35 protein-coding genes and 1 tRNA gene (1 of these 36 only partly in view) are annotated in these 47,698 nt (G+C 42.6%); 27 read left to right on the top strand and 9 right to left on the bottom strand.

All coding sequences use genetic code 11. The features are described 5' to 3' along the window. Positions 1-48: 48 nt before the first annotated feature. The 3 genes from ACT3TU_RS01040 to ACT3TU_RS01030 all read left to right on the top strand — a co-directional run bounded on the left by ACT3TU_RS01040 (position 49) and on the right by ACT3TU_RS01030 (position 6,840). Positions 49-6,261, top strand: coding sequence for a DNA repair ATPase (locus ACT3TU_RS01040; protein WP_444783944.1), 6,213 nt, complete (start codon positions 49-51; stop codon positions 6,259-6,261). Positions 6,262-6,395: 134 nt separating this feature from the next. Next, complete coding sequence (locus tag ACT3TU_RS01035; protein WP_192529111.1) at positions 6,396-6,569, top strand: DUF2256 domain-containing protein; 174 nt, start codon at positions 6,396-6,398, stop codon at positions 6,567-6,569. A 124-nt stretch (positions 6,570-6,693) separates the two neighbouring features. Then, positions 6,694-6,840: a DUF2256 domain-containing protein gene (locus tag ACT3TU_RS01030; RefSeq protein ID WP_444783943.1), complete on the top strand. Its 147-nt coding sequence runs from the start codon at positions 6,694-6,696 to the stop codon at positions 6,838-6,840. A 35-nt stretch (positions 6,841-6,875) separates the two neighbouring features. On the opposite strand, the gene ACT3TU_RS01025 is transcribed toward ACT3TU_RS01030, so the two are convergent. The 3 genes from ACT3TU_RS01025 to metH all read right to left on the bottom strand — a co-directional run bounded on the left by ACT3TU_RS01025 (position 6,876) and on the right by metH (position 13,770). Beyond that, positions 6,876-8,375 carry a reverse transcriptase domain-containing protein gene (locus ACT3TU_RS01025; protein ID WP_444783942.1) on the bottom strand — a complete coding sequence of 500 codons (1,500 nt, stop codon included), beginning with the start codon at positions 8,373-8,375 and terminating at the stop codon, positions 6,876-6,878. 454 nt (positions 8,376-8,829) lie between these two features. Then, a complete protein-coding gene (locus ACT3TU_RS01020; protein WP_444783941.1) occupies positions 8,830-9,759 on the bottom strand; it encodes a bile acid:sodium symporter family protein in 930 nt (309 codons plus the stop codon). Between the two features lie 201 nt (positions 9,760-9,960). Further along, complete coding sequence (metH, locus tag ACT3TU_RS01015; RefSeq protein ID WP_444783940.1) at positions 9,961-13,770, bottom strand: methionine synthase; 3,810 nt, start codon at positions 13,768-13,770, stop codon at positions 9,961-9,963. Between the two features lie 656 nt (positions 13,771-14,426). Here metH and ACT3TU_RS01010 point away from each other — a divergent pair. The 3 genes from ACT3TU_RS01010 to ACT3TU_RS01000 all read left to right on the top strand — a co-directional run bounded on the left by ACT3TU_RS01010 (position 14,427) and on the right by ACT3TU_RS01000 (position 16,119). Beyond that, positions 14,427-14,981: a fasciclin domain-containing protein gene (locus tag ACT3TU_RS01010; RefSeq protein WP_444783939.1), complete on the top strand. Its 555-nt coding sequence runs from the start codon at positions 14,427-14,429 to the stop codon at positions 14,979-14,981. 258 nt (positions 14,982-15,239) lie between these two features. Then, a complete protein-coding gene (locus ACT3TU_RS01005) occupies positions 15,240-15,338 on the top strand; it encodes a fasciclin domain-containing protein (protein WP_444783946.1) in 99 nt (32 codons plus the stop codon). Positions 15,339-15,501: 163 nt separating this feature from the next. Then, on the top strand, positions 15,502-16,119 hold the full coding sequence (locus ACT3TU_RS01000; RefSeq protein WP_192529497.1) for a fasciclin domain-containing protein: 618 nt from the start codon (positions 15,502-15,504) through the stop codon (positions 16,117-16,119). Positions 16,120-16,309: 190 nt separating this feature from the next. On the opposite strand, the gene ACT3TU_RS00995 is transcribed toward ACT3TU_RS01000, so the two are convergent. Further along, complete coding sequence (locus tag ACT3TU_RS00995; RefSeq protein ID WP_192522892.1) at positions 16,310-17,860, bottom strand: alanine/glycine:cation symporter family protein; 1,551 nt, start codon at positions 17,858-17,860, stop codon at positions 16,310-16,312. A 764-nt stretch (positions 17,861-18,624) separates the two neighbouring features. On the opposite strand from ACT3TU_RS00995, the gene ACT3TU_RS00990 reads away from it, so the two are divergent. The 4 genes from ACT3TU_RS00990 to ACT3TU_RS00975 all read left to right on the top strand — a co-directional run bounded on the left by ACT3TU_RS00990 (position 18,625) and on the right by ACT3TU_RS00975 (position 22,265). Then, positions 18,625-19,257: a LemA family protein gene (locus tag ACT3TU_RS00990; protein ID WP_192522891.1), complete on the top strand. Its 633-nt coding sequence runs from the start codon at positions 18,625-18,627 to the stop codon at positions 19,255-19,257. Between the two features lie 156 nt (positions 19,258-19,413). Then, positions 19,414-20,604, top strand: a complete 1,191-nt coding sequence (locus ACT3TU_RS00985; protein WP_444783938.1) for a TPM domain-containing protein — start codon at positions 19,414-19,416, stop codon at positions 20,602-20,604. A gap of 62 nt (positions 20,605-20,666) precedes the next feature. Then, positions 20,667-21,191 carry a TPM domain-containing protein gene (locus ACT3TU_RS00980; protein WP_192522889.1) on the top strand — a complete coding sequence of 175 codons (525 nt, stop codon included), beginning with the start codon at positions 20,667-20,669 and terminating at the stop codon, positions 21,189-21,191. Positions 21,192-21,269: 78 nt separating this feature from the next. Further along, positions 21,270-22,265, top strand: a complete 996-nt coding sequence (locus ACT3TU_RS00975; protein WP_192522888.1) for an adenosine deaminase — start codon at positions 21,270-21,272, stop codon at positions 22,263-22,265. Here ACT3TU_RS00975 and ACT3TU_RS00970 read toward each other — a convergent pair. Next, a complete protein-coding gene (locus ACT3TU_RS00970; protein ID WP_444783937.1) occupies positions 22,260-23,081 on the bottom strand; it encodes an SIR2 family NAD-dependent protein deacylase in 822 nt (273 codons plus the stop codon). The genes ACT3TU_RS00975 and ACT3TU_RS00970 overlap by 6 nt on opposite strands. Positions 23,082-23,116: 35 nt before the next feature. Here ACT3TU_RS00970 and ACT3TU_RS00965 point away from each other — a divergent pair, with 35 nt between their 5' ends. Next, the gene (locus ACT3TU_RS00965) at positions 23,117-23,482 is read left to right on the top strand and encodes a hypothetical protein (protein ID WP_192529492.1); all 366 of its coding nucleotides are present in this window, start codon (positions 23,117-23,119) and stop codon (positions 23,480-23,482) included. Between the two features lie 209 nt (positions 23,483-23,691). After that, positions 23,692-25,161 carry a Na+/H+ antiporter NhaC gene (gene nhaC, locus ACT3TU_RS00960; RefSeq protein ID WP_444783936.1) on the top strand — a complete coding sequence of 490 codons (1,470 nt, stop codon included), beginning with the start codon at positions 23,692-23,694 and terminating at the stop codon, positions 25,159-25,161. 145 nt (positions 25,162-25,306) lie between these two features. On the opposite strand, the gene ACT3TU_RS00955 is transcribed toward nhaC, so the two are convergent. After that, positions 25,307-25,383, bottom strand: a tRNA-Arg gene (locus ACT3TU_RS00955). A gap of 378 nt (positions 25,384-25,761) precedes the next feature. Between ACT3TU_RS00955 and ACT3TU_RS00950 the strand changes: the two genes are divergently transcribed. From ACT3TU_RS00950 to queF, 4 genes are all read left to right on the top strand, one after another. Further along, the gene (locus tag ACT3TU_RS00950) at positions 25,762-26,439 is read left to right on the top strand and encodes a c-type cytochrome (RefSeq protein WP_192528804.1); all 678 of its coding nucleotides are present in this window, start codon (positions 25,762-25,764) and stop codon (positions 26,437-26,439) included. A gap of 317 nt (positions 26,440-26,756) precedes the next feature. After that, entirely contained in the window at positions 26,757-27,704 is a 948-nt protein-coding gene (locus tag ACT3TU_RS00945; RefSeq protein WP_192522883.1) for an ABC transporter ATP-binding protein, read from the top strand. Positions 27,705-27,864: 160 nt separating this feature from the next. Further along, a complete protein-coding gene (locus tag ACT3TU_RS00940; RefSeq protein WP_192522882.1) occupies positions 27,865-28,638 on the top strand; it encodes an ABC transporter permease in 774 nt (257 codons plus the stop codon). A gap of 27 nt (positions 28,639-28,665) precedes the next feature. Then, entirely contained in the window at positions 28,666-29,532 is an 867-nt protein-coding gene (queF, locus tag ACT3TU_RS00935; protein WP_192522881.1) for an NADPH-dependent 7-cyano-7-deazaguanine reductase QueF, read from the top strand. 194 nt (positions 29,533-29,726) lie between these two features. Here the strand turns inward: queF and ACT3TU_RS00930 are convergent, their stop codons facing one another. Continuing rightward, a complete protein-coding gene (locus ACT3TU_RS00930; protein ID WP_444783935.1) occupies positions 29,727-31,445 on the bottom strand; it encodes a proline--tRNA ligase in 1,719 nt (572 codons plus the stop codon). A gap of 600 nt (positions 31,446-32,045) precedes the next feature. On the opposite strand from ACT3TU_RS00930, the gene ACT3TU_RS00925 reads away from it, so the two are divergent. After that, positions 32,046-32,795, top strand: a complete 750-nt coding sequence (locus tag ACT3TU_RS00925) for a DUF4230 domain-containing protein (protein ID WP_444783934.1) — start codon at positions 32,046-32,048, stop codon at positions 32,793-32,795. A 65-nt stretch (positions 32,796-32,860) separates the two neighbouring features. On the opposite strand, the gene ACT3TU_RS00920 is transcribed toward ACT3TU_RS00925, so the two are convergent. Beyond that, positions 32,861-34,516, bottom strand: coding sequence for a cryptochrome/photolyase family protein (locus ACT3TU_RS00920; protein WP_444783933.1), 1,656 nt, complete (start codon positions 34,514-34,516; stop codon positions 32,861-32,863). A 230-nt stretch (positions 34,517-34,746) separates the two neighbouring features. Between ACT3TU_RS00920 and ACT3TU_RS00915 the strand changes: the two genes are divergently transcribed. The 10 genes from ACT3TU_RS00915 (at position 34,747) to ACT3TU_RS00870 (ending at position 46,914) form a co-directional block, all read left to right on the top strand. Continuing rightward, positions 34,747-35,418, top strand: coding sequence for a phosphoribosylanthranilate isomerase (locus tag ACT3TU_RS00915; protein WP_444783932.1), 672 nt, complete (start codon positions 34,747-34,749; stop codon positions 35,416-35,418). Between the two features lie 163 nt (positions 35,419-35,581). Beyond that, entirely contained in the window at positions 35,582-36,856 is a 1,275-nt protein-coding gene (gene trpB / locus ACT3TU_RS00910; protein WP_444783931.1) for a tryptophan synthase subunit beta, read from the top strand. An 84-nt stretch (positions 36,857-36,940) separates the two neighbouring features. Then, entirely contained in the window at positions 36,941-37,651 is a 711-nt protein-coding gene (locus tag ACT3TU_RS00905; RefSeq protein WP_444783930.1) for a hypothetical protein, read from the top strand. Positions 37,652-37,728: 77 nt separating this feature from the next. Next, on the top strand, positions 37,729-38,547 hold the full coding sequence (trpA, locus tag ACT3TU_RS00900) for a tryptophan synthase subunit alpha (RefSeq protein ID WP_444783929.1): 819 nt from the start codon (positions 37,729-37,731) through the stop codon (positions 38,545-38,547). Between the two features lie 263 nt (positions 38,548-38,810). Next, positions 38,811-39,764, top strand: a complete 954-nt coding sequence (gene accD, locus ACT3TU_RS00895) for an acetyl-CoA carboxylase, carboxyltransferase subunit beta (protein ID WP_444783928.1) — start codon at positions 38,811-38,813, stop codon at positions 39,762-39,764. A gap of 357 nt (positions 39,765-40,121) precedes the next feature. Next, complete coding sequence (gene folC / locus ACT3TU_RS00890) at positions 40,122-41,498, top strand: bifunctional tetrahydrofolate synthase/dihydrofolate synthase (RefSeq protein ID WP_192523448.1); 1,377 nt, start codon at positions 40,122-40,124, stop codon at positions 41,496-41,498. Positions 41,499-41,746: 248 nt separating this feature from the next. Next, positions 41,747-42,976 carry an SPOR and LysM peptidoglycan-binding domain-containing protein gene (locus ACT3TU_RS00885; protein ID WP_444783927.1) on the top strand — a complete coding sequence of 410 codons (1,230 nt, stop codon included), beginning with the start codon at positions 41,747-41,749 and terminating at the stop codon, positions 42,974-42,976. 305 nt (positions 42,977-43,281) lie between these two features. Continuing rightward, positions 43,282-43,812, top strand: a complete 531-nt coding sequence (locus ACT3TU_RS00880; RefSeq protein WP_444783926.1) for a DUF2726 domain-containing protein — start codon at positions 43,282-43,284, stop codon at positions 43,810-43,812. Positions 43,813-44,072: 260 nt separating this feature from the next. Continuing rightward, positions 44,073-45,530 carry a hypothetical protein gene (locus tag ACT3TU_RS00875; protein ID WP_444783925.1) on the top strand — a complete coding sequence of 486 codons (1,458 nt, stop codon included), beginning with the start codon at positions 44,073-44,075 and terminating at the stop codon, positions 45,528-45,530. A gap of 121 nt (positions 45,531-45,651) precedes the next feature. Further along, on the top strand, positions 45,652-46,914 hold the full coding sequence (locus ACT3TU_RS00870; protein WP_444783924.1) for a hypothetical protein: 1,263 nt from the start codon (positions 45,652-45,654) through the stop codon (positions 46,912-46,914). Positions 46,915-46,968: 54 nt separating this feature from the next. Here ACT3TU_RS00870 and ACT3TU_RS00865 read toward each other — a convergent pair whose 3' ends face one another. Next, positions 46,969-47,698: the 3' portion of a DUF1853 family protein gene (locus ACT3TU_RS00865; protein WP_444783923.1), read on the bottom strand. The gene runs 239 nt beyond the window's last position; the window shows 730 of its 969 coding nt (coding positions 240-969); its start codon lies off the right edge, out of view; it ends in the stop codon at positions 46,969-46,971.

Below are 47,698 nucleotides of genomic sequence, written 5' to 3'. Positions count from 1 at the left end.
TTTATCTTATTTTTCCTATTGCCTAAAAATAAAAATGGACGAGCAACGATGGCGGACACGCAAAACCCAACCAATTTTGATAAAAACGACAACGATAATCAAACTGACCAAGCAGTTGCCTCAGGCAATGCTTATGAGCTTATTAAAAAGCGTCTGACTGAGCAAGGCAGCCGCCTAGAAACACAAACGGCGAACCTCAATAACGCTCGCTTGGAAGAGTTTGGTAGTACGCAAATGCAAATCGTTGCCCGCACACGTATTCGCACTGAATATAACTGCGTGGCGCAAGATATGGTGCAAGTGGGCGACTATCTGTTATTTGGCTACAATGTTTTTATGGGGCTTAAAAGAGCGAGTAATATTAAGGATGTACTATCACTATATCGCCTGATAGACCCGACTGATAAAAGTCGTAGTAATGATAATAGTCATGATAGCAGTGATGAAATAAATGACAAAGACCACAAAAATGACAGCACTGACCAAGAGTATCAGCTTGAAGAAGTGGATATAACAAATACCTTCTTAGATCAAGAGGCATTTGTCCAAGATTTTAACGAGTTATATCGCTATTACAAGCAGACCCGCTTGATTCAGCTAACCGTTAAAGACAGTAAACTGCTATTAGCGTTTCAGATTGGTGAGCGTATCACCGATATACGTGTTTTTCGTTTTGCCTTAGATTTTAGCCAAGGCACCCCAGAATCTGCCCAAGTCGCCTATGTGGATAATAGAGGCGAGCGCGATATTGAACTGCCTCCTGCCTATGATTTTGACTGGGTAGAAACCACGCGTGATCAGATGATCAATGGTAAGTACCCGCATATGAATATCTTAGATACGATATTTGTAGAAACGATTGGCGGCGATTTAACCATCAAGATTGAGGATAATACGCAGTCAGGGCAGGGTATTTATAGCGAGCCTGTGAGTGATCGCACTCAGTCGCTGACCGATGCCGAGATTGCTTATGCCAAAGTGGGTAGTTTAATCCTGCTGAAGATACTGCCTTATCGCGAGGACAGTTATCGTTATTTTGTTTATAACACCTTGACCGAAACGGTGCTGCGTCTAGACGCCATTGGTCAGTCGTGTGTCCAGCTGCCGGAAGATCACGGCATTATATTTCCAGGTGGTTATTATCTGCAAACGGGCGAAAACAAGTTATTTGATGCTCAAAACGTTGATGCTACAAACCTACAGTTCAAACGCAAAATCGTCTCACCAAACGGCGAAGACGTTCTCTTCTTATTCTATGATGTCGCTTATGGTGTCACAGGATTATTTCCTTATAATCTAATCAAAAAACAACTGGCAAACCCTATTTATTGCAACGGTATGGCGTTGGCGGACAGTGGTCGCTTGGTGCTGTTTAGCGCCCAAAGTGAGCCGTCGCGCATTCACCCGATGCAGATATGGCATACGCCTTATGCCTCACCTGAGTATGTTAGTGAGCTGCCGGAAAGCAGCAGTTTTTACGGCAGAATCGGCAATAAAGAATTGGTACGCGGTATCTCAGACCTTTATAGCATCACCCGCCTAATCGATAACCAAAGTGTCTCACAAAAGCTCTACGAGGAGTTGGCGGATAATACCAGTCGTCTCTTTGATAGTTATTATTGGCTGTCTGAACCTGAGCTGAACGAGGTTGCAGGTAGTATTAAACAAGTAACGGCTACCGCTGAGTTGGTCATTGATGAGTTTGCCAAAGTACAAAGTATTCAAAAGCAAACCCAAACCGCTTTGAGCGATGCCGACGCTCAGCAAGGTGAGATATTGCGGCAGATACGCGTCACTACTTTTGAGTCTGCCAGTGATTACGTGGAGCAGCTGTCGGCGTTAAGACAACAAAAGGGTCGTCTGGTTAGCCTAGAGGATTTGCGTTATTTAGATGGCGATAAGCTTGAAGCGTTGCAGGCTCAACTAGAAGAAGCAGAAAGCGAGCTCGCCGAAAAGACCGTATTATTTTTAAGTGAAGACCAGGCGCTTTCGAGCTACGAAGCAGTTTTAGCCGACGTCAGTGAGCGTTTAAATACGGCTGAAACCAATGCTGAATTAAAACCTGTCCTAGACAAAATCGATGAAACCGCACAAGGCTTAGATTTATTAACCGAGCTGCTGGGCACGTTGGATGTTGCCGATGCCACCGTACGCACCCAAATTATCGATGACATATCGACCATTTATTCGAGCCTCAATCAAAGCAAAGCCAAGCTCAACCATAAGCGCAAAAACTTGGGTTCAGCCGAAGCCGTTGCGCAATTTGGCGCGCAGTTTAAGCTGTTTGGTCAGTCGATTGCCAATGCCTTGTCCATTGCCAATACACCTGAGAAATCAGATGAGCAAATGGCAAAATTGCTGGTGCAGTTAGAAGAATTAGAAAGCCAGTTTGCTGACCCAGAGACCAATAGTGGCGATCAGTTTTTAACAGACATTATTAGCAAACGTGAAGAGATTTACGAAACCTTTGAAAACCATAAGCAGCAACTGCTTGATACGCGTAATCGCAAAGCCCAAAATTTAGGTGAAGGTGCGCTGCGGATGCTCGAGAGTATCAAAAAACGTACCCAAAGTACGGGTGTCACCGGCTTTAAAGAAGAAGAGGCGTTAAATACCTATTTTGCTTCAGATGGCTTGGTACAAAAAGTTCGTAACATCGCCAAAGAACTGCAAGCGATGGGCTTTAGCGTCAAGGCAGACGACATCGACGCGCGCCTAAAAGCCATCCAAATCGAAAGCTATAAGAGTCTCAAAGATAAATCTGATTTATTCGAAGATGGCGGTCAGATTATCAAGTTGGGCAAGCACCGCTTTTCGGTCAATACCCAGCCGTTAGACTTGACCTTGCTCAGTCGTCAACAGTCTGATGGTGCGCGCATTCTCAATTTGCACCTAACAGGCACCGACTATTATGAAGTGCTCAATAATGCTGAACTGAGTGCTTTACGCCCATATTGGGATATGAATATCGCCTCCGAGTCTGATACTGTCTACCGCGCAGAATATTTGGCGTATAGCATCATTGAGAGCGCCAAAAACAGCCAAGATGGTTTGACCGAAGCGCGCCTATATCAAGCGTACGACGAGACCGCCAGCACTATTAGTGTCAGCACGCTTGATAGCAATAGTGATATTTATAATGATAGCGCGCTGGCTAAACTGGTTAAGGCGTACGCCACTCCTCGTTATCAGCTCGGTTATGACAAAGGTATTCATGACCATGATGCCACGTTGTTATTGATGCAAATATTACCCACGTTGCGTGAAGCGGGTTTGCTGATATACACGCCGCAAGTTCGTGCATTGGCGCAGTTGTTTTATTGGCAGCTAAATTTAGTACAAGCGCTTGGTTTAGAGGTTTTGCATCAATTTGGCTATGACGCTTGGCTGAATGAATCAACGCTTACGCGCGTGGACAACTGGATGGATAGAGCCATCACCGCCGAGCAGTTGCGCCGTAGCTTGGGCAGTGATAATGCCAAAGCATTACTGGTTGATGATATCACCCAAGTGATGCAATATTTTGTCGCCGCTTATAGTGACGACAGCGTTGGCGTTGATAACGGTGCTAGTAAGCAGGCAGAATCAAAGTCAGATTTAGACAATAGTGATATTCATAAAGAGACTGTTGTTAATAGCAATACTATCTTTCAGCAAAGCTATGTCCAGCTTGCCAGTGAATATTTGGTCAACGTCATGGGTCAAGCCAATACGCCCAATGGCGATATAGAATGGCAAACCAGCCAACAAGCGCAGCAGTTATGCGAGCAATTAAGCCAAACTTTGAATAGCTCATCAGGCACCGCGCCAAATAGCGCAGGCTTTGAGCAACTACAGTCTTCAATCGGTAAGCTTGGCTTTCAGCCCAAATCTGCGTATGAGCTACTAGCAACATGGTTTCACGCCTTACTTGATAAGATTTACGCTGAGGATAGTAGCAAAATAGCCGGTGAGCAAGCTAATAATGAAGAAGGTGAGCTTAGTGAACAGCAGCTTGCTGAGCGTAAAGAAAAAGAAACTTTACGCAAACAACAGCTAGAAAGTGGTCGTCATTATGTGCCGGAAGCGATTGCTATCTTGCTTACCCAATTAAACGACAGCCAGCGTGAAGCGTTAATACAACGTCTGGTTGACGCAGGCGCCAGCTTTAATAAAGCGGCAAGTGCGACATCATCACCCTTATCATTTGCATCAACCCCAGCATTGACCAGTAGTAATAACCCACTCAATCAAGTCGCCAGCTTTGAGCGCAGTACGGGTAAAGTATCGCTTGAAATACAAGTCAAGCATCTATTGGGCGAGCATGAGCGTATCCAGCAGCAAACCTTAACCTTTGCCGTCGATGATTTCTTAAATCGTTTGCACCATCATGATACGCAGGTTATTCCTGCTTATCGACGCTATCTGGCTCTGCGCTCAGAAATTTTGCGCGATGCAAAAGAGGCGTTGCGACTTGATGAGTTTATGCCGCGTCCATTGTCATCATTTGTGCGCAACCGTCTGATTAATGAGAGCTATCTGCCATTAATCGGTGATAACCTTGCTAAGCAAATGGGTACAGTTGGCGAGGATAAGCGTACCGACTTGATGGGTATCCTGATGATGATATCGCCACCAGGTTACGGTAAAACCACCTTGATGGAATACGTCGCCAACCGTTTGGGGCTAATCTTTATGAAGATTAATTGTCCTTCACTCGGTCATGACGTCACCTCGTTAGACCCTGAAAAAGCGCCTAATGCCACCGCAAGAGAAGAGCTCAATAAAATTAACTTGGCCTTTGAGATGGGCAATAACGTCATGCTCTATCTCGATGATATTCAGCATACCCATGCTGAGTTTTTGCAAAAATTTATCTCACTCGGCGATGGCACACGCCGTATCGATGGCGTTTGGCAAGATAAAACCAAAACCTATGACATGCGTGGCAAAAAGTTCTGCGTGGTCATGGCAGGTAACCCTTACACCGAAAGCGGTGAGGCCTTTAAGGTGCCTGATATGCTCGCCAACCGTGCCGATATCTATAACCTAGGCGATATTATGAGCGGCATGGAAGAGATATTCGCGCTCAGCTACATCGAAAACTCGCTAACCTCAAATGCCGTATTAGCACCACTTGCCAATCGCGACCTAGCAGATGTGCATCGCCTCATTAAAATGGCAAAAGCGGATAATGCCAACTTAGCCCAAGCACAAAGTAGCGAGCTAACCTATCCCTATAGTAGCTCGGAGATTAACGAGATTATAGCTATTTTGCGCCATATGTTTACCGTGCAAAAAGTCATTCTTGACGTCAACCAAGCCTACATTGCTTCTGCCTCGCAAGATGATAAATACCGGGTTGAGCCGATATTTAAGCTCCAAGGCAGTTACCGTAATATGAATAAGATGACCGAAAAACTATCGGCGATTATGAATGACAGCGAGCTTAACCAGCTGATCGATGATCATTATCTGGGCGAGTCGCAACTCTTGACCACAGGCGCAGAGAGCAATCTGCTCAAACTTAGCGAGATGCGCGGGGCGCTGACTGAGCAAGAAGCACAGCGTTGGGCGAAAATCAAAGCTGATTTCTTACGCAACAAAGCCATGGGCGGTGAAGATGGCGATACTGGCGCGCGTATCGTTGCCCAGCTGGTCGATTTGGCCAGCGGTTTTAATGCTATCAGTAGTCAGTTTGATAAATACCTTACTCAAAACAATCCTGAGGAAATCGCGCGCTTGCGAGAAGCGGGACAACAAGTGCAAATCGATGCGCAACTAGAGGCTCAATCAAAGGCACTAAAAATCCTCGCTGATAGCTTTATCACGGGTTTTGTAGATAACGCCAAAGTGGTTAGCGACAGCATCGACAATGGCTTTGAAAAAAGTATGAATCAGCTGATGCAAATTTATAAGCATGATCACAATGCTGAAAAGGCGGAAGGTGAGCAGCTCAAGCAAAGCCAAGAGATGCAAAAAGCGCTGATGGTGCAATTGGTCGATGCCGTCGAGCAGCTATCGCATAAGATGGCTGATAGCTTGTCACATAGCTTAACGCAAAGGCTACTTAAAAATGATGAGAATCAAACAGCAGATATTGATACGACTGACATCCATCAGCAAACCGCACTGATGGCAAATGCGCTAAAAGAGGCGCTTACACCACTCAATATGCGCATGGATGAAAAGCTGGCAATCGATAGCAGTACCGATCAATCAGGTAAGCTGATCGTCAATAGCCTCAATCGACTGAATAAAATATTTGATGACTATGATTAGGACTTGTGATTAGTGCTTATGAAAAATAGATAGTAGTAATAGCGACAAGTTATCGATGTATAGTCGAGGCGGTTTAAAGTAAAGCGAGTAGGGTGCGCCCCGCGCACCGATTTGTATAAAGTAACAGGAACATCATGGCGCATAAAAAGAAAAATGTCCGCAAAAAAGAATGTCCCGTCTGCAAACGTGAGTTTAGCTGGACTAAAAAGTTGGATAAAAACTGGGAGAGCATGGTCTATTGCTCCGACCAATGTCGCCGTGTGAAAAAGTATGAAGGGTTGGTGGATCATCAAAAAGAAGATAAATAGGCGTTAATAGTTAACTAAAGATATATGACAACAAGGTAGGGTGCGCCCCGCGCACCATTTTGAAAAAGTTGTAGGCGGATTTTTAACCCAGCAATTCATACTACAAAGTGACGTACGGAAGCTCATGGCACATAAAAAAGTAAACTTACCGCAAAAGACCTGCCCCGTCTGCCAACGCCCGTTTACGTGGCGCAAGAAGTGGGAGAAAGACTGGGAGCAGGTGATTTATTGTTCTGAGCGGTGTCGGCGGGGGAAAGCTAAAGTTGACTAAGAAAAATATGACAGAAATACTGACGCTAAACATACTTAATATTTATTAATTTCAGTATTCAAGTTTTTCCAATGGTTTTTAATTTGCGAGTCAATCTTATTTTTATCAAGCGTTCTGCTAGCTAGTTTCGCATACGTAATAAAATTACCCCAGTTATAACTAGATGTTTGCCTCCACTGGTTAGTCGTTCCAGACACTCGTTGGTATTTCTTTGAACGATTTGAGCCTATATAAGAGTACTGTTTATATAATTGTCTTTTAAAGATTTCACCTCTAGATTTATTTCGAATCCTAGACTTGAAATACCCTCTACGCCTAACTCCAGCTTTCATTTTTCTATAGTAACTAGCTAGAGAACTTGTTTTCAAATAAGTATATTCACCATCAAAACTAAAGCCTAAATATTCAAAGTTTCTATTGATGCTATTTTGGTTGATTGTTCCTTCAAACTCTTGTAGACAAGTTAACCTATTTCCATCGTGATTAAATTGAAAAATCTGAGTCTTAGAGGGTTGTATTTCTAGTTTTGAAATTTCAATAATAGATTTTTCTAAAAAATCAATCATATGACTTTTGTGTCTTCTTTCGCAAACAATAACTGCATCATCAGAATATCTCCGATATAAGCCATTAAAACTAAGAACATTTCTATTTACTACCTCATCAAAATCTAGCATATAAATATTTGCTAATGTAGCACTGATAGGCGATCCTTGACAGATACCATAACCTTTTAAATAGTTGCTTTTATCACGTTTATGCTGCCTTATAAGACCCTTAGCACGAATTTTATGAATATCGTTTTTTTCACAAAATGAAATTGCACCCTGAGCCTTCATATATTTTAAAGATTTTATATGTTTTTTGTTAATTAAACCTGACTTTGACTCAGTAATTATCTGATCTTGAAATAAGTTAAATAAGTGTAGTTCTTCAATATATGAAAATTTAGTTATATTTTTGAATACATTATAATGGTCATTTGGCAGAGTGCTAACGTTCAAAACCTTGCACCAAGATTTTTTAAGTATTTTATGATCTAAGTTATCGAAAAATCCAGTGACATCTACAGCAATAGCAACTAACTCCCGATCGGAGTTATCTCTAATATAATTAAAAACATCATTAGCGAAATCGATATTACATTTATTTCTATATTCATCGAAGGGTATTTTTCTATAGGCAGTGACTACTTCATTTAGTCCTTTATCTTTCAATAGTATTTCATATTTTTTCATCAACAAGGATGAGTAATATGAATAAATGTTAGAGTCCAAATGGCTAGCGTAATAAATGTCTCTAATTTTAGGGTCTAACTGTTTACGTTCTCCATTGAACTTTACGTTTCCAAAATTATCATACTTCTTTCTGAGTTTTCTAGAGAAGATTTGCTTGTGGATAAATGGGAGAAATGAGTGTTTAGAGATCTGGTTACTATCTTTTATGTAACTAGATACTTGTTTCTTGTTTGCTGTAGTAATCGGATACCCAATATGAGGGTACCTTCTAACTCTAAACCATTCAGTTTTTTTCACTAATATAGAACCATAGTTATAAGGTGTGGAGAACGAACCTGTACGGGGCTTCGCTTTTTAACACTACTTAGTAGTGGGTGAGTTAAGTTCCAAACGTCACTATAAAGAGTGACACCCCTTATCAAGACAGGAATAAGTATAATAATACATATTAAACATCTTATGGAAATATACACCATGCAAAATCTAACAATATTAATAATAGTTTATATCATAAATAGATTGACAACGCCAATTATATATGGTATTAAACCGACTTACTAGCTTTCTAGTAAGCACTGCACAAACTTGCTTATGCAGTTATTTAGCAAACTTAACAAACCAGCTTCATTCTCCACTCGTATATTCTAACAGAGAGTAAAAAATCCTACAAATTCAAATTTAACCATTTCTTAGTCATCTTCACATCACAATTTTCTTACTCAATATTAAAGCACGCATAAGCAATAAACCCCTACCTAGCATCTCTCTTAGCAAAGATATTCGCAACCAATGCGCCACTAAAGTTATGCCAGACACTAAAGATCGCACTAGGTAGAGCAGCGACAGGATTGAAATAAGTCGCAGCAAGAGCAGCACCAAGCCCCGAGTTTTGCATGCCCACTTCTACCATAATGGCACGACGTTGTTTCTCAGTAAAGCCAGATAAGCGAGCGATTAAATACCCTAAGGTATAACCCAGCATATTATGTAGGGCCACGACGACAAATACGATGGCACCACTGTCTAAAATAGTTGTTTTAGAAACCGCGACCACGGCGGCGATGATAATCGAGATACCCAATACCGACACCATCGGCAATACCTCGGTGACAAATTCGATTTTTTTACCCAAAAACTTATGAAAGATAACACCCAATAATATAGGCAAGATGACGATTTTAGTAATGGTGAGCATCATACTGGCCAAATCAATATCGATCAGCTGACCCGCAAAAATATTTAACAGAATAGGGGTTAAGAAGGGTGCGAGCAGGGTAGAGATTGAGGTAATCGCCACACTCAATGCCACATCACCTTTAGCTAAGAACGTAATCACGTTGCTAGACGTACCGCCTGGGCAACAACCAACCAAGATAACCCCGACCGCGATCAAAGGATCAAGATTAAAAACCACCGTCAATAAATAAGCAATCAGCGGCATTAGCGTGAATTGTGCCACCAGTCCTACCAATACTGGTTTGGGTCGTTTAACAATCTCTAGAAAATCTTCTGTTCTAAGCGTCATGCCCATGCCAAACATAATGATGCCAAGTATCGGAACGATCAAAAATGCCAATGAGGCGAAGAGTTCAGGAAAAACAAAGCCCAACACGGCACTGACCAATGCCCAAATTGCAAACGTTTTGCCAATCCAACTAGAAAGTAGCGCAATTTGTTTCATAACCTTTCTCAAAATAGTGAAGTAGGTAATAATTTAGCATGGTTATCGTCAGGAAATGATAAAAGTATTTTGTTATTAGCGTAGCGATAAGTTTGCTTATATAAAGTCGTCTATGGTTCTATAAAAAATGGCTTACTTATATTAAATAAGTAAGCCAAATATGATTATCAGATATCTATGAGTTAACTGGGTTTGACACCTTTACAAATTCGGATTTAACCACTTCTCAGCAGTTTTCATATCCCAACCTTTACGCTCAGCATAGCTCTCTAACTGATCGGTGCTGATTTTACCAACGTTAAAGTACTCACTATCAGGATGCGAGTAATAGAAGCCACTGACCGAAGACGCTGGCCACATCGCATAGCTTTCAGTCAAGATCGTACCGATAGCATCGCCGGTACCAATCCACTCAAATAGCTTACCTTTTTCAGTATGTTCAGGGCAGGCAGGGTAGCCAGGTGCTGGGCGGATACCGACGTATTTTTCCTTGATCATCTCATCATTGCTAAGCGACTCAGTCGGTTGATAGCCCCAGTATTCTTTACGAATGAGTTCATGTAAATGTTCAGCAAAGGCTTCTGCCAAGCGATCAGATAAAGCTTGAGCCATAATGGCATTATAGTCGTCACCAGCCGCTTTATACTTTTCAGCCAGAGCTTCTGTACCAACGATGGAAACGGTAAAACCGCCTATATAATCGGTATGAGCTTCTGATGGCGAGATAAAGTCTGCCAAGCTAAAGTTTGGCTTGCCACTGGCTTTGTCGCTTTGCTGACGTAGATGCTCGAACTGATAGGTTGGGTTGCCACCTTGTTGTGGATCTTTATCATAAACCGTCACGGTATCGTCACCAGTCCGTCGAGCTGGCATGAGCTTAAACACCCCTTTAGCCACGATTAATTTTTCATCGATCATTTTTTGTAGCATGTCTTCTGCGTTACCAAACAAATCACGAGCGGCTTCGCCAACCACATCATCTTGCAATATTTTTGGGTATTTTCCCGCCAGTCCCCAAGAGATAAAGAACGGCGTCCAGTCGATATAAGGCAGTATATTAGTGATGGGATAATCATTAAGGATGACTTGTCCTAGTTTATTCGGCACAGGCGGCACATAGTTGTCCCAGTCGTACTGAAAACCAAGGTCAATAGAGTTAGCATAAGATATTTTGGCAGCTTTTGGCTGACGTTTGGCGAGGCGCTCACGTACCTTGATATATTCTGCGCGCGTCTCGTCGATAAGACCTTGACGATTCTCTTTCGACAGCAGTTTCGTCACTACGCCTACTGAGCGTGAAGCATCCGACACATAGATGACGCCATTGTTTTGATATTGTGGTTCGACTTTGACAGCGGTATGCGCTTTAGAAGTTGTGGCACCGCCAATCATCAGCGGTAAGGTCATGCCGCGCTCTTGCATTTGCTTGGCGACATAGACCATTTCCTCAAGGCTTGGGGTAATGAGACCTGATAAGCCGATGATATCGACTTCCTCAGCAATCGCGGTATCGAGGATTTTTTCACAAGGTACCATCACGCCCAAATCGAGGATGTCATAACCATTACAGCCAAGTACCACACCGACGATGTTTTTACCGATATCGTGGACGTCGCCTTTGACCGTCGCCATGAGTATTTTACCTTTCTTTTCGCCTTCGACTTTTTCCGCTTCGATATACGGGTTTAACCAAGCTACAGATTGCTTCATCACGCGCGCGGATTTCACCACTTGCGGTAAAAACATTTTACCGGCACCAAATAAGTCGCCAACGATGTTCATTCCATCCATTAATGGCCCTTCGATGACTTCTAGCGGTTTTGGGTATTTCTCCCATGCTTCTTTGGTATCAGCGTCGATAAAGGTGGTGATACCTTTTACTAAGGCATGGGCAATACGCTCTTCGACCGTGCCTTCGCGCCAGCTCATATCGACGGTGCTGTCTTTTTTCTTCCCACCATCTTGATAGCTTTCGGCGATGGTCATCAGCCGTTCGGTGGCGTCTTGGCCAGTTTCGCCTTGGTTGCGATTGAGCATCACATCTTCGATGGCGTCGCGTGCTTCTTTTGGAATATCGTCATAAATCTCTAACATAGAAGGATTGACGATACCCATGGTTAAGCCGTTTTGAATCGCATGAAATAGGAATACTGAGTTGATCGCTTCACGAATCGGGTTGCCACGGAAACTAAATGACACGTTAGACACACCGCCCGAGACCATGGCATTTGGCAAGTTATCCGTGATCCATTTAGTGGCGTTGATAAAGTCGGCGCCGTAATTATTATGCTCAGTGATACCGGTGGCGACCGCAAAGATATTCGGATCAAAAATAATGTCTTCGGAAGGGAAGCCCACTTCATTGACCAAGACATCGTAGCTGCGCTGACAAATCTGAGTTTTGCGCTCAAAGGTGTCGGCTTGCCCGTCTTCATCAAAGGCCATAACGATAACCGCTGCACCGTAGCGCATGCATAAATTGGCGCGCTCGACGAACTCAGCTTTACCTTCTTTTAAAGAGATGGAGTTGACAATCGATTTACCTTGAATGCGTTTCAAACCTTCTTCGATAATGTCCCATTTCGACGAGTCTAGCATCAACGGCACACGGCTAATGTCAGGCTCGCCCGATACCAAGTTGACGAAATGAATCATCGCCTGTTTGGAGTCGAGCATACCTTCGTCCATGTTGATATCGACGATTTGTGCGCCACCTTCGACTTGGTCACGGGCGACATCGAGCGCTTCGGTATAGGCTTCGGTTTTAATCAAACGTAGGAATTTTTTAGAACCGGTAACGTTGGTACGCTCACCAACGTTGACAAATAAACTGTCGTCGTTGATGGTAAACGGCTCAAGTCCAGATAAACGGCAGGCAGGTGCTATTTCTGGAATGACGCGCGGTGGGTAATTGGCCACCATATTAGCGATTTGGCGAATATGCTCAGGTGTGGTACCACAACAGCCGCCGACAATATTTAAGATGCCTGCTTTGGCAAAGCCTTCTAATAGCGCAGTGGTTTCTTCAGCCGTTTCATCGTATTCGCCAAACTCATTGGGCAGACCAGCATTCGGATGCGCGGAGACATAAGTATTGGCGATATTTGATAACGTTTGGATATGTGGGCGCAGCGCATCGGCACCGAGCGCGCAGTTAAAACCAACGGTTAATGGTTTGGCATGGCGAATCGAGTTATAAAAGGCCTCAGCCGTTTGACCTGACAAGGTGCGACCCGATGCATCGGTAATCGTCCCTGAAATCATAATCGGCAACTCAAAACCGATATCATCAAACACGCCGGTTATGGCAAATATCGCTGCTTTGGCATTGAGCGTATCAAAGATAGTCTCAATCAAGATGATATCGACGCCGCCTTCCATCAATGCCAATGTTGACTCACGATAATTCAGCACCAATTCATCAAAGGTAATGTTACGAAAGGCAGGGTCATTGACATCAGGAGACAATGAGCAAGTACGCGACGTTGGACCAATAACCCCAGCGACGAAACGTGGTTTGTCAGGATTCTTAGCTGTGTATTCGTCAGCCGCTTCGCGCGCAATCTTGGCCGCAGTTTTATTCAGCTCTGGCACTAGATACTGCATATCGTAGTCAGCCATCGATAGCCGCGTACCGTTAAAGCTGTTGGTCTCGATGATATCTGCACCTGCCTCGAGATGCGCCAAATGAATTTCTTTAATCATGTGCGGCTGAGATAGCACGAGCAGATCATTATTGCCGCGTACGTCTTGTTCAATATCAGCAAAACGCTCACCGCGATAGTCTGCTTCTTCCAGCTTATAGTTCTGAATATGAGTGCCCATCGCCCCATCTAACATCAAAATCCGTTTGGCCATCTGCTCAGTGATACGCGCACGCGCGGTCAGCTGCTGTGCTTTATAAGGGAACACGGCAGGGGGTGTCAGTATAAAGCTATCCGCTGCATTGGATGAAGGGGCATTGTTGTCCGCGGGAGAGGAGGTCGGTGAAGTTGTGGTCTTTTGAGTCATAGGAGCGCTGCTTATATCGTCAATTTTATAAAAGGAAGGAATAACAAATAGATGCAAAAAACAGGGTCAAATAATTATAAGAGAAAATAAAAGTTATAGGGCGTGTTGAATATTCACAAATAGGCAAATCCGCATTATTTTAGCATGAAAAATATGCTGTACGCAGGATAGTGCTTATTCCTCTTTAGCAATACAGCATATAAGGTGTATGTTTGTTGAATGCTAAACGATGGCAGTGAGTTTTATTGCCTACAATAAATTCTATTGCATAAATTGGATAGGCACAAATGAACATCATTTCCATCAAGGATTACATAAAGCTTTGTTTTTATGGATTGATTTCAAGTTTACTGTAAAAAGTTAGACAAAATTTACACCGATGCTACAAAAAATAGCCTAAAGGCGAATTGATAAACATGGTTTATATGTTAATTTAATTTCAGAAGGATTAATGTTTCGTAAGTAGTACTTACTAGTTGAATGCTAATATTCATCATAAACACTAAGTCATAAAGAGACACGTCATAAAAAGACATGTCGTAAAAAGACACTGAGTCATAAAGACTGATGTGAGTGCTTGCTCTAGGGAAAGTCAATCTAACTTGCAAGACGGTAATACCGTAGTCAATAGATACTTAATCATTAAGGATAATGTTATGAAATTCATTAAAATTGCTACCATCGGTACACTTGCTATTTCAATCGCTGGCTTAAGCGCCTGTAATAATATGATGCCAGCCAAAACTGCGGCGATGAAAGCACCCACGTATAGCCAGCCGATGGCAAATATGAACGTGGTACAAATCGCCCAAAGCAATGCTGATTTTTCGTTGCTTGCTGAAGCGGTCGTTGCAGCAGATTTAGCAGACGCTTTATCGGATACCAGTGCGAGCTATACCGTACTGGCCCCAACCAATGCAGCATTCGTTAAAGTATTACAAGAAACAGGCATGACCAAGGCAGAGCTATTTGCCAATAAGCCATTACTTACCAAAATATTGACTTATCATGTCATCAAAGGTAATACGCCAGTTTATCAAAAGCATGTAAGACCCGGTAATTACACCATGCTCAGCACTGATACACTGATGATTACGCCACAAGGTAGGTTAAAAGATGAAAATGGTCGTCTAACCAATATCCTCAAGACCGATATCGCGGCCAGTAACGGCGTCGTCCATGTTATTGATAGAGTGCTACTCCCTAAATAAGCATTGAGCTAAGTTGAGCTAAGTTGAGCTAAAAGGTATCTCGTTATTTTTTATCAGTTAGCTGCTATATTAAATCCACTATAAAATAAATACAGTGCTACTGGGATGAATTTTGCGTAGCCTCTGGGAACGCAGCACGCAAGGAAAATATATACCAGTAGCACGCTGTAATAGATGTACTCTTTTTATTTAAGACTAACTATATCAGTACCAGCTGCCTTTATGACGTTATTGAGCTCATTCAATGTTCAATAAGCCCTGATAAACAAAAAATATCTTGTCAATGCGGTAAGGGTTAATACACAAGCTAACAATGGCGTCGTATACGTGATTGATACAGTGTTGCTACCTAAGTAAGCATCAATTCAAAATTAATCAGTTAATATTGTAGTTATTGATATAACACATTCCTCGTTTGGTTCGACTCATTAGTCTACTGTTATATTTTTAAGTTAAGAAAAAGTTAGTTAAGAAAAACTATTTACTAAGCTTATCATTTACTATTTATAAGGAAATATCCATGTTAAAGAAGAATTTATTATCTATTGCCATCGTTACCGCTGCTATGTCATTGGCAGCCTGTAACGATACCGACACCGTGGCTGAACCAACTGAGCCGGATGTCACTACCGAAGAAGTAGTTGTTGAACCTGAGGTTGAGACGGATCCAATGGTTGAAGCAGAACCTATGGATATGGATGAAACCGATGTTGCTGGCACACAAACCATTGGTGAAATGGCAGCGGGCAATGAGAATCTAACCATCCTGACAGCTGCATTACAGGCTGCTGGACTGGATTCAATGTTGATGGCTGATGACAAGTACACCGTATTTGCACCAACTGACGATGCCTTTGCTGCGCTATTAACCAAGCTAGATATTACTAAAGAAGAGCTATTGGCTGATGAAGCAACGCTGAAAAGTGTACTGCCATACCATGTTGTTCCTATGGTAGTAAAAGCGGCTGATATCCCTTATGGTGATAAAATTGAAACCGCAAACGGTCAGTCATTTACTATTAGCGAAGACAATGTGATTACCGATGCAAGTGGTAACACGGCTAATATCATTGACACGGATATGATGGCAACCAATGGTGTGGTACATGTAATCGACACCGTATTATTACCAGAATAAGCTCAATCAGTTTTCTATAACGTATTAATACTATCTAAGAAGCCCAGCCATTGCGCTGGGCTTTTTTTATCTATCAATTTTACTGTGCCCAAACTATGAAAGAATAGAGTTGTGCAAATAAGAAAGCCCGAGACGATGGTCTCGGGCTTTTTTACTCAATAGGGCTGAGCAGTGACTACTTTAAAGAGTATTACTTATGCTCTTTATGTAGTGGGTCTTGGGCTGCCATTCTTTGTTGCTCTTTTAAATGGCGCTCTTCCCAATAAGGCGCGTTTTTGATACCGAATTTTGCAGGATCAAAACTATAGCGTGCGACACCTGCTTTACGCTGTGCTTCATAGTCTTTTAGCATCGTAAGCGTTGGGCGAGCCACAATGAAAATGACCAAGATACCAACGATGTTCAACCAAGCCATCAAGCCCACACCGATGTCGCCGATAGCCCAGATGTAACCAGCTGAGTTGAGACCACCGTAGGCAACCATCGCCATGATTAAGACTTTGACTAAGAATAGACCTGTTTTATTAGCCTTACGACTGATAAAGCGAGTCAGGTAAGCCACGTTCACTTCAGCAATGTAGTAATAAGCCAAAATAGTGGTGAAAGCAAAGAAGAATACAGCGACTGCAATAAAGGTATTACCAAAATTACCATATACCGATTCCATCGCCATTTGGGTAAAGGCAGGGGCGTTGATCTCAGTAGTAGCGGCTATGTTCTGTACGACGAACTGACCGTCTGGCAACGTACCCTGAATGTTGTACATACCAGTAGATAGAATCATAAAGGCAGTAGCAGAACAAACCAGTAACGTATCGACGTAGACTGAGAAAGCCTGTACTAAACCCTGCTGTGATGGATGCTCAACTTCGGCAGCAGCCGCAGCGTGAGGACCAGTACCCTGTCCGGCTTCGTTAGAGTAAATACCCCGTTTGACACCCCAACCAATAGCAGCACCAAAACCTGCTTGAGCGGTAAAGGCATCACCAATGATCATACCGAATACTTCTGGGATCAAACTGACGTTGGTGAACATGATAATTAAGGCTAAAATGATATAACCTAGTGCCATAAAAGGAACGGCGTATTCAGTAAAGGTTGCAATACGCTTAATACCACCAAAGATGATGATACCTAATACGACTAGAATGATAGCTAGTGCGACTAGACGCATAGAGCCAACTTCTAGGGCTCCGATGTTCATCACTGTCCCTTCGCCCATTACTTGGGCAAAAGCATTGATAACGCCGTTAGCCTGTACGCCTGGTAAGAACATACCACAAGCTAAAATAGAGGAAATTGCGAAAAGGATACCGTACCACTTTTGACCCAGAGCGCGCTCAAAGTAGTAAGCGGGACCACCACGATATTCGCCAGTAACCACATCTTTTTCTTTATAAATCTGTGCTAGCGTTGCTTCGACATAAGCGGTAGAAGCCCCTAAAAAGGCAACCACCCACATCCAAAACACGGCACCTGGGCCACCAAAACCGATAGCAGCAGCAACGCCTGCGATGTTACCCATACCCACACGTCCCGCTAGAGAGACGGCAAGTGCCTGAAACGATGAAATACCATCAGTACTGGACTTACCAGTAAATAGTAGTTTGATCATTTCACCAAAAAGACGCACTTGTACAAAGCGCGTCATAATAGAATAAAATAGGCCAGCGCCCAAGCATAAGTAAACTAATGCGGGGCTCCAAATAATTCCATTTACTAAGTTAACTAAACCTTCCATATTTATATTCCTAGTACTGTCTCAAAGTGGCGCTATATGCTAGGAGCAAGCTAACTGGTTAACTTACTTATTTAAGTTAAGCAGTTAAATTGTCTACACCGACTTAATCCATTTCATTTAAAAAGTATGCCAATTAAGTCTCATACACGCTATAAGCTGTATCGATTCAAGACATGCTGGTGTGGTAAATTAAGCTTGTTGAACTCATATTTAACCGCTTGATGGTGATTTTATAAGGAAACCAACAGCGTGTTAGTACTAATCAAGCTCTAATTCCACTACCAAATGTATTCAAACCGTACGGCTACGTAACTGCAATTTGCCATATTTCTGTACCAATTACTAGAAATTTCTTTATATAGCGGCAGATATATTCATATTAAGTTGAATAGAGCAAAAAATAAGGAATGAGATAAGGTTAGAGTGTTTGAGTGATAACGACAATAAATCGAGTGTGACATCCGTACCGAGCGTTGGTTAAGCACGCTTTGCGGTTGTTTTTTAGTAACGATCAATTGTAAAAGTAAGGTTATAGCCCCATTATTGTCAGGATATCTCGTGGGTCATGTCTTATAGGCTATAATGCTCTATTCTCATATCCAGTAGTATAATTAAGCGGCATAATTGGTATGCTAATCTAAGTTATATGAAATATTGAGTTATATAAAACATGTAGACGGATATGAGTCTTCGAGAAGTTTTAAAAAATATTAAAAAACGGGTTACTAGGTATTTGTTATTTATCATTATTAGGAGAAACAACGATGACGCGTCAATCCATTGTAAAACCTATGTTGCTTGCAGCAGTATTAGCGACTTCTACCGTTGGCCTAAGTGGCTGTGGCTATAATAACCTTCAATCACAAGACGAGCAGGTGACGGCGTCGTGGTCAGAAGTGGTCAACCAATATCAGCGCCGCTCTGACCTAGTGCCAAACTTGGTCAAAGTGGTACAGCAATACGCGGAGCAGGAACAAGAAGTCTTTACCCAAGTCGCTGCTGCTCGCTCACAGGCTGGCGGTATTACGGTGACACCAGAACTTCTTAACGACCCAGAAGCGATGGAGCGTTATGCTGCCGCGCAAGAACAGATGACTGGTGCGTTATCGCGCTTAATGGCAGTGTCTGAGCGTTATCCTGATCTAAAATCAGACGCCTTGTTCCAAGATTTACAAGCCCAGCTTGAAGGTACTGAAAACCGTATCGCAGTCGCGCGTAATCGTTATATCCAAGAAGTGCAAGGTTATAACACGACCGTTCGCCAGTTCCCAACCAATATCACTGCAAAAGTATTTGGCATGGATACCAAGCCAAACTTTAGTGTGGCGAATGAAACAGAAATCTCTACTGCACCAAGTGTTGATTTTGGCGACTCTACAGAGGCGACTGCTGAGTAGCGTGTCGCGGATGAAGGTAAAAGTCAGGTAATGGTTGCTGCTCTATATTAAGTTATCCATGAACATGGTTATTTTTGTCGTATGATGTCATGCGACAACGGTAGAGTCAGCACCCATTAATTTAGTACAGATGTCACTCGAGGTGGTATAGATTAGATGAATAATTCAAAAACACTCTTATCAGTATTATTATTCACGCTAAGTCTCGGTAGCGCCTCTGTGTTGCATGCTGCGCCTAATGGCGATGCTATTAGTAATGCCAATACCAATACTAATAACAGTACGGTAGCTGTAGATAGCGCCTCAAACACACAAAATCGTAGTGTGGAAGATTTGGTGGCTATTTCTAAAGCAGCCGAGTCCAACGACGCCATCAATGACGCGGTATTGGGTAACGAAGCTATTAATGACGCCATACTCGGCAACGATGCTATCAATCCTAATGCGGCCAATGCTGAAGCGAGCTCTGAAGCCACGGCAACAGCGCAACCACCTGTTCGGTCAAGTGCTGAAGGTGTCGATGCCGACAAGCTTATATTAAATAACCCTGTCGTTGATCAAGCCAACATCTTAAACCCACAAGAAAAACAACGCTTAGAGGCGCAGTTACATGCTATTTATCAGCAGGGCTTGGCTCAAGCAGCCGTGGTCATCGTACCGACGACCAATGGCATGCCAATATTTGACTATGCCTTACAAGTGGCTGAAAAATGGCAGTTGGGTAATAAAGATATCGATGATGGTTTGTTGATGGTCGTTGCTGTCAATGACCGTGATATGTATATTTTAACGGGGTACGGCTTAGAGGGCGTGTTACCAGATTCTGCCGTCAACCGTATTATTCGTGAGGATATTACCCCGTCGTTTAAACAAAACAATTATGGCGCTGGGGTACTGGCAGGCATTGATGCGCTTAAAGCACGTCTGACTGCTGATCCTGAGGTATTGGCCCGTGCAGATGCGCAAGCTGCTGAACGCAGCGCTCAACAGGGTTCGGACGAGATGCCGTCGCCTATTTTCTTATTTATCATGGCGATGATATTTGGTAGCTTTATCACTAGTATTTTCGGTCGTGTATTTGGTTCTATCCTTACCGCTGGTGGTTTTTTTGCTGGCTCGCTAGCTCTCGGTGGCGGCTTTTTTATGACCGTAATTATGGCAATATTTTTATGGTTGTTCTTAATTTCACGCGGAGGTGGCGGCAAAGGTGGATCTGGTGGCGGTCGAGGCATGGTCTTCTTACCGGGCATGGGTGGCGGTAGTAGTGGCGGCGGAGGTTTCGGCGGTGGCGGCTTTGGTGGCGGCGGCGGAGGTTTTGGTGGCGGCGGTGCTGGCGGATCGTGGTAGATGCGCGATAAAAACAACCACTCAATGACCATCAGCAATGGCGTATTTAAGGAAGTAATATAATGTCAGAAAACAACGCTTCAAAACCCAGTGTTGCCCGCTGGTGGCGTCAGGTCTTATTTATCCCTGTACTACAGAGTAAGTGGCTGACAGCAGAGGCCAAAGCGCGTCTGACAGACGAGGTAACACGTGCGGAGCGTGGGCATCGCGGTGAGGTTTTTTTAATTGTAGAAAATAACTTGCCTATTCAAGACGCTTATTATATTGGCTGCCGCGACCGTGCGATTGACTTATTCAGTGAGTATCGAGTGTGGGATACCGAAGAGAACACGGGTGTCTTGGTCTACGTCAATATTTGCGAGCATCAGTTAGAGATTGTGGCTGATCGAGGTATTAGTACGCACGTCAGCCCAACTGTTTGGCACGCCATGTGCGAAAAAGCGGTATCCGGCATTGCCAATCAAAAAACAGAAGAGAGTTTGGCTGAGTTGTTAGATGAAGTCGGGCAAGTGCTGCGCCAGTATTATCATCTCGAACAAGACCCAGCAGGCAATGAGCTGTCAGATACAGTGGTTTTTCTAAAATAGAGCCACCAAAATTACATCTCTAATTAGATCTTTGTACCTTCTCTCTATAAAAAACATTAAAGCGATGACCGGACCACTATGATTGATCTAATAAAGAAACTACCAAAAGCGGAATTGCATTTACATATTGAGGGCTCATTAGAGCCTGAGCTTATGTTTAGGCTGGCCAAAAAAAATAACATAGAAATTCCCTATAAAGACATAGAAGATGTACGCAATGCTTATAACTTCACCAATCTGCAAACCTTTTTAGATATCTATTATGCGGGTGCAAACGTCTTGATTACTCAAGATGATTTTTATGATTTGACCTGGGAATATATCCTTAAGTGTGTCGAAGACAATGTCATTCATACCGAGATATTCTTTGACCCGCAAACGCATACGGCAAGAGGGATTGCTTTTGAAACCGTGATTACTGGTATCAAAGAGGCGTTGGCTGATGCTAAAGAAAAGTACGGCATTACTTCTTGCATTATCATGTGCTTTCTGCGGCATTTATCGCAACAAGAAGCATTTGAGACGTTAGACGAGGCGCTAAAATTTAAAGACGATATTATTGGTGTTGGTCTTGACTCTGCAGAATTGGGCAATCCTCCTTCGAAGTTTAAAGAGGTCTTTAAACAGGCAAAAGAGGCAGGTTTTAAATTGGTCGCCCATGCTGGCGAAGAAGCTGACTTTACTTATATTTACGAAGCCCTAGATTTACTAGAAATTAATAGAATCGATCATGGCGTGCAATCTATAAAAAGCGAGGCGCTGATGCAACGCTTAAAAGACGAGCAAATGCCGCTGACAGTTTGTCCAAACTCAAACATCGAGTTAAAGGTATTTGAAGATTATAAACAACACAATATCAAAGAGTTGTTGGACTATGGCTTAAATGTCAGTGTCAATTCTGATGATCCTGCATACTTTAAAGGGTATATGAATCAAAACTTTATAAATATATGCGAAAGCTTGCCACTGACAGAAGACGATATCATCACGTTGGTGAAAAACTCTTTTAGATCTTCATTCATCAGTGATGAGTTAAAAAAGGAATATTTAGAAAGAGTTGATTTGGCTTTATAATAGGGGCTGTATAGAAGACAATGCAGTGATTTTTTGCATCAGCAAAGACATAATAATACCGGCTTTTTCTGCTAAGGTGATATCCACGATAGTATTTGGCGTGGGATTTGGGTTTATCTCAATGATGATGGCGCCATTTTTTTTTGCTAATTGTGCCAGTCCAGCAGCAGGATAAACGAGGCTTGATGTACCGATACTGATAAATACCTCGCAATTTGCCGCCGCTTCTTCTGCCGTCTGCCACGCTTGTACTGGTAATGCTTCCCCAAACCAAACAATATCAGGACGAATATAACCGCCGCAGTGTTGGCAGGTAATTAAATCCTCATCAAAAACCATGTCATTTTTGCTATTCGCTAAACGATTTGAATGGTTTTCATAAGTCGTATCACATTGGCTGCAACGATTCTGCCAAAGATTGCCATGTAAATGGGTCACGGTGCTGCCAGCTTGCTCATGTAAATCATCAACATTTTGGGTAATAAGCGTCAATTGCTGATGGTTGTTTGCTGCATGTTGCTGCCATTGCGCCAAGGTAGTATGGGCTGGATTTGGTGTTTTATCCGCGACCAACTGTCTACGCCACTGATACCATGACCACACCAGTTTTGGATCGCGAGCGAAAGCATCAGGTGTGGCCAAGTCTTCAGCCGCATAGTTTTCCCACAAACCCGTTTGCTTATCTCGAAACGTTGGTATGCCGCTTTCTGCGGAAACGCCTGCGCCAGTCAAAATACAAATACACTTTTTGTCTGCCAATATTTTGGCAGCGCGTTGTACTTCTGCTATTAACGCTGGTGATAATTCTGCTAACATAAGCTAACCCTTGTTAATAATGGATATATCTTCTAATGATAGACGGAATTTGGTGGCTTGTCATATTGATAGCGGTCGTTGTTGGACTATGGTTTTTTGCAAAATCGCGCGCGCCCAATCACGCTGATAAGCGAGATATAAAATCGAAAAATAAAAAAACACCGGTAAATGATGCGCTACAAAAAACAGCAGAGGTGATTAAGCAGCACCTTCCTGACTATCGAGTAAAGCGTAAAGCCCATCATTTACTGATTATTAAGAAAAATAAAAAAATTGCGATGATTACTATTGATAAAAAGCTTGCTATAGGGCAGCGCCGTTTGGGTGAAGTGCCGGTGATTAATTATCATCATGTGCCTAGCCGCACCCAGTTGGCTGGCAATCTGCAGGAAGCAGAGTAGGTTATAGCAGTAGCACGTGGTTATTAACATATCGATTTTATTTTGAACTGACTATAAGCTTAATAAGTAAAGATAGTTGCCATTTTCTTAGTCATGATAAGCTGCTTTTCGCGTGATTAAGTGGCCGAGTTTGTTTCTACGGTTTATTCAGTGTGACTAAAATATAAGAACTTAATCATCTGTAGATAATTAAAAAAGGGCAGTTGCAAATGAATGGCTATGGCAAAACTCAGGAATTTAAAAAACCTTCTTTTAAGTTGGCGGCGCTGGCGTTACTGTCGGTCATTTTTAGCCTCGTTTTATGTATCATGATTTTTAAAACCGTATCGATACAAGTAGGTTTGCTGCTCGGAATGGTTTTTGTCACCTTAATATCCAGAACCTTGGGCTATAGATTTAATGATTTAATGGTGCTGATGCAAAAGAGCATCGGAGAATCGACCTTTGGCTTATGGTTTTTTATTGCGATTGGTGCAATTATTGCGGCATGGATGGCAGCGGGGACCGTTCCGGCTATTATTTATTATGGCTTGGGGTTTATTTCACCCACTGTTTTTTTGCCAGCTGGGTTTATCTTATGTACGATAACCGCGTTGAGTACCGGTACATCGTGGGGAACTGTCGGCACGGTAGGTATTGCCCTCGTAGGCATCGGTCAGGGTTTGGGTATTCCGCTGCCCATAACGGCGGGTATGATTATATCTGGCGCGATTACCGGAGATAAGATGTCTCCGGTTTCTGATACGCCAAACCTCACTTCAATGTCTGCAGGGGCGGATCTGTATGAAACGCTCAAGGCCATGATGCAAACGATAGCCCCTGCTTTTTTTATTACTTTAGCGTTGTTTGTATACTTAGGTTTCCGCTATGGCTCGGATGATGCGAATTTGAGTATCATTAATGAAACGCGAAGTGTGTTAGCAGCTAACTTTAATTTAAATCCTATTGTTATGCTGCCGATAGCCATTCTTTTGACCTTAAATGTTATCAAATTTCCCTCTTTACCATCTATGACGATAGCGGTGATTAGCGGTTTGGTGGTCGCGGTTGTCTTTCAGGGTGCTAGTGTGCCTGAGGCGTTAGAGTTTTTAAATGCAGGGTTTGAAATCTCTACCGGTTCGGCTTATGTAGATCCCATATTAAATCGTGGTGGCATCCAAAGTATGATGTGGACATTTTCGGTGGCATTTATGGCGCTGTCATTGGGGGGTATTTTAAGTAAAGTGGGCTATATGGAGACATTGATCGCTGGGCTGGTGAGCAGAGCCAAAACGGTTGGCTCATTAACCTTGCTTGCTATGATATCTTCAATGACCTCAACGGCAGCATTTGGTGAGGCGTATATGTCCTTTATTTTAAATGGTGAACTGTTTAAAGAGCAGTTTGACAAGGTTGGGCTAAGCCGGGCGATGCTGGCGCGTATCGTCAGCGAAGGGGGATTGATGATGGCACCCGTCATGCCGTGGACCACGTTTGGCGCATTTGCAGCAGCAACGCTTGGTATTAGTGGCTTTGCGTTTGCGCCATACGCCTTTATGAGCTTTTTAAGCCCAATCATATCCGTGCTGATGACTTATTTAGGGTTAGCCGTCGTCTGGAATAATAAGAAAAATAAAGGCATAAAAAGGTTTGAAAATGTCGACCTTTCTGATGAGCCTGTTTTTATAGCAAAACAATAACCTTCAAGCGTAGTTTTAAAGTAAGTTTTGCACTAAATAAAGGTGCTACTAGGTAATGACAAGTAATATTGAAAGACTGTATATGTTGATATTAAAGGGTTTTAGAGGTAAGAGGTAATGCTGGGGAAGGGCGAAATACGATGATTGGTGCGCTCGGCGGGAATCGAACCCACGACCCTCGGCTTCGGAGACCGATACTCTATCCAACTGAGCTACGAGCGCATAATAACGGATTGGCTTTATTTAGTGTGCAAATGAGCACAGTAAGCAGTACTACTTAACGACATGAGGTTTCGAGAAGTAAAACATCGAAAAATAAAGACCGCTTAGTCTAACAAATAAAAGCCATAATGCCAATGAATGGAGGCGGTTATTGAGGTTTTTTAAGAAAAAACACCATAGTCGACAAACAAGCATGGCAATCTACCTGCCTTTTCCCTTATAATGTCAGGGAGAATTCATATTTATATTCACCGATTACAAGTGTGCTTGCATGTGGGATGGCTGTTTGCTATTGATAACCGCTTGGTTATCAAAGGAGGACAGACAGAATGTCCAAGTCGTGCAAGCCTTTGTACATGTAATAAGAGAACGTGACGAATGAGAAAAGTAGTTATGTTATCGGCAGCTGCCATTCTAGGAATCGCTAGTATCGCGGTGAGCCAAGCTGAAGATGTCGCAGATACCCCTGTGACCGTTTCTGATGTTGCAGAAGGGCAAGAGGTTGTTGAAAACGCACCTGAAAAACTAGGTGACGACACCCAGGCTGCTGCAGATACCACCGATGGTGCTGCACCTGCTGACGAAACAGCAGACGCAGAAGCCACGGCAGAAGATGCTGAAGTCGAAGAAACGGCTTCTGCCGCGCCTGCCACTGAAGAAGAACCCATTCCAGAAGATACGCCACAAGTGCAAAAGCTGATTGCTTTGTATCCTAACTTGATTGCTCGTATTCAACCGGTTGGCAAAGTATGTTTTGAAGATGACGAAGTTTGTGACGTTACCGCCCGCTCTTCTGGTCCGTCAGCGGGTGATGGTCCTCGTGACGGTAAAGCGGTTTATAACGCAGTATGTCAAACTTGTCACGGGTCAGGTTTACTTGGCTCACCAAAATTTGGGGACGCAGCCTCTTGGGCTCCACATATTGCTAAGGGTGAAGCTACCTTATATGACCATGCTATCAACGGCTTTAACGCTATGCCAGCTAAAGGCGGTGCGGATATTCCTGATGAAGAAGTCCAAAACGCGGTAGATTACATGGTTGCTGAATCCAGTTAGTATCTGCTATTTAATCTAAAATAGTAATTGGTTAGTATGTTCATGTATCAAAAGCTTAAGAGTCGATAAAATATTTATTGGCTCTTATCTTGCTTCTAGATTAGAAAGATAAAAAGCGTCTATCTCATTAAATGTGATAGACGCTTTTTTGTGGCTGATGATTGGTATTACTAATATCGTACTTATAGCATGCTGACGTTGAAATCTCTCAGCACTAGCCTCACATTAAGACACGAGACCAACCATTATAAGAATTAATTTTTCCAAATTTGCTTTCTACATTTTTATGTAGATTCATCATTAATAAAGAGGTATTCATGTCTGAGGTGCCAGCGCTATCTATTCAGAACTTATCTAAAACCTATGGTAACGGGTTTTCGGCATTAAAAGATGTCAGCCTCACGGTGCCGCAAGGAGGATTTTTTGCGCTACTTGGGCCAAATGGTGCCGGTAAATCAACGATGATTGGTATTATTAGCTCCCTATTTAAGCCGACAGCGGGTAGTGTGCATATCTTTGGTACGGACTTGTTGGCTGAACCTTCAAAAGCGAAGCAGTTTTTGGGTATAGTGCCGCAAGAGTTTAACTTTAATCAGTTCGAAAAGGTTGAAGACATTCTTATCACCCAAGCAGGCTATTTCGGTATTGCGGCTAAGGAATCTAAACCGCGTGCAGAGAGATTGCTTAAAGCATTGGGCTTATGGGACAAGCGTGATAATAAAGCTCGTGAGCTATCGGGCGGTATGAAGCGTCGACTAATGATTGCGCGCGCTCTGATTCACAAGCCTCGGTTATTAATATTAGATGAACCGACCGCTGGGGTTGATATTGAGCTGCGCCGCTCGATGTGGGAGTTCATGCAGCAGATTAATATTGAAGAAAAAACCACTATTATCCTAACCACGCATTATCTTGAAGAGGCTGAGCAGCTCTGTAAACGTATCGCTATTTTGGATCATGGCGAAATCCGTATTAATACGGAAATGAAGGATTTACTGGCGCAGTTGTTGGTCGAAACCTTTGTTTTCGATTTGGCGACCCCGTTGACCCATCAAATAACCCTAGCGGGAGTGACCGATACGCTACAGCCAGATGATCTGACGCTTGAAGTGACACTGACAGAAGGCGAATCACTGAACGGTGTCTTTGAGCAGCTATCTAAACAAGGTATCACCGTTGCCAGTATGCGCAACAAAGCCAACCGCTTAGAAGAGCTGTTTATGCGTCTGGTGGATAAAAGCCTACACGAACCTTTGTCTTCATAGTAGATATTGATAGGTTTTGTTCTTTATAAATAACTCACTTTTATATCTAAAAGCGCTTTGAAATATTATTAACGATAAATATAGTAACTATATAGGCAACACTGGGCGCAATAGGCAGGGCTTTGACTCTGGCGCACAGAATGCTTAGGAGAGATAACGCATGAACTTCGCACAACGCTGGATTGCTTTTCGCACCCTGCTGATTAAAGAAATTCGCCGAATACTACGAATCTGGCCACAGACATTACTGCCACCAGTCATTACCATGAGCCTATATTTTGTCATCTTTGGTAAGATGATAGGCCCGCGTGTGGGAGAGATGGGCGGTGTGCCATATATGCAATTCATCGTGCCTGGCCTGATTATGATGGCGATTATTACTAATAGCTATTCTAACGTGGTATCCAGTTTCTTTAGTGCTAAGTTTCACTCGAGCATTGAGGAGCTGCTGGTTTCTCCAATCTCTAAACATGCTATTTTGACCGGTTATATCAGTGGCGGTATTTTCCGAGGATTGGCAGTTGGGGTCATTGTCTTTATCGTGGCACTGTTTTTTACTAAATTGGGTATTGAGCACTTATTCATTACTTTATTTACGGTCATTGGTACCTCAGTTCTATTCTCACTTGGTGGCTTTATCAACGCCGTATTTGCCCGCTCATTTGATGATATTTCTATCATTCCAAGCTTTGTATTGACGCCTTTAACCTATCTTGGTGGGGTGTTTTATTCGATGGAAAACTTATCATCATTTTGGCAGAATATCTCGTTATTGAACCCTATTGTTTATATGGTCAACTCGTTCCGTTATGGCATTCTCGGCTATTCTGATGTCAATGTTTGGTATTCGATGGCAGCTATATTTGCGTTCTGTGTCATATTTTATACCATTGCCTATCGCTTACTGAGTGATGGTTCGCGTATTCGTTTATAAATTCAATCTTAATATTAGGAATTACTTATGAGTATCCACGGTATTTTAGGCGAACAAACCACCGATTATCCAACTGAATATAGCCCAGAAACCTTATATCCAATTGCCCGTAGTATGGGGCGCGATGTCATTGGCTGGCAAGATGATAAGTTAGAGATCGGTGTCGACTGGTGGCATGCCTTTGAGCTGTCATGGTTAAATCAGCAAGGCATCTCGCAGGTTGCTATTGCACGCTTTGGGATTCCAGCCAGTTCGCCTTTTATCGTTGAGTCAAAATCGCTCAAACTGTATTTAAATAGTATTAACTTTACCGAATTTGATAGCTGGGAAGTCGTGCAAACGCTGATTGCTAAAGATTTATCGGCCTGTGTCCAAGCAGAAGTAACAGTTGAGTTGTTTGGCTTAGATGACGACTTGCATGATAAGGTGTCAGGATTGTTGATTGCTCAGCCTGATGGTATTTGTATTGACGATGCGCTTGCAAACAGCAGTGAGAAGGTCGCGTTATGTGAGCACCCCGATGCGTCATTATTGAATAGCATTAAGGCGAATAGTACTAACCAACAGCAGCCCTATACTTTCTACTCTAACTTGCTACGTAGTAATTGTCCGGTGACCAATCAACCAGATTGGGGCACATTGGCAGTGTCGATTACCAGTAACAAGGTTATCGATGAAGCGAGTATGCTGCGTTATATATTAAGCTTCCGTCAGCATAATGGCTTTCATGAGCAATGCGTCGAGCAGATATTTTCTGATTTGAGTCAGTATTATCAGCCAAGTAAACTGATGGTTCGGGCTTGGTATACGCGCCGTGGTGGTATCGATATTAACCCTTGCCGTGTGAGTGATATAAGCTTGTTACCAGAGCCAAGCCGTTTGATTCGTCAGTAGATAAATATTTATACCAAACCTAAAAAGTAAGATTAGCTGTGTCAAACTCGTTTAGTCTACAGTACGTAGTACTTGCACTCATTTTCCTTGCTACTCTAATTTTTGTGAATGGTATTATTTCGTCAGTCATAAAAAAGCGCCTATCTCATTAAATGAAATAGGCGCTTTTTATTATACAAAATTTACGAGTAGAATTACTTCTTACTTACTTTGGCCAATACTTCTGCACGGCTAAGCATTTGTTTTTCTACTTCACGGCGATTGACGTATTCGTACTTGTCTTCAGCAAGGTTGCGGTCAGAAACCACGATACGATGCGGAATACCAATCAATTCAAGGTCAGCAAACTTGACGCCTGGACGCTCGTTACGGTCATCAAGTAGCACATTAACACCTTGAGCCTTTAACTCTTCATACAGGGCTGTTGCCGTCTCCATAACCGTGTCTTCTTTAGACTTCATCGGTATGATAGCCATTTCAAATGGTGCGATAGAGTCATCAACATTGGGTGTAATTGGCCACATAACGCCATTTTCATCGTTGTTCTGCTCGATAGCAGCAGCGATAATACGGCTAATGCCAATACCATAACAGCCCATCATCAAGGTAACTGGTTTGCCATCTTCACCCGAAACTTTACAGTTCATAGCTTGCGAGTATTTATCACCCAGTTGGAAGATATGACCGACTTCGATACCGCGTTTGATTTTTAAGCTGCCTTTACCATCGGGAGATGGGTCGCCTTCTTGCACGTTACGCACATCGACGATACGTGTGATACGGGTATCACGTGCCCAGTTCATGCCAATGGTATGTTTATTGACTTCATTAGCACCCGTCACAAAGTCGGACAAGGTGGCTGCCGAGCGGTCAACGAAAACAGGCATGTCTAAATCAACACCGATATAACCTTTATGCAAACCAGCAGCTTTTAGCTCTTCATCAGAGGCCAATGTCAGAGGCACATTGGCCTCTTCGATTTTTTCGGCTTTGATGGTGTTTAGCTGATGGTCACCACGTAGGACAACGGCAATCAATTGAGGCTTTTCGTCTTCTGTATGACCGTGGACGATTAGCGTTTTAACCGTCGTCGCAAGTGGTATGTCTAAATGCTCAGCAACCATTTTGCAACTGGTCATACCTTCGGTTAAGACGTCCTCACGCTCCATTTTTGGTGACTGACGTTCAGCGATGCTCACTGATTCAGCAAGCTCAACGTTGGCAGCATAATCAGAAGAATCAGAGAAGGCGATATCGTCTTCACCACTATCTGCTAGTACATGGAACTCGTGCGAGGCAAATCCACCAATAGAACCAGTATCTGCTTGTACCGCGCGGAAATCTAAACCCAAACGGGTAAAGATGCGGGTATAGGCGTCATACATATCATGGTAAGTCTTGGCCAAAGACGCTTGGTCAACATGGAAAGAATAGGCATCTTTCATGGTGAATTCACGCGCACGCATCACCCCAAAACGTGGACGAATCTCATCGCGGAATTTATTTTGAATCTGAAAGAAAGTAATCGGTAGCTGTTTGTAGCTACGTAGCTCACCTTGGGCGAGGTTAGTGATGACTTCTTCGTGGGTGGGACCCAGTACAAAATCACGGTCATGACGGTCTTTGAAACGTAATAGCTCAGGGCCATAGTCGTCAAAACGCCCAGTGATCTGCCAAAGCTCGGCAGGCTGAGTCATCGGCATGAGCACTTCTTGGGCACCGACGTTTTGCATCTCTTCGCGAACGATGCGCTCAACCTTTTGTAAAATACGTAGCCCCATGGGCAGCCAAATATATAACCCAGAAGCGATTTTACGAATAAGACCGGCGCGCACCATCAATTGGCTTGAGGCGATATCGGCATCACTTGGGGTTTCTTTTAGGGTGGCAAATAAAAATTGACTGGCTTTCATAAATAAAGCGTAACCTTATCAACGATAAAAAAATAAGAAATAGTAGGATGTTGAGCGTATGGCTAATCGTTTCATTGCCGCCGCAAGCTTACCTTTATTACTTCGCATTAACCTAGGAGATATCCTAGCAACTAAACTACTTATCAACTAAAGTGCTTATAAAAAGCAGATAAACAAAACCGTTCTCTAACAAGGGAAGGGTTTTCGATTGACTTATCAATATATCGAGCGGTTAAATAGATAAGTGTCAGGGCAAAGTGCCTGATAAATATATCTATACTGACCTTTTATCAATACAATCTGTCTATGTTAGGTAAAGTTGCTCTAAGACGCAATGACTTTTTGTTTTTTCAGTCTAAAGGCGCTTAAAACCCATCAATATCACTGTAAATACTTATTCAGATTGTTCTAAGAAGACTTTAATAAAAAAGCTGATGTAAGCTAATAGCGCGTTTGTTAACTTAGGATGTAGAGGGAGCTTTGTGCAAACAGGTGTGTGGATAAATGGTAGTAACTACTTGAAATTGCTGTAAAGAAATATCATTAAGTACTTAGGAATTACGCATTTTATGCTAATAATAAAACAATAAGGTAGTTTACATGGCTAACCCTAATAACCGCCCTCCGATGAGTGATAACTCAGTTAATCGCCAGCAAGCCAAAAAACCTGTGGCCATGATGTCTTGGGTGGTATTGCTTATCGGTCTAGCAGCTATCGTCTTTGCGATTTATAGTGTGCAGAATGGTACCAAAGATGAGCCGGTAGAAACCATCACTCGTGAGGGTGTGGTGATGCAAATTCAGAAGTTAAATCGTTTAGAAACGGTCGCTTTTAGCGTGGATACTGTTATAACGAGCCAGCGCCCAGGGAGCTGGATGAAGCTGTGGCAAGACGAGCAAAAAGGGTTGTTTATCGCCCGTGGGCGCGTGGAGGCGGGTATCGATTTGAGTGCATTGACGCCTGATATGGTGCAAGTGGTACAACCTACCGAGTCTGATGTAGACAATGCTGCGCCTGCTGATGCTAATAATCCCATTTCTATTATGCCGAAAATCAATATTACTTTACCGCCATCAGAAATATTTTCGGTTTATCTAGATGATATCGAGATTTATGATTGGCAAACGGGTGCTTTTGGTATGATGCAAGTTGATCCAAAGATATTACAACAAGCCCAAAGCATGGCCAAAAAAGAAGTGCTTGAGCGTGCATGTCGTGGCGATGTAATGAATATGGCATTACAAAATGCACAAACTCAGTTGCAACAACTATTTTCATTAACTGGTGCGGTGGTTACCGTAACCACTCAAGGTGCTGGCGCGTGCCAGATGCCAACCACAAACTCATAACTCTGATGAGTATTTATACAATAGGCTTTATATCGAATCCAATCGTATAAAGCCTTTTTTAGTGCTTACTTTTTAAATTCAGCAATTGCCAATTGCCGTGCGACCTTATGCTCGACTATAGGGACAGGGTAGTTGAGCTTACCAAATAGATCATTGTTGGACTTATTGTTTTCAATAAGTGCTTTACGCAGTTTCTCTTCTGAGTGCAGTATTTTGCTAGGAACCTCTTTTAATTCCGGTAGCCAGGTTTTAATAAATTCGCCATCAGGATCATGGCTTTTGGCTTGGCTAAAGGGGTTCATAATACGGAAGTAGGGCGCAGCATCGGTACCTGTTGATGCGCTCCATTGCCAGCCACCATTATTTGAGGCAAAGTCACCGTCTATCAGCTGCTGCATAAAGTAACGCTCACCTAAGCGCCAATCAATCAATAAATCCTTGGTCAAAAACATCGCTGTGACCATGCGTAAGCGATTGTGCATAAAGCCTGTGGCATTGAGACAGCGCATTGCCGCATCGACTAATGGCACGCCTGTTTTACCTGTACACCACGCCTCAAAGTCATCCTGATTATATGACCAATCAATTTTGGCGTCGGTTTCATGTTTATAGGCTTGATGGCGAATCAGCTCAGGTTTATTCACTAGCACATGACGATAAAAGTCTCGCCAAGCCAGCTCACTTATCCAGCGGTTGATGTCATTGTTATTAACGCTATCAGAATTATTAAGGGTGCCGCTATCATTGCTATGTGATTTTTCCAACGCTTTGGTGGCTTGTAAATAGCAAAGTCTGGGACTAATCGACCCAATAGTAAGATAAGCAGATAACTGACTGGTCGCCTGCAAGCTTGGTACATCACGACTGATATCATAGTTATTGATATCTTCAGCGATAAACTGGTCTAATCGGTGACAAACAGCTACTTCGCCAGCAGGATACGTTTCTCGTGCGTGATTCAGCTGAGCGTCCCTATCAATATGCTGGTAGGCTTTATTATTCTGTAGTGGTTTCTGATAGTCATTGACTACTATGTTACTGATACTTTCTATTTCTTTGATAGTGTTTGCGCTGGCTGTTGTTAATTTTATATTAGCTTTATGATCCTTATTTACTACTGGGGCGTGATGTATTTGAATGCTGCCAACATCCAAGGTATGACGCCATTTGTTATAAAAAGGCGTAAATACTTGATACATGCTGTCATCATTGGTAGTGATGGTTTGCGGCGGCAAGATACATTGGTCGTGCCAGCGGATAAATTCGATATCAGATTTGGCAAGTTGTTTGGTTAGTTCGTCGTCTCGTGCAATCTCATTGCCTTCATACTCATGATTGGCCATTACGCAGCTGATATTATTTGCGGTACATAATGCGCTTAGCGACTCCACGCAATCAGCAAAACGCTCGCAGACCTGTACACTCAAGGTGATATTTAATTGTTTTTGCAGAGATTTCGCTAGGATAGGTAGCGTACGCGCGATATGATCAAGCTGGGTCGACGACATGTCATGGGCTTGCCATTGCTTGGGAGTGAGAAAGAAAACAGCACTTACCAAAGCATTATTATCATTTGCGCGCTCGCACAGTGCCGCCAATGCGGTATTATCATGTAGCCTCAAGTCACGGCGAAACCACATCAGATAATGCGGTGGACTTGCGCTGGTATTTTTATTATGGCTGTTGGTATTATTAATCGCTGTCGACGTGGTTTTAGACATTCATAAGTCCCTATATTAATCAATCGCAATCATAAACAAAACTATGAATAAAAGTATGCTAGGATAAGTTTTTGGAAGCAATTGATTTGCTGTTCCATTAACAAATTATCATCATATAGAATGTTTAGCTTTGGCAATTAGCACTTGGTCTCACTCAGTTTAGCAAAGCCGATATAACCATATCATTAATTTAACCATTTCATATTAAGTATCATATCTAAGGTCATATCATGCACGTTAAGTTTTGCGGGTTTACCCAGCCTAGTGATATTAAAACTGCTGCCCAGTTGGGCGTCGATGCGGTTGGCTTAGTGTTTTACCCTCCCAGTCCGCGCGCTGTCACCATCGAGCAGGCGCAATTGCTAAGCGCTTCTTTGCCGGCATTTATAAGTGTGGTGGCTTTAGTAGTGAATATGTCACGAGCAGAGCTGATAGAGCTCGCAAACCGTGTGTCTTTTGATATCATTCAATTCCACGGTGATGAAACGCCTGAACAATGCCAGCAGTTGGCAAGTGCGGTCAATAAACGCTGGATAAAAGCGTTGCGTATTAATACTGAACAGCATACTGCTGCTAGTGTCAGTGCCCAGATTAATGAGTTTGCTGCCGCCGGAGCGAACAGTATCTTGTTGGATGCTTACCATCCCCATAAATATGGCGGCACAGGTGCGCGTTTTGATTGGAGTCTATTACCGCAAGACAGCTCGCTACCGATTATTTTAGCGGGTGGACTTGATGCCGATAATGTCGCTGCTACATTAGAGCTGTCTGTTTATGCCGTCGATGTCAGTGGCGGGATTGAGCTTGAGAAAGGTAAAAAAGATGCGGAAAAAATGCGCGCTTTTATGAAGGCTGTAAAACGTGACCGATGGCAAAACGAGACGGTCACTGACGCCCTCTAAGCTATTTGCTATATTCAGATATTATTTGGTCGTTATTCCGATATTCTGCTTAACCCTTATATTTATTGCTATCCCTGTATTGCTGTATCTATTAATTGTTATACCCATAATTTTATCCCCTTATTTATTCTAAAAAATACCACTTATTATAGTAGGAATTACCATGAGTCATGTCGCTAATAAAGATTTAACTGACGCTGCAAAAGCGATCAACAGCTTTACCAATCCAGAAGACGTCCAAGATTTTAACCAGTATCCCGATGCTCGTGGACATTTCGGTGTGCACGGTGGACGTTTTGTTTCTGAAACCTTGATGGCTGCGCTTGAAGAGCTAGAAGCGCTATATACCAAGGTCAAAGCGGATCCAGAATTTTGGGAGGAGTATCACAACGATTTGGTCAATTATGTCGGTCGGCCAACCCCGCTTTATCATGCCAAGCGTCTCAGTGATGAAATTGGTGGCGCGCAAATTTACTTTAAACGTGAAGATTTAAACCATACTGGCGCCCATAAAGTGAATAACACCATCGGCCAAGCCTTACTGGCTAAAATGTGCGGTAAAAAACGCATCATCGCCGAGACTGGCGCAGGACAGCATGGCGTAGCGACTGCAACCATTGCCGCACGTTTGGGACTTGAGTGTATCGTTTATATGGGTGCTGACGATGTCGAACGCCAAAAGATGAACGTCTATCGTATGCGCTTACTTGGTGCAACTGTCGTACCTGTCACATCGGGTTCGCGTACGCTTAAAGACGCGATGAACGAAGCGATGCGTGATTGGGTGACCAATGTCGATACCACCTATTATATTATTGGCACCGTTGCTGGCCCGCATCCTTATCCGCTACTAGTGCGTGATTTCCAAGCGATTATCGGTAAAGAAGCACGTATTCAGCATTTAGAAAAAACCGGTAAATTACCAGATGCCTTGGTCGCTTGTGTCGGCGGTGGCTCGAACGCTATTGGCTTATTCTTTGATTTCTTAAATGATACTGAGGTCAAAATGTATGGCGTTGAAGCAACCGGTGACGGCATTGAAACAGGTCGCCATTCAGCGCCATTAGCCGCTGGTCGTATCGGTGTCTTACACGGTAACCGTACCTATCTAATGGCAGACGATGAAGGACAAATTCAAGAGACGCATTCTATTTCAGCTGGTCTTGATTACCCTGGTGTCGGTCCTGAGCACAGCTTCTTAAAAGATATGAAACGTGTCGAATATGTTGGCTGTACCGATAAAGAGTCATTAGAAGGTTTTCATGAAGTGACGCGTAAAGAGGGCATCATCCCTGCACTCGAATCTGCTCATGCCGTTGCTTATGCATTGAAGCTGGCTAAGACAATGACCCCAGATCAGACCATTATCGTTAATATGTCAGGTCGCGGCGATAAAGATTTGCACTCGGTGATGAAGGCGGAAGGGATTGAGTTGTAAATTACTACGATTTTAGAGTTCCTATCATTCTAATCTACTTTAGTTCCATTATTAACTTGAGAGTTATCTAATATTGAGGGTACGGTGAGTCATAATTTATTTGAGCTCGATAGTTTTCCAGATAAGCTAACACTTAGCCTGCCCTTGAGCATTAATACGCTACTGCCTAAGAAAGAACTAAAGTTTTTTCAAAGTGAAAAGTTTGTTGATAGTATGCAACTAGCTTTGCTCTCGGTAGTGATCGGCTTTCTTTTGTATCTAGCAGAGAGGTTCTTAGGTAGTAATGATCTATTAAAGGTTAAGTCCATTTTTGTTATATGTAGTATGTTCATGTTATGGCACATATTTTCTCATTACTTAGCATTTCGTAAAGAAAAAGGCCAAAACTTACCTAGTAAATATATGGCAAAAAATATTGATTGGCATTTAGAACCTATCCTGTCTATTACCTCTGATGAATTAAGAGTCCTCTCAAATAGTCACCGTAAAGAGAGAGTGATTTGTTTTGATAATATAGATGAAATTGTTTATAACATTGAAAAAGATGATAGTGGTATTTCAGTACTCTACAAGCCTAATACCAGTGAAAGGTTCGAGGATAATATTATTCCTGACTCACTTGATGGGGATGGCTTATCAGAATTTATACTATTAAAGTCAACGCTTGGAAGTTATGTTTTAAACGATAATTCAGACAATCATTATCAGATTCATAGAATACAAGTAGCGTTATTATTAACTCATATACTCTATAACCGTACCGAACAGTTAGATATCGACTGGCAAGGTTATTAGGTTATTAGTAGAGAGAATATGTGTGTTACGCGACTCAATAATAAAAGATTAACTGTAAATTAAATTAAGAGACCACTATGACCCGTATTGAAAGCACTTTTGAAACGCTAAAAGCACAAAATAAAAAAGCCCTGATTCCTTATGTCATGGCAGGCGATCCTAACCCTAGTAACTTCGTTGGTTTGCTGCATGATTTAGTCAAGCACGGCGCAGATATGATAGAAGTTGGCTTACCGTTTTCTGACCCAATGGCAGACGGTCCAACTGTTGCGCTGGCAGGCGAGCGAGCGCTAGCTGCAGGCACCAGTACACGTGATGCACTAAAGATGGTCGCAGAGTTCCGTCAGCAAGATAAAGAAACACCTATCATTCTTATGGGTTATCTCAATCCCGTTGAGATTATTGGTTATGATAACTTTGTCGCTTTATGCGAGCAATCAGGCGTCGATGGTATTTTGATGGTTGATTTGCCGCCAGCCGAAGCAGGTAGCTTTACCCAACATTTAACTGACCATGCGATGAATGAGATTTTCTTATTATCGCCAACCACTTTGCCTGAGCGCCGTGAGCAAGTATTGACCCATTGCGGTGGTTATATTTATTATGTGTCGCTTAAAGGCGTCACCGGTTCGGCAACGTTGGATACCGACGATGTCGCTACCCAGGTACAAGCCATTAAAGCAGAGACAGACTTGCCAGTATGTGTCGGCTTTGGCATTCGTGATGCGGCATCAGCCAAAGCGATTGGTGCCCATGCTGATGGTATTATTGTTGGTAGTGCCTTGGTACAAAACTTTGCTGATATCGATGCCAGTGATACTACGGCAGTGGCTAATGCGCAGCAAAAAATTATGGCAAAAATGGATGAGTTACGTGGCGCACTTGATAGTTTATAATCGCCCGCCCAAATAAATCGGCAAGTTATCGTCACAATATTTAGTACCGTATTTATAACAATGTTTATAAAGACATGGGTAAATGGCTTTGCTAAAGTTAGTTTACGTGTGTAAACTAACATCACATATAAATTGTTACAGTTACGCATAACCGCTCTTTATAACTGATGATGTTATAAGGGTATGTGACTTTTAAATTGATTTTTATAAACGGACTTCTTAGGGACAGGTAACTAAGCCAACTTGTCGATAAGCCTTAGATAATGGCGAATAATATGACTGATACGATAACAAAACCAGATACGAATAACGATGGTGCTACGAGCGCTCAGCAAAGTGGCAATACGGCTGGGCAGTCGTGGTTTAATCGCCCGATACCGGGTATTAAACAGCAGTTGACGGCACCTCTGACGGCAGTAGAAACCGAGCCGTCAACGAAATGTAGCAACTGTCATTCGATGATTACCAATACCGCGCTGATTTTTAACTGCTATGTTTGCCCACATTGTGACCATCATTTACCAATGAGCGCTCGTGAGCGTTTGAACTGGCTGCTTGAGCAAGTAGATGGCGAGCTTGGGCAAGAGTTTGTTGCCAAAGACCCGTTAAAATTTGTGGACAGTAAGCCGTATCCACAGCGTATGACAGAAGCCCAAGAGAAAACAGGTGAGTCTGAGGCGCTGATTGTGATGTATGGTAAATTGCACAATCTTGATGTGGTGGCTTGTGCCTTTGACTTCCGCTTTATGGGTGGCTCTATGGGGTCGGTGGTTGGCGACCGTTTTGTCCAAGCTGCTGAAAAAGCGCTGGAAGATAAAGTACCTTTGGTATGCTTTGCAGCCTCTGGCGGTGCGCGTATGCAAGAAGGCTTATTGTCATTGATGCAAATGGCAAGAACTGGCGCGGCGATTGAACGTTTAAGAATCGCGGGTATACCCTATATCGTGGTGCTGACCAATCCTGTATATGGCGGTGTCACCGCATCGCTTGCCATGCTCGGTGATATTCATTTAGCAGAGCCAAAAGCGATGATTGGCTTTGCTGGCAAGCGGGTGATTGAACAAACGGTGCGTGAGACGTTAGAAGAACCATTCCAGCGTGCTGAGTTCTTATTAGAACATGGCGTGGTTGATGAAGTGGTACACCGTCATCAGCTAATCGATACTATTTATCGTTTGTTAGCAAAACTATGCCATGTACCTAATGTCGATGCTTAAAATTGGTAATTGAGAGATGTAATCAAAGATTAATCGGTCTCTTATTAGCTATATAACGCTTTAACAGCGTGCTAATATCTACCAATTATGCAAAACTAACGAATAGCATTTATCGTCAATCACGGTAAATGCTATTTTTGCTTTTTGGTCAGGCAGTTGTATATAGTTAAAATACTTTAAAAACGCTACGATACTGCGGGTATAGTTTTTTTGTAGCCTCTGTCTGCGTAGGCACAGCAAGCAAGAAAAAACGGTACCTGCAGTACGTGATGTATCGATTTTACGTTTCACTGACTATACTGTCTTATTTTTTAAACGTCTGCTTTCTATTCGAATATTCTAATATAGGTTCTACCCATGTCTGACTCTTTACTTGCCAACCCTAATACTCCCACTGAGCACTCTAACTTGACAGAATGGCTTGATTATATGCAGCAGATTCATGTCTCGGCGATAGATATGGGGTTGTCTAGAGTACTGCCAGTGGCTGAGGCGTTAGGCGTAGTAAAGTCAGCGAAAGACGACGCCTATGTATTTACTGTGGCGGGCACCAATGGTAAAGGCTCGACGACGGCTGTTATCGCCCAAATGTGTCAAGCAGCAGGTTATAAAACGGCTTTATATCAATCACCGCATTTAAGTGTTTTTAATGAGCGCGTGCGTATTAATGGCGAAATGGTCAGTGATGCAACCTTAATTAACGCCTTTAACAAAGTAGAAGCAGCGCGTCTAAAATGTGATTTAACGTTATCGTTTTTTGAGATGACGACGCTAGCTGCATTACTGATATTTGCGGAAGCGGATTGTGATGTTTGGGTATTAGAAGTTGGTTTGGGCGGTCGCTTGGATGTGGTCAATATTATTGATCCTGATACGGCAGTGATTACCAATATAGCTATCGATCATGTCGATTGGTTGGGTGATAATGTCGAAGCTATTGGTGCCGAAAAAGCAGGTATTTTACGTGATGATATTACCGTGGTTTATGGCGCTACTGAAATGCCATCTAGCGTACAACAGGCTATCGATTCCCATCAGGCGACTTGTTATCAAGTGGGTGTGGATTTTAGTTACCGTGAAATGAATGCAACTACTTGGCAATATAGTAATGCCGCTGTCACTATGCAGCTGCCACGACCAGCATTATCGTTAACCAATACTGCCAATGCGTTATCAGCGGTACTCGCAAGTCCGTTAAACGTTGATACCAATGCTATCGAGCAAGCTTTGCAAACCACTAAGCTCGCTGGACGATTTGATTATCGCGAGATGCATAATCGTCATTGGTTGTTTGATGTGGCGCATAACGAGCAAGGCGTTGAGTTCTTATTGGCACAATTATTACCACTTTGGCAGCAGCATTTAACCAAGCAAAACACCACTGATGCCCCAAATCAAAACAACAACCAAGCTAACAATAAACCTGCCAGTATTAAAATGCTGTTTTCCATGCTGGGCGACAAAGATATTAATAAAGTCGTCCAACGTTTGACCGCCGCAGGGTTACCCATTAGTGATTGGTTCATTGCTGAAATTGACTATCCACGCGCAGCCAGTACTGAGCAGCTGCAAGATATATTAGTAACTTATGTCGATGGTGCTCAAATACATACGTTTGAACATTTACCAGAGGCGACCCAAGCGGTTATCAAGGCTAGTCAGCCGCAAGACTTAATTGTGGTATGCGGCTCGTTTCATACCATTGGTGAGGCGCTAGCGGCATTAAGAATGTGATAATTTAGGTTAAAACAGCAACAGTTTAATGTTAATCTTAGTAATTGCGTGATGGCAGACAGCATGAAAAATATGCTTTATAATCAAGATGATTTAGAGCGCTGATATTAGAAGCTCTGCATACGATTTGAAAATCGATGAACGTAACTGGCGGCAATGTTTGTTTAGCAACGCTATCTATATTAGAGTTTTGAGACAATGGCTGCGCCGCTCAATCAACCTTATTACCAACTAAGAGACGTAAACGGATGAACTTTTCGAGACAAGCCTTATTGGGCATTGGGATGATTATCGGCGGTAGTGTGATGCTATACGCCATGGTGCAACAAATTGGGGATAGTAATAAATCACAGCCAACGTCAGTTATGGTCGATAAACCAAGTACTGAGCAAAAAGTGTCTCAGCCACTCACGACTGATATCGAAACTGAAAAACGTATCTTGGCCCAAAAACAAAAAGAGCGTGCCGCGCGTGTTGCCGAACAAGAAAAGCGTGCTAAGCAGTTTTTAACCGAACAAGAAGCCGCTGAAGCACAGGCATTGGCAAAAGCACGTGCTGAAAGTCAGCAGTATTTGGCAAGCAGTAAGCCCGCTACTAAGGATAAAGACAGCGAAGAGAAAAAAGACACACTTGAAACACCAACCACAAAACCTACAAGTGATAATACAGCAACGACGACTGCTGAGACTGACACTGACTCGAATGCTAGCGAGCAGAAAAAAGCGGCCGAGGCACAACAGGAAGCCCAGCGCCAAGCTGCTGTTGAAGAACAAGCGGCCGCTAAAAAGCTAGCGGAGAGTAAAAAAGAGGCGGAAGCAAAAAGGCAGGCTGAGGCTAAAAAACAAGCCGCTGCGAAAAAACAGGCTGAAGCCCAAGCTTTGGCTGAGAAAAAGAGAAAGGCCGAAGAAGCAGCTAAAAAAGAGCCACCAAAATCACCTTCTGATTATCAAGTCAAAAGAGGCGACGGGCTGATTAAGCTGGCTAGACAATACAATATGCCGGTAGAGGTGTTGGCACAGGCTAATAATATCTCACCAAAGGCATCACTACAGCTGGGTCAAAACATAACCATCCCATCTCGTAAGCAAGTACAACGTCTAGAGCGTGAAGCGGCAGCTGCCGAAAAAGCGCGTGAAGACAAGCGTCAAAAAGAAGAAGCATTGGCTAAGAAAACGGCTGATGCCAAGCGCGATGCCCAACAAAAACTCAGTGAAGCTCGTAAAGAGGTGAAAGAGACTGATGCCAAAGGTAGCTTTGGGGTGCAAGTAGCATTGGCGAATAATCAGACCAAAGCCGACGAGATGGCAAAGACATTTCAGGAAGCTGGCTATCAAGTGAAGACCAGTCGCACCAGTCGCGGTGTCCGTGTCATAGTGGGGCCTGAGCGTGGGAAAGTAGCGGCTTTGGCATTAAAAGACAAGATTAATAGTGATCCTAAGGTCAATACTACCGGTGCTTGGGTTTTATACTGGCGCTAGGTATTGTTTAGTTTGTTTTCAGGTAATAATCTTCAACCAAACATTATTACTTGAACCAAGTTGGCTTAGATTCTCATTGCTTACTACCATTCATATTAAAACACGACACCTACTGTCGTGTTTTTTGTTTTAGTGTTTGCCGATTGCTATCAGCTTAGCTACGATGAGCGCCGTTTATTTTTTCTGTTTCTCTCTGTATAACCTGTCAGCCTATAAAGGCTGCCTTGCAGCGGTCGGATATGCGTGATGATTTGAATCATTCATCAACCACAATCGTCTGCTTTAATCATGTATAAGGTAAAACCATGCCATTTGGCGTTATATTTTTAATACTGGCGGTTGGCTTTTTAGGGCTAATTACCTTACCAAAACTGTTGTCCAAACCTCAAAGCATTGAGCCTGATCCAAAGCCTGTACGCGGTGATGAATTGGCCATTTGGCCATTCGCGCCCATGCCAATCATGACCGATACTGAAGTAATATTTTTTAATAAGTTAAAGAACGCCTTGCCTGAATATCATATCTTTGTCCAAGTCCAGCTGTCACGAATCATCGAAGCCAATAGTAATGAAACCTCCGAACGTAGTTTTTGGTTTAATCGTATTTGTCGCCAAAGCGTCGATTATGTGATTGTTGATATCGATGCTCAGACGACACTGGTTGCCATCGAGCTGGATGATTGGACGCATAGCAGCAAAGCACGGCAAAAAGCTGATGATAAAAAAGATAAGGCGCTTGCTAGTGCTGGCATTGCTATCGTGCGTTTTCACGCCGAGCGTATGCCCAGTGCTGATATGCTTAGGTACGAGCTGATGCAGGTGATTGAGAGTTATTAATGTAACAGGTGCATCACTCATCATAAAATAATTGTCATTTAACAGAGTATAAAATACATACTTAATATTTAAGTAACATATCCATAATAATTATTTACCTTATAGACTAAATTTGCTAATAAATGTATGATTCGTTATTAATAAGTAGACTTAAGTTTTCTTATTCCTAAACAGACTTTTAGGCAACTAAATATTACGAATATGAATAAGTCGATTAATTTCTATTCTAAAAATATCACTACAGGATAAAGGATTATTTTATGAAAATGTTTAAATTAACGGCATTAGCGCTAGCCAGTACATTAGTATTAGTAGGTTGTGGTGATGATAACGACAATAATGTGTCAGCTGGCAATGGGACAACGACGCCAGATGTACCCGTTAAGCCACCTGTAGATAATAATTTGTCTGAGATTGATCAAGCTAAAGAGATGATTCGTACCGCTAAGCTATTCGTTAGTGATAATTTAGCCGTGACCAATGTATATAAAGGCGCGAGTGATATTCTTACGGAGAAGCAAGAAGCGCGACTTAGTTATACTTTTGATGTGCCAAACAGCCTTTATTATTACATGCAAGAAAATGATTTATCACAATTAAAAGCGGCTGATATTGTTGCTTTGGCTAATGATCAAGAATTCAATAATATTTTAGGTGAATTAGCATTGACGCCAGAGAGTGGTTTTTTAGCGACATTGAATGCTGATGGGCAGTTTCAGCTTTCAGGTGCCACTAAGGTAGTCGTTAAAGAATACGATTATATATATAACCCAAGTACTGGTACATATAAAGAAACGCTTGTTAATCAAGATACTTTCAAGACTGTCTATGAAGGTTTTGAAAATGCATTAAGCTCTAATACGAATAGTGCTAGTTTCAATGGCGGTATTGGATTTAAGAGTCTAAAAATAGGGTCTGGCTCTGATCTTGTGACTCTTAGCTCAACTAAAGGCTTCACTGTTAGTGGTCAGTTTAGTGATAAAATCGTGGTCGATGACGAGTTTGACCTTAATGATGTAAACAGAGCGGGCATCACTTTAGAAAAAGCGGTAATAAAGTTAGGCAATCTAAAGCTAACTGCTAACGATAGTGTTATCGAAGCAAAAAACTTTGAATTTGCTGCGTTAGATATCAGTAAAAAGCTGGCAGATAATAGCTTAGTGGTAAGAACCATCCCTTACAAACTTGCTATAACCGGCAATATGACTAAGAAAAAGCCTGCGACCAATGTAGAAATTACACTTAACGCTAATGCCAATGATGCTGACATTAAAAACTTCTTGATAGTGACTGATGCAGGTAATATTGAAGAAACGGCGAATAAATACGTAGGTATGGAAATAGTGTTGGCTATCAAAGGTAATGTGACCAAAAAGGGCGCAACGACTATTCCACTTGATTTTCAAGCCAATCTTAAACGTACTGCTCGTAACGTCATTGAGTTAGAAGGTCTCAAAGCCAGTGTAGAAGGTAAAAGCTTATTTGTCACAGGTAAGTCCACCTTAGACAGTAATTACGATGTGGTCAGCACACAGTTTTTAGTTGAGCAAAACAAAGCGTCGATCAAATTAAATGTTGATGCCGATGGTGACTTCATTAAAGACACTGCCGGCAAGCTGGGTGATATCATGGTTAATGACAAAGACTATGGCGATTTGATGGATAATGATGGCAAAATCACAGCCAAGTTTATTGATGATAGTTTGATAATCCTATAATCGAGCCTTGTCTCATATTAACTCTCAAACGTTGTTAGTAGCGATTGAGCTATAGCAAAATAAGAAAAGAGACAGCTCATACTGTCTCTTTTTTATGCCCTCTAATAAACATGAGAAACTTATGTCTTGCTGTCATTTATCTTGTTACCCTGTTTTATCTAATATTTTAGTCTCGCGTTTTTGTCAGCTTACGCTGATTACTATATCAACTGTGGTTGCGATAGCAGTATCCACAGCTGCTATCGCTCAAGATAATCAGACTGCTAATATTGCTGAGAAAAGATTTGATCTAAACACTCAAACAATAGGCTTGCTAGACAGTCAGCCCAAACAATCAGATGCTCAGATAGATTGGTCTGTAATGGCTACGGCTCATAGTCCGACGCAGCCTATCGCGGCATTTTTGGATGATTGGAATGCACCGCTGGACTCGGGTGATCATGCTTATGCTCAAGGAAGAACATCACTTGCGATTCGTCCTGCTGGCAGCGCTATTAGCTATGGATTAGGGTGGCGTTATGATTATTTGATGACTTTTAGTGAGGAAACTGCGGAAGTTTATTGGCAATATGAAAATGAACAGCCTTCAAGTACCAGCCAGACGTACCCTTTATTTTTAGAGGCCAAGCATAATGAAAGGTTCGGTGCCAATATTGGCTTGACGCAGCAGCTTATGCCTAACTGGCAATTGACGACTCGTGCCAACGTTTGGCAGGGCTTACATGCGTTAGAAGGTAAGGTAATCGGCGATGTGAGCACTAGAGCATTACCAGATAATAAGGTCACAGATATTCGAGACAGTTTAGATAAAACCAATGCGTATATTGACTATTACTATGATCAACCGGCGCTAGGAGAGGAAAATCTAAACTGGAATCCTGCGAAACCTTCGGGATATGGCTATTCACTCGATTTGCAGCTCATAGGTCAGTTATCTGATAGCACACAATTATCTCTTCGCGGCTACGATATTCTCGGGCGTATGCATTGGAAAGATATGCCAAGCACGCGATATGCGTTGGATTATGATGTCAATGGTCGACCTCTATATACGATAGAAGGGCAGTTAAGTACTGATGATGTCACTCAAACATTGCCGTGGCGCGTCGAAGGTAGTATCCAGCATCAATTAGACAGTCAATGGCAGCTTGGGATACATGGTCAAGTAAATGAGATTCAGGACTTGTATCAGCTATCAGCAGGCTATCAAACGACTCATGATAAACTTCCTATTACGATTACTGGTCTAATAGAACCGCAGACGCAGGCATTGGGTTTGGCGCTAGACAGTCGCTACGTTGGCATCAAATTACTAACCGATAGTCTTGATTCAGAAAAAGCCAAACGCAGTGAAATTAGTCTATATGGACGTTATGCTTGGTAGTTTAGTAAATATATATCAATGAAGAAGCGCGATTCTGATCTAGAGTGATAAGGGTTACTGATATTTATCATCTACTGGATCGTGCTGGGTAGGATAAATGACTATTGGTCTATCGCCTGCAAAGTACAGTCCTGTTTTTAGTGTGCCATTTTCATCGTAGGTAAAAGACGGTTGACATCCATCGTAAAAATCACGTTTACTAAACCATTCAATATAATGGGCGGATCGCAAGATGGTCATATCAATCGTAGCAAGATTAAGCTGGTCATCTTTATCACACCATTCGTGCATGGGAAAGCTTGGCGCTAGCCAATCAGGATAATCCAAGTGACCAAACTCCTTGGTATTTATCGGTAAAAAGAAACGTCCTTTTATCACGCCATAACGCTTATCAATTTTGACTTGTCCATGCTTTTCAGTATCCACCCAAACCGTACGAAATTGCTTAGTTTGCATGTGGGTCATTTTACGCTGTAAATTATCATTAGAATTAATCCCAACCCAATTTTCAGGAGCAAATGGCGCTGACCCCATAAAAAACTTAATCGCCAGCTCCCAGTGTTCGACAAGTTTCTCTTGATGATTATACAAAATCAAATCAAGCTCGCCGGTCGTCTGTTTACCATTATATAACTGCACATTATTAGCAAGCGTCTCGTATGGATGTAAATTGCGCGCAAAGCCATCCTCTAACCAAAATGACAATAAGCCTTCAAAATGAAAACCCAAGCGATTAGGGCTAGGGCGCTTTAGTAAATAGCGGGTCAGCTCCTGATAGTCATTG

It is taken from the genome of Psychrobacter sp. AOP3-A1-26 (assembly GCF_052378235.1).
Lineage (GTDB): Bacteria > Pseudomonadota > Gammaproteobacteria > Pseudomonadales > Moraxellaceae > Psychrobacter.
The sequence above is the reverse complement of the archived record's forward strand: the minus strand, read 5'-3'. Positions and strand labels throughout refer to the sequence as shown.

Coding starts and splice junctions, on each gene's coding strand:
- ACT3TU_RS01040 (WP_444783944.1), top strand. CDS start 49: ATGGCGGACACGCAAAACCCAACCAATTTTGATAAAAACGACAACGAT.
- ACT3TU_RS01035 (WP_192529111.1), top strand. CDS start 6,396: ATGGCGCATAAAAAGAAAAATGTCCGCAAAAAAGAATGTCCCGTCTGC.
- ACT3TU_RS01030 (WP_444783943.1), top strand. CDS start 6,694: ATGGCACATAAAAAAGTAAACTTACCGCAAAAGACCTGCCCCGTCTGC.
- ACT3TU_RS01020 (WP_444783941.1), bottom strand. CDS start 9,759: ATGAAACAAATTGCGCTACTTTCTAGTTGGATTGGCAAAACGTTTGCA.
- metH (WP_444783940.1), bottom strand. CDS start 13,770: ATGACTCAAAAGACCACAACTTCACCGACCTCCTCTCCCGCGGACAAC.
- ACT3TU_RS01010 (WP_444783939.1), top strand. CDS start 14,427: ATGAAATTCATTAAAATTGCTACCATCGGTACACTTGCTATTTCAATC.
- ACT3TU_RS01000 (WP_192529497.1), top strand. CDS start 15,502: ATGTTAAAGAAGAATTTATTATCTATTGCCATCGTTACCGCTGCTATG.
- ACT3TU_RS00995 (WP_192522892.1), bottom strand. CDS start 17,860: ATGGAAGGTTTAGTTAACTTAGTAAATGGAATTATTTGGAGCCCCGCA.
- ACT3TU_RS00990 (WP_192522891.1), top strand. CDS start 18,625: ATGACGCGTCAATCCATTGTAAAACCTATGTTGCTTGCAGCAGTATTA.
- ACT3TU_RS00985 (WP_444783938.1), top strand. CDS start 19,414: ATGAATAATTCAAAAACACTCTTATCAGTATTATTATTCACGCTAAGT.
- ACT3TU_RS00980 (WP_192522889.1), top strand. CDS start 20,667: ATGTCAGAAAACAACGCTTCAAAACCCAGTGTTGCCCGCTGGTGGCGT.
- ACT3TU_RS00975 (WP_192522888.1), top strand. CDS start 21,270: ATGATTGATCTAATAAAGAAACTACCAAAAGCGGAATTGCATTTACAT.
- ACT3TU_RS00970 (WP_444783937.1), bottom strand. CDS start 23,081: ATGTTAGCAGAATTATCACCAGCGTTAATAGCAGAAGTACAACGCGCT.
- ACT3TU_RS00965 (WP_192529492.1), top strand. CDS start 23,117: ATGATAGACGGAATTTGGTGGCTTGTCATATTGATAGCGGTCGTTGTT.
- nhaC (WP_444783936.1), top strand. CDS start 23,692: ATGAATGGCTATGGCAAAACTCAGGAATTTAAAAAACCTTCTTTTAAG.
- ACT3TU_RS00950 (WP_192528804.1), top strand. CDS start 25,762: ATGAGAAAAGTAGTTATGTTATCGGCAGCTGCCATTCTAGGAATCGCT.
- ACT3TU_RS00945 (WP_192522883.1), top strand. CDS start 26,757: ATGTCTGAGGTGCCAGCGCTATCTATTCAGAACTTATCTAAAACCTAT.
- ACT3TU_RS00940 (WP_192522882.1), top strand. CDS start 27,865: ATGAACTTCGCACAACGCTGGATTGCTTTTCGCACCCTGCTGATTAAA.
- queF (WP_192522881.1), top strand. CDS start 28,666: ATGAGTATCCACGGTATTTTAGGCGAACAAACCACCGATTATCCAACT.
- ACT3TU_RS00930 (WP_444783935.1), bottom strand. CDS start 31,445: ATGAAAGCCAGTCAATTTTTATTTGCCACCCTAAAAGAAACCCCAAGT.
- ACT3TU_RS00925 (WP_444783934.1), top strand. CDS start 32,046: ATGGCTAACCCTAATAACCGCCCTCCGATGAGTGATAACTCAGTTAAT.
- ACT3TU_RS00920 (WP_444783933.1), bottom strand. CDS start 34,516: ATGTCTAAAACCACGTCGACAGCGATTAATAATACCAACAGCCATAAT.
- ACT3TU_RS00915 (WP_444783932.1), top strand. CDS start 34,747: ATGCACGTTAAGTTTTGCGGGTTTACCCAGCCTAGTGATATTAAAACT.
- trpB (WP_444783931.1), top strand. CDS start 35,582: ATGAGTCATGTCGCTAATAAAGATTTAACTGACGCTGCAAAAGCGATC.
- trpA (WP_444783929.1), top strand. CDS start 37,729: ATGACCCGTATTGAAAGCACTTTTGAAACGCTAAAAGCACAAAATAAA.
- accD (WP_444783928.1), top strand. CDS start 38,811: ATGGCGAATAATATGACTGATACGATAACAAAACCAGATACGAATAAC.
- folC (WP_192523448.1), top strand. CDS start 40,122: ATGTCTGACTCTTTACTTGCCAACCCTAATACTCCCACTGAGCACTCT.
- ACT3TU_RS00885 (WP_444783927.1), top strand. CDS start 41,747: ATGAACTTTTCGAGACAAGCCTTATTGGGCATTGGGATGATTATCGGC.
- ACT3TU_RS00880 (WP_444783926.1), top strand. CDS start 43,282: ATGCCATTTGGCGTTATATTTTTAATACTGGCGGTTGGCTTTTTAGGG.
- ACT3TU_RS00875 (WP_444783925.1), top strand. CDS start 44,073: ATGAAAATGTTTAAATTAACGGCATTAGCGCTAGCCAGTACATTAGTA.
- ACT3TU_RS00870 (WP_444783924.1), top strand. CDS start 45,652: ATGTCTTGCTGTCATTTATCTTGTTACCCTGTTTTATCTAATATTTTA.